At 72.9% G+C, this 57482-nt stretch carries 49 protein-coding genes (1 of these 49 running past the window's edge); 21 read left to right on the forward strand and 28 right to left on the reverse strand.

Annotation, left to right across the window (positions count from 1 at the left end; all coding sequences use genetic code 11):
• Positions 1-327 precede the first annotated feature (327 nt).
• The gene (locus FHS37_RS35960; protein ID WP_184829089.1) at positions 328-1335 is read right to left on the reverse strand and encodes a stage II sporulation protein M; all 1008 of its coding nucleotides are present in this window, start codon (positions 1333-1335) and stop codon (positions 328-330) included.
• Positions 1336-1520: 185 nt separating this feature from the next.
• On the opposite strand from FHS37_RS35960, the gene FHS37_RS35965 reads away from it, so the two are divergent.
• On the forward strand, positions 1521-2531 hold the full coding sequence (locus FHS37_RS35965; RefSeq protein ID WP_184829090.1) for an RDD family protein: 1011 nt from the start codon (positions 1521-1523) through the stop codon (positions 2529-2531).
• Positions 2532-2567: 36 nt separating this feature from the next.
• Here FHS37_RS35965 and FHS37_RS35970 read toward each other — a convergent pair whose 3' ends face one another.
• From FHS37_RS35970 to FHS37_RS36005, 8 genes are all read right to left on the reverse strand, one after another.
• Positions 2568-3182 carry a hypothetical protein gene (locus tag FHS37_RS35970; protein ID WP_184829092.1) on the reverse strand — a complete coding sequence of 205 codons (615 nt, stop codon included), beginning with the start codon at positions 3180-3182 and terminating at the stop codon, positions 2568-2570.
• A gap of 153 nt (positions 3183-3335) precedes the next feature.
• Positions 3336-4793: an adenosylhomocysteinase gene (gene ahcY, locus FHS37_RS35975; protein WP_184829094.1), complete on the reverse strand. Its 1458-nt coding sequence runs from the start codon at positions 4791-4793 to the stop codon at positions 3336-3338.
• A 987-nt stretch (positions 4794-5780) separates the two neighbouring features.
• The gene (locus tag FHS37_RS35980; RefSeq protein ID WP_184829096.1) at positions 5781-6761 is read right to left on the reverse strand and encodes a cation diffusion facilitator family transporter; all 981 of its coding nucleotides are present in this window, start codon (positions 6759-6761) and stop codon (positions 5781-5783) included.
• Between the two features lie 142 nt (positions 6762-6903).
• Positions 6904-8055 carry a mannose-6-phosphate isomerase, class I gene (manA, locus tag FHS37_RS35985; protein WP_184829098.1) on the reverse strand — a complete coding sequence of 384 codons (1152 nt, stop codon included), beginning with the start codon at positions 8053-8055 and terminating at the stop codon, positions 6904-6906.
• 109 nt (positions 8056-8164) lie between these two features.
• Complete coding sequence (locus FHS37_RS35990; RefSeq protein WP_184829100.1) at positions 8165-9292, reverse strand: SIS domain-containing protein; 1128 nt, start codon at positions 9290-9292, stop codon at positions 8165-8167.
• Between the two features lie 78 nt (positions 9293-9370).
• Complete coding sequence (locus FHS37_RS35995; RefSeq protein ID WP_159533464.1) at positions 9371-9541, reverse strand: Trm112 family protein; 171 nt, start codon at positions 9539-9541, stop codon at positions 9371-9373.
• Between the two features lie 130 nt (positions 9542-9671).
• A complete protein-coding gene (locus tag FHS37_RS36000) occupies positions 9672-11036 on the reverse strand; it encodes a phosphomannomutase/phosphoglucomutase (RefSeq protein WP_184829102.1) in 1365 nt (454 codons plus the stop codon).
• A gap of 160 nt (positions 11037-11196) precedes the next feature.
• A complete protein-coding gene (locus FHS37_RS36005; RefSeq protein ID WP_159538685.1) occupies positions 11197-11622 on the reverse strand; it encodes a DUF3499 domain-containing protein in 426 nt (141 codons plus the stop codon).
• Between the two features lie 280 nt (positions 11623-11902).
• Here FHS37_RS36005 and FHS37_RS36010 point away from each other — a divergent pair, with 280 nt between their 5' ends.
• Positions 11903-12352 carry a metallopeptidase family protein gene (locus FHS37_RS36010; protein ID WP_184829104.1) on the forward strand — a complete coding sequence of 150 codons (450 nt, stop codon included), beginning with the start codon at positions 11903-11905 and terminating at the stop codon, positions 12350-12352.
• A gap of 46 nt (positions 12353-12398) precedes the next feature.
• Here the strand turns inward: FHS37_RS36010 and FHS37_RS36015 are convergent, their stop codons facing one another.
• The 3 genes from FHS37_RS36015 to FHS37_RS36025 form a co-directional block, all read right to left on the reverse strand.
• Complete coding sequence (locus FHS37_RS36015; protein ID WP_184829106.1) at positions 12399-13928, reverse strand: DUF5719 family protein; 1530 nt, start codon at positions 13926-13928, stop codon at positions 12399-12401.
• Positions 13925-17533, reverse strand: a complete 3609-nt coding sequence (locus FHS37_RS36020; RefSeq protein ID WP_184829108.1) for a glycosyltransferase family 2 protein — start codon at positions 17531-17533, stop codon at positions 13925-13927. Before FHS37_RS36020 ends, FHS37_RS36015 begins: the two co-directional genes overlap by 4 nt.
• Before the next feature lie 310 nt (positions 17534-17843).
• Positions 17844-18107 carry a WhiB family transcriptional regulator gene (locus FHS37_RS36025; RefSeq protein WP_003975777.1) on the reverse strand — a complete coding sequence of 88 codons (264 nt, stop codon included), beginning with the start codon at positions 18105-18107 and terminating at the stop codon, positions 17844-17846.
• A gap of 715 nt (positions 18108-18822) precedes the next feature.
• Here FHS37_RS36025 and FHS37_RS36030 point away from each other — a divergent pair.
• The 4 genes from FHS37_RS36030 to FHS37_RS36045 all read left to right on the forward strand — a co-directional run bounded on the left by FHS37_RS36030 (position 18823) and on the right by FHS37_RS36045 (position 22789).
• Positions 18823-19404, forward strand: a complete 582-nt coding sequence (locus FHS37_RS36030) for a cysteine dioxygenase (protein ID WP_184829110.1) — start codon at positions 18823-18825, stop codon at positions 19402-19404.
• 33 nt (positions 19405-19437) lie between these two features.
• Positions 19438-20397: a 2-phospho-L-lactate transferase gene (gene cofD / locus FHS37_RS36035; protein ID WP_184829112.1), complete on the forward strand. Its 960-nt coding sequence runs from the start codon at positions 19438-19440 to the stop codon at positions 20395-20397.
• A complete protein-coding gene (locus FHS37_RS36040) occupies positions 20394-21710 on the forward strand; it encodes a coenzyme F420-0:L-glutamate ligase (protein ID WP_184829114.1) in 1317 nt (438 codons plus the stop codon). Before cofD ends, FHS37_RS36040 begins: the two co-directional genes overlap by 4 nt.
• A gap of 80 nt (positions 21711-21790) precedes the next feature.
• The gene (locus FHS37_RS36045) at positions 21791-22789 is read left to right on the forward strand and encodes a DNA-3-methyladenine glycosylase family protein (RefSeq protein ID WP_184829116.1); all 999 of its coding nucleotides are present in this window, start codon (positions 21791-21793) and stop codon (positions 22787-22789) included.
• Between the two features lie 117 nt (positions 22790-22906).
• On the opposite strand, the gene manB is transcribed toward FHS37_RS36045, so the two are convergent.
• Positions 22907-23989: a mannose-1-phosphate guanylyltransferase gene (manB, locus tag FHS37_RS36050; RefSeq protein ID WP_184829118.1), complete on the reverse strand. Its 1083-nt coding sequence runs from the start codon at positions 23987-23989 to the stop codon at positions 22907-22909.
• 131 nt (positions 23990-24120) lie between these two features.
• Positions 24121-25593 (reverse strand): peptidoglycan recognition protein family protein, encoded by a 1473-nt coding sequence (locus FHS37_RS36055; RefSeq protein ID WP_184829120.1) that lies wholly within the window; start codon positions 25591-25593, stop codon positions 24121-24123.
• A gap of 130 nt (positions 25594-25723) precedes the next feature.
• Between FHS37_RS36055 and FHS37_RS36060 the strand changes: the two genes are divergently transcribed.
• From FHS37_RS36060 to FHS37_RS36080, 5 genes are all read left to right on the forward strand, one after another.
• Complete coding sequence (locus tag FHS37_RS36060) at positions 25724-26479, forward strand: TIGR03089 family protein (RefSeq protein WP_184829122.1); 756 nt, start codon at positions 25724-25726, stop codon at positions 26477-26479.
• 241 nt (positions 26480-26720) lie between these two features.
• Positions 26721-27995, forward strand: a complete 1275-nt coding sequence (locus FHS37_RS36065; protein ID WP_184829124.1) for an LCP family protein — start codon at positions 26721-26723, stop codon at positions 27993-27995.
• A gap of 247 nt (positions 27996-28242) precedes the next feature.
• Positions 28243-29991, forward strand: coding sequence for an LCP family protein (locus tag FHS37_RS36070; protein WP_184829126.1), 1749 nt, complete (start codon positions 28243-28245; stop codon positions 29989-29991).
• Positions 29992-30470: 479 nt separating this feature from the next.
• Positions 30471-32183, forward strand: a complete 1713-nt coding sequence (locus FHS37_RS36075) for an LCP family protein (RefSeq protein WP_184829127.1) — start codon at positions 30471-30473, stop codon at positions 32181-32183.
• 154 nt (positions 32184-32337) lie between these two features.
• A complete protein-coding gene (locus FHS37_RS36080; protein ID WP_229890261.1) occupies positions 32338-33954 on the forward strand; it encodes an LCP family protein in 1617 nt (538 codons plus the stop codon).
• Positions 33955-34026: 72 nt separating this feature from the next.
• On the opposite strand, the gene FHS37_RS36085 is transcribed toward FHS37_RS36080, so the two are convergent.
• A complete protein-coding gene (locus tag FHS37_RS36085; protein ID WP_184829131.1) occupies positions 34027-35064 on the reverse strand; it encodes a glycosyltransferase family 2 protein in 1038 nt (345 codons plus the stop codon).
• 127 nt (positions 35065-35191) lie between these two features.
• On the opposite strand from FHS37_RS36085, the gene FHS37_RS36090 reads away from it, so the two are divergent.
• On the forward strand, positions 35192-36640 hold the full coding sequence (locus tag FHS37_RS36090) for an LCP family protein (RefSeq protein ID WP_446001703.1): 1449 nt from the start codon (positions 35192-35194) through the stop codon (positions 36638-36640).
• A gap of 93 nt (positions 36641-36733) precedes the next feature.
• On the opposite strand, the gene FHS37_RS36095 is transcribed toward FHS37_RS36090, so the two are convergent.
• The gene (locus FHS37_RS36095) at positions 36734-37291 is read right to left on the reverse strand and encodes an acyl-CoA thioesterase (RefSeq protein WP_184829135.1); all 558 of its coding nucleotides are present in this window, start codon (positions 37289-37291) and stop codon (positions 36734-36736) included.
• Between the two features lie 119 nt (positions 37292-37410).
• Here FHS37_RS36095 and FHS37_RS36100 point away from each other — a divergent pair, with 119 nt between their 5' ends.
• Complete coding sequence (locus FHS37_RS36100) at positions 37411-38691, forward strand: LCP family protein (RefSeq protein ID WP_184829136.1); 1281 nt, start codon at positions 37411-37413, stop codon at positions 38689-38691.
• 65 nt (positions 38692-38756) lie between these two features.
• On the opposite strand, the gene FHS37_RS36105 is transcribed toward FHS37_RS36100, so the two are convergent.
• A complete protein-coding gene (locus tag FHS37_RS36105) occupies positions 38757-39122 on the reverse strand; it encodes a four-helix bundle copper-binding protein (protein WP_184829137.1) in 366 nt (121 codons plus the stop codon).
• 111 nt (positions 39123-39233) lie between these two features.
• On the reverse strand, positions 39234-40391 hold the full coding sequence (locus tag FHS37_RS36110) for an acyl-CoA dehydrogenase (protein WP_268254619.1): 1158 nt from the start codon (positions 40389-40391) through the stop codon (positions 39234-39236).
• A gap of 192 nt (positions 40392-40583) precedes the next feature.
• Between FHS37_RS36110 and FHS37_RS36115 the strand changes: the two genes are divergently transcribed.
• Complete coding sequence (locus tag FHS37_RS36115; protein WP_184829139.1) at positions 40584-41927, forward strand: UDP-glucose dehydrogenase family protein; 1344 nt, start codon at positions 40584-40586, stop codon at positions 41925-41927.
• Between the two features lie 201 nt (positions 41928-42128).
• On the opposite strand, the gene FHS37_RS36120 is transcribed toward FHS37_RS36115, so the two are convergent.
• Positions 42129-42635 carry a CGNR zinc finger domain-containing protein gene (locus FHS37_RS36120; RefSeq protein WP_184829141.1) on the reverse strand — a complete coding sequence of 169 codons (507 nt, stop codon included), beginning with the start codon at positions 42633-42635 and terminating at the stop codon, positions 42129-42131.
• Positions 42636-42762: 127 nt separating this feature from the next.
• On the opposite strand from FHS37_RS36120, the gene FHS37_RS36125 reads away from it, so the two are divergent.
• A complete protein-coding gene (locus FHS37_RS36125; protein ID WP_184829143.1) occupies positions 42763-43122 on the forward strand; it encodes a VOC family protein in 360 nt (119 codons plus the stop codon).
• Positions 43123-43160: 38 nt separating this feature from the next.
• The gene (locus FHS37_RS36130) at positions 43161-43553 is read left to right on the forward strand and encodes a VOC family protein (RefSeq protein WP_184829145.1); all 393 of its coding nucleotides are present in this window, start codon (positions 43161-43163) and stop codon (positions 43551-43553) included.
• 15 nt (positions 43554-43568) lie between these two features.
• On the opposite strand, the gene FHS37_RS36135 is transcribed toward FHS37_RS36130, so the two are convergent.
• Entirely contained in the window at positions 43569-44714 is a 1146-nt protein-coding gene (locus FHS37_RS36135; RefSeq protein WP_184829147.1) for a dipeptidase, read from the reverse strand.
• 109 nt (positions 44715-44823) lie between these two features.
• Positions 44824-45183 carry a MerR family transcriptional regulator gene (locus FHS37_RS36140; protein ID WP_184829150.1) on the reverse strand — a complete coding sequence of 120 codons (360 nt, stop codon included), beginning with the start codon at positions 45181-45183 and terminating at the stop codon, positions 44824-44826.
• 59 nt (positions 45184-45242) lie between these two features.
• Here FHS37_RS36140 and FHS37_RS36145 point away from each other — a divergent pair, with 59 nt between their 5' ends.
• Positions 45243-46373, forward strand: coding sequence for an alkene reductase (locus FHS37_RS36145; RefSeq protein ID WP_184829151.1), 1131 nt, complete (start codon positions 45243-45245; stop codon positions 46371-46373).
• On the opposite strand, the gene FHS37_RS36150 is transcribed toward FHS37_RS36145, so the two are convergent.
• Genes FHS37_RS36150 through FHS37_RS36160 form a run of 3 tightly spaced genes read right to left on the reverse strand, consistent with a single transcriptional unit; the run spans position 46322 to position 49175 of the window.
• Entirely contained in the window at positions 46322-47509 is a 1188-nt protein-coding gene (locus FHS37_RS36150) for a dipeptidase (protein WP_375372339.1), read from the reverse strand. The genes FHS37_RS36145 and FHS37_RS36150 overlap by 52 nt on opposite strands.
• A gap of 5 nt (positions 47510-47514) precedes the next feature.
• Positions 47515-48039: a 5-(carboxyamino)imidazole ribonucleotide mutase gene (gene purE, locus FHS37_RS36155; RefSeq protein WP_184829155.1), complete on the reverse strand. Its 525-nt coding sequence runs from the start codon at positions 48037-48039 to the stop codon at positions 47515-47517.
• On the reverse strand, positions 48036-49175 hold the full coding sequence (locus tag FHS37_RS36160) for a 5-(carboxyamino)imidazole ribonucleotide synthase (RefSeq protein WP_184829157.1): 1140 nt from the start codon (positions 49173-49175) through the stop codon (positions 48036-48038). The genes purE and FHS37_RS36160 overlap by 4 nt, the downstream gene beginning before the upstream one ends.
• Positions 49176-49327: 152 nt before the next feature.
• Between FHS37_RS36160 and FHS37_RS36165 the strand changes: the two genes are divergently transcribed.
• Complete coding sequence (locus tag FHS37_RS36165; RefSeq protein WP_184829188.1) at positions 49328-49825, forward strand: GtrA family protein; 498 nt, start codon at positions 49328-49330, stop codon at positions 49823-49825.
• A gap of 46 nt (positions 49826-49871) precedes the next feature.
• Here the strand turns inward: FHS37_RS36165 and FHS37_RS36170 are convergent, their stop codons facing one another.
• Positions 49872-51146: a sensor histidine kinase gene (locus tag FHS37_RS36170; RefSeq protein ID WP_184829160.1), complete on the reverse strand. Its 1275-nt coding sequence runs from the start codon at positions 51144-51146 to the stop codon at positions 49872-49874.
• Between the two features lie 34 nt (positions 51147-51180).
• Entirely contained in the window at positions 51181-51858 is a 678-nt protein-coding gene (locus FHS37_RS36175) for a response regulator transcription factor (protein WP_184829162.1), read from the reverse strand.
• 512 nt (positions 51859-52370) lie between these two features.
• Here FHS37_RS36175 and FHS37_RS36180 point away from each other — a divergent pair.
• Complete coding sequence (locus FHS37_RS36180; protein WP_184829164.1) at positions 52371-53867, forward strand: MFS transporter; 1497 nt, start codon at positions 52371-52373, stop codon at positions 53865-53867.
• 197 nt (positions 53868-54064) lie between these two features.
• Here the strand turns inward: FHS37_RS36180 and FHS37_RS36185 are convergent, their stop codons facing one another.
• Both FHS37_RS36185 and FHS37_RS36190 read right to left on the reverse strand, forming a co-directional pair.
• Entirely contained in the window at positions 54065-54613 is a 549-nt protein-coding gene (locus FHS37_RS36185) for an ATP-binding protein (RefSeq protein ID WP_184829166.1), read from the reverse strand.
• A gap of 243 nt (positions 54614-54856) precedes the next feature.
• A complete protein-coding gene (locus FHS37_RS36190; RefSeq protein ID WP_184829168.1) occupies positions 54857-55234 on the reverse strand; it encodes an STAS domain-containing protein in 378 nt (125 codons plus the stop codon).
• Positions 55235-55473: 239 nt separating this feature from the next.
• Here FHS37_RS36190 and FHS37_RS36195 point away from each other — a divergent pair, with 239 nt between their 5' ends.
• Together FHS37_RS36195 and FHS37_RS36200 are read left to right on the forward strand one after the other, a co-directional pair.
• A complete protein-coding gene (locus FHS37_RS36195) occupies positions 55474-56400 on the forward strand; it encodes an RNA polymerase sigma factor SigF (RefSeq protein WP_184829170.1) in 927 nt (308 codons plus the stop codon).
• A gap of 194 nt (positions 56401-56594) precedes the next feature.
• Positions 56595-57482, forward strand: the 5' portion of a protein-coding gene (locus tag FHS37_RS36200) for an RICIN domain-containing protein (protein ID WP_184829172.1). The gene runs 699 nt beyond the window's last position; 888 of the gene's 1587 nt are visible here — the first part of the coding sequence; its start codon is at positions 56595-56597; its stop codon lies off the right edge, out of view.

Raw genomic sequence — 57482 nt, forward strand, 5'->3', positions numbered from 1 at the left:
CGCTTCCCTTCGGTGTTTCCGACTCTATCAGATCTTTCCGACCCGATTTCCTCGGTGCTTTCCAGGTTCCCGCTTCCGCGTTTCCCTTTCCGGCGGTTCCGACTTTATCAGAAGTTCCAGGGCGGATTGACCGGCCTTCGTTTCCGATTTATCGGGAGGAGGCTTCTTCGAAAGAAGTGTTTCGAGAAGCGGATAGATGTCACTGTCGCCTTCCGGGTGGGACCCCATCTCCAGGCAACTGTTTGAATCTACCTCCCCGCAGCTTCCGTGTCAACGGCTCCCGTGGGGCGAAGAGGAGACTAGCAGGTGAACGGACCGCTGCGCACATCAGGCGGCCGTCGGGACGGTGGCGCTGCGCTCGGCCGCGTCCAGGTCACCGGTCTCGCCGGCGCGTGCCGCGCGACCGCCCAGGACGTAGACGTAGGCCAGGAAGGCCAGCTCGGCGACGACCCCGATGGTGATGCGCGCCCAGGTGGGCAGGCCCGACGGGGTGACGAAGCCTTCGATCGCGCCGGAGACGAAGAGGACCAGGGCGAGGCCGATCGCCATGGCCAGGGCTGCTCGGCCCTCCTCCGCGAGTGCCGTGCGGCGCGTGCGGGGGCCCGGGTCGACGACGGTCCAGCCGAGGCGGAGGCCGGTTCCGGCGGCGACGAAGACCGCGGTCAGTTCGAGGAGGCCGTGGGGCAGGACGAGGCCGAGGAAAGTGTCGAGGCGGCCGGCGGAGGACATCAGGCCGAAGCCGACGCCGAGGTTGAGCATGTTCTGGAAGAGGATCCAGAGGACCGGCAGGCCCAGGAAGACGCCCAGGATCAGGCAGAGGGCGGCGGCCCACGCGTTGTTCGTCCAGACCTGGGCGGCGAAGGAGGTCGCGGGGTGGCTCGAGTAGTACGTCTCGTACTGGCCGCCGGGGCGGGTGAGCTCACGCAGTTCGCCGGGGGCCGCGATGGACGCCTGTACTTCGGGATGGGTGCCTATCCACCAGCCGAGCAGTGCCGCGACGGCCGTGGAGAGGAGGGCCGTGGGCACCCACCAGTGGCGTGACGTGTAGACGGCCGCCGGGAAGCTGTGGGTGAGGAAGCGGGTGACGTCCCGCCAGGACGCGTGCCGGGCGCCTGTGACCGCGCTGCGCGCGCGTGCCACCAGTTGGCTGAGCCGGCCGGTCAGCTGGGGATCCGGTGCGGCCGACTGGATCAGGGAGAGGTGGGTGGCGGTGCGCTGGTAGAGGACGACGAGTTCGTCGGCTTCTGCACCCGTGAGACGGCGCCGGCGCCCGAGCAGGGCGTCCAGACGGTCCCACTCCGCGCGGTGGGCGGAGACGAAGACGTCGAGGTCCATCGGTGTGTCTGCTCCTCGGCTGTTCGTCGGCTGTTCGCCGGCCCGGCTCGTCCGTGGCTCGTCGGCGATCGGCCGGACCGGCTGGATCGATGATCTGCTTGATCGGCTCGTCGTACTGCGGTGCGATGTGTCATCAGCTTGGCAGACTGGCGGTGTTCGAGGCAGGCCAGGAAAGGGCGGCGGGCGTGAGTGAGCTGGTGACGGGCGAGGCGGTGGCACTGGAGCTGCGCCCCGCGAGGCTGCCCAGCAGGGCACTGGCCGTGCTGCTCGATCTGGCGGTGGCCGTGGTGGCCTACGTCGCCGTGACCATCGCCCTGGTGGCCTCCACGGCTTCTCTGGACCAAGCGGCGCAGACGGCGATATCGATCGCGGTGTTCGTGCTCCTGCTGGTGGGCGGGCCGATCGCGGTCGAGACGCTCAGTCACGGGCGGTCGCTCGGGAAGATGGCGTGCGGTCTGCGGGTGGTGCGGGACGACGGGGGGCCGATCCGGTTCCGGCATGCGCTGGTGCGGGGCCTGATCGGTGTGATCGAGATCCTGATGACGTTCGGGGTCGTGGCCTGCATCGCCTCCCTGGTGTCCGCGCGCGGCCGGCGGCTCGGGGACGTGTTCGCGGGGACTCTGGTCGTACGGGAGCGCGTACCGGCCGGGCAGGGCGGTTTCGTGCCGCCGCCGCCTCCGTGGCTGGCCGGTCGGTTCTCGGCCCTCGACCTGTCGGCGGTGCCCGACGGTCTGTGGCTCGCCGTCCGGCAGTACCTGACGCGGATGCAGCAGCTGGATCCGCAGGTCGGCTGGACGATGGCGGAGCGGCTGGCGGCGGACCTGGCGGACCGCACCGGGGCACCGGTGCCGCCGGGGGTGCCGCCCGCGGCCTATCTGGCGGCGGTGCTGCAGGAGCGGCAGGCCCGGGAGGCCCGGCGGGCCTTCGGGGACGGGGCGGTCGCGGGTGGCGGTCATGTCGGCGCCGTCGGTCCGGCGGGGGCCTACGCCCCGTCCGCTCGTCCTCCCGCGGTCGTGCCGCCGGACGGCCGGCCGGCCGTCCCGTTCCCGGTCCCGCGGGCCGTGGCGCCCGGGACGCCGTCCGTGCGTTCCTCCGCGGAGGGCGTGGACGTGCCGGCGCAGGGGGGCCGGGCCGCCACGCCGCGGGACGCGGCACCGGCCGATCGCCCCTCCACGGGGTTCGTGCCGCCGTCGTAGGCCTCGTGGGGCGTGCCGCTCGGTCGGGCGTGCCGCTCAGTCGAAGACCGACGGTGGTGATGCGAGGTCCTCCAACTCGATCCCGGGGGCGGCGAGGACCACGTCCCCGGCGATGTGCACGGTGTGCCGTTCGCCTGTGTCCAGGGCTGTGACCTGGTATTCGTCCACGGTCAGGGGACCGTTGTCAGTGGCGTGTGCTTCTCTTCCCACCAGCGCCCAGGACTGGTCCACGGTGCGCGGGGCGAGGACCGGGTCGGTGAAGGCGACGAGGCGTACGCGGGTGGCTGACGAGGAGGGGGCGAGGCGCAGGAGACGGGTGGTGGCGACGAGGAAGGCGGGGGACGAGCCGGTGAAGGCGTGGGCGCGCACATTGCCTTCGGTGGCGTGGGCCCCGGTGGGGTCGGTGCGGACCCAGGTGACGCCGTCGAGGGCGGCGCCGCGGACCTGCCAGCTCGCGGTGTGGAGTTCGAGCCGGATGGGGCGGCCCAGTTCGTCCAGGGCGAGGTCGACCGAGCCCAGGTGATCGCCGGAGGGGGCGGTGAGCTGGGAGACGTAGCGCCAGCCGGAGGGGCCTGGAGCGCAGTGGAAGTGCTCTTCTGCGAGGGGGGTGTGATCGTGCGGATCGTGGAGCGAATAACGGCCGCGGGGCATGGGGGTCCTGGGTCTTGACGGGCTGGGTCGGCCGGTCGCCGGCCCGCCGACGGGGCAGGCCCCCGGCACGGGGGTGCGGGGGCCTGCTTCGGAGGACCTGCTGCCGGGCGGGCGCGTCCGTGCACGGTCGCGCCCGCCCGGTGGGAGCGGAGCTCAGTAGCGGTAGTGGTCCGGCTTGAACGGGCCCTCGACCTTCACGCCGATGTACTCGGCCTGCTCCGGGCGGAGCGTGGTCAGCTTCACGCCGAGCGCGTCGAGGTGGAGGCGGGCGACCTTCTCGTCGAGGTGCTTGGGCAGCACGTAGACGCCGGTCGGGTACGCGTCGGGCTTGGTGAACAGCTCGATCTGGGCCAGGGTCTGGTCCGCGAAGGAGTTGGACATCACGAACGACGGGTGGCCGGTGGCGTTGCCCAGGTTCAGCAGGCGGCCCTCGGACAGCACGATGATCTTCTTGCCGTCGGGGAAGGTCCAGGTGTGGACCTGCGGCTTGATCTCGTCCTTGACGATGCCGGGGACCTTGGCGAGGCCGGCCATGTCGATCTCGTTGTCGAAGTGGCCGATGTTGCCGACGATCGCCTGGTGCTTCATCTTGGCCATGTCGGAGGCCATGATGATGTCCTTGTTGCCGGTCGTGGTGATGAAGATGTCGGCCTTGTCGACGACCTCGTCCAGCGTCGTGACCTGGTAGCCGTCCATCGCGGCCTGCAGCGCGCAGATCGGGTCGATCTCCGTGACGATCACGCGGGCGCCCTGCCCGCGCAGGGACTCCGCGCACCCCTTGCCCACGTCGCCGTAGCCGCAGACGACCGCGGTCTTGCCGCCGATCAGGGTGTCGGTGGCGCGGTTGATGCCGTCGACCAGGGAGTGGCGGCAGCCGTACTTGTTGTCGAACTTCGACTTGGTGACGGCGTCGTTGACGTTGATCGCCGGGAACAGGAGGGTGCCCTCGCGCTGCATCTCGTACAGGCGGTGGACGCCGGTCGTGGTCTCCTCGGTGACACCGCGGATCTCGGAGGCCAGCCGGGTCCACTTCTGCGGGTTCTCGCCCAGGGTGCGGGTGAGCAGTTCGAGGATGACGCGGTGCTCGTCGGACTCGGCGGTGTCGGGCGAGGGGACCTTGCCGTCCTTCTCGTACTCGACGCCCTTGTGGACGAGGAGGGTGGCGTCACCGCCGTCGTCCAGGATCATGTTGGGGCCGCCGGTGGGGCTGTCGGGCCAGGTCAGCGCCTGCTCCGTGCACCACCAGTACTCCTCGAGGGTCTCGCCCTTCCAGGCGAAGACCGGGACGCCCTGCGGGTTGTCGGGCGTGCCGTTCGGGCCGACGGCGATGGCGGCCGCGGCGTGGTCCTGGGTGGAGAAGATGTTGCAGGACGCCCAGCGGACCCGTGCGCCGAGGGCGACCAGGGTCTCGATCAGGACGGCGGTCTGCACGGTCATGTGCAGGGAGCCGGTGACCCGGGCGCCGGCCAGGGGCTGGGCCTCGGCGTACTCCTTGCGGATCGCCATCAGGCCGGGCATCTCGTGCTCGGCGAGGGTGATCTCCTTGCGGCCGAATTCGGCCAGGGAGAGGTCGGCGACCTTGAAGTCCTGTCGGTTGTCGACAGTCGTCATTGCGAGCTGCTCCTCGGTGTCGGGTCGAGGTGGGTACGGCTGGTCTGCGCGGCGGCGGACACAGGGGTGCCCAGAAGAGGACACAGGCATGCCCGCGTGCGCGCAGCGCAGTCCGTCGGAGGCCCTCTCTCCCTCGGCCGGCCCGTGGTGGGCCGCCCGACCGCCATCAGCAGCGACGTCTGGCTCCGTCCCAAGCTACACCGACCGGCCCGGCCCACCCCAGTCCGCCCGCGAACACATCAGGCCGATCTGTCGGGCACCGCGCCTTCGGCCGCCGGTCCGCCGGCCGTCGTTCGCGGGGTGATCGCCGGTCCCGCTGCCGGCCCTGCGGGGGAACCGGCGAGGGAACCGGGGCTACGGGACGGGCACCGTGGCCGGCGGAAGCACGACACCGCCGCACGGGCCCGGCGACCGGCTCGTCCGCGCGCGGACGGGGACGAGGTGCGGCGCGGTGACGTGGTGGTGTTCGCGGCGCCGGACCGTCGTCCGGGGAGCGGGGTCGTCGTGCACCGGGTCATCGGTGTGGGCGGGGACCGGCCGCGTGCCGCGACGGCGGAGGCACGGCCCGGCGGGTCACCGTCAGCGGCAGGCCGCCGGCCGAACCGTACGTCAAGGACGGGTGTGCGGACGGTCCGCGTACCGCGCGTCACGGCGTCCGGGTGCCCGGGGGCGGTTGTTCCTGCTGGGCGACCACCGCCGCCGTCGCGGGACCCCCGTCGCTTCGCCGACGGCCACGGCGGCACGGTGCCCGTGGGGGCGGTGCGGGGCGGGGCGGCGGAGGACCGGGCGGGCGTGGTGCTGCTCGCGGTGGGCACGCTGCCCGGTCCGGTGCTGGTGGTCGTGGGGTGTGCTGCGTGCTCGCGGGGCGGGCCGCGCGGCGGCGGCCGGTCCGCACCGGGCAGTGGCCCGGGCTCTTGTGGGCCACCGGACCACCGGCACGGCGAAGGGCCCGCCGGGTGATCGGCGGGCCCTTGTACCGTGCTGGGCTCAGTGCTCGGTGCCGTGCGGGGCCGGGCCGCCCGGGGTGGCCTCGGGGTCGGCTCCCCGGGCCGCCTCGGTCTCGCTGTAGATGTCGGGTTCGAGGTAGATCACGCGGGCGATCGGGACGGCCTCGCGGATGCGGGACTCGGCGGCGTCGATGGCGGTGGCGATCTCCGTGGCCGTGTTGTCGTGCCGCACGGCGATCTTGGCGGCGACCAGCAGTTCCTCCGGGCCGATGTGGAGGGTGCGCATGTGGATGATGCGGGTGACGGTGTCGCCGTCGACGACGGCGGCCTCGATCTTCCGGGTCTCCTCGGGCCCCGCGGCCTCACCGAGCAGCAGGGACTTCGTCTCGGCGGCGAGGACCAGGGCGATCAGGATGAGCAGGACGCCGATGCAGAGGGTGCCGATGCCGTCCCAGACGCTGTCGCCGGTGAGCAGGGCGAGGCCGACGCCGCCGAGGGCGAGGATCAGACCGACGAGCGCGCCGAGGTCCTCCAGGAGGACGACCGGCAGTTCGGGCGCCTTGGCGTGGCGGACGAACTCCTTCCAGGAGCGCTTGCCGCGCAGGACGTTGGACTCCTTGATGGCGGTGCGGAAGGAGAAGGACTCGGCGATGATCGCGAAGACGAGGACGCCGACCGGCCAGTACCAGTGCTCCAGCTCGTGCGGGTGCTTGATCTTCTCGTAGCCCTCGTAGAGGGCGAACATGCCGCCGACCGAGAAGAGCACGATGGAGACGAGGAAGGCGTAGATGTAGCGCTCGCGGCCGTAGCCGAAGGGGTGCTGCGGGGTGGCCCGGCGCTGTGCCTTCTTGCCGCCGACCAGGAGCAGGGCCTGGTTGCCGGAGTCGGCGAGCGAGTGGACGGACTCGGCGAGCATCGACGATGAGTTGCTGAAGATGAACGCCACGAACTTCGCTACCGCGATCGCGAGGTTGGCGGCGAGTGCCGCCACGATCGCCTTGGTGCCGCCTGACGCGCTCATGTGTTCGCGTTGTCCCTTCGTACGCCGTTCTCGGACCCGGACGTGCGTGCGCGCACGTCCGGGAGGGTGCCCGTCCTTTGACGGTGGGCCATTGTTGCAGCCCTTCCGCGCGACGGCGCGTCAGGTCGGCGCCGTGCGGAGGTCAGGCGACGACCGTGGCCCTGAACAGGGTTCCGGTACCCGACACTTCGGCCCTCTCACCCGCGGGGACGAACACGGACGCCCCCGGGGACAGTTCGTGCCCGCCCGCGCGTACCGAGCCGGCCGTGCAGAGCAGGATCTGCGGGGTGCCCAGGGTCAGGTCGTGGGTGGTGCCGCCCTCGGGGAGGACGTAGCGGGAGAGGCGGAACTCGTCGATGGGGGTCTCGTAGAGCTCCTCGCCGTCCGGGCCGGCCTCCGGGCGCAGGACGCCGGGGTCGCCGGCCTCGAAGCGGACGACGCGCAGGAGTTCGGGCACGTCGACGTGCTTGGGGGTCAGGCCGCAGCGCAGGACGTTGTCGGAGTTGGCCATGATCTCGACGCCGAGGCCGTTCAGGTAGGCGTGCGGGACGCCGGCGCCGAGGAAGAGGGCCTCGCCGGGCTGGAGCCGGACGTGGTTGAGGAGCATCGCGGCGATGACGCCGGGGTCGCCCGGATGGTGGTGGGCGATGTCGGCGTACGGGGCGTAGGCGCCGCCGAGGCGGTCGCAGGCGGCGGCCGCCTCGGTGACGGTGTGGGCCATCTCGTCGGGGTCGGCGCCGAGGATCGCGGTGAGGACCTCGCGCAGGGCCGCCTCCGCGGGGTGGGCGTGCAGCAGGTCGACGTACGGCTTGAGGGAGTCCACGCCGAGGCCGTCGAGGAGCTCGGCGGCGCGCAGCGGGTCGCGGAAGCCGCACAGGCCGTCGAACTCGGTGAGGGCGCAGACCAGCTCGGGCTTGTGGTTGGCGTCCTTGTAGTTGCGGTGCGGGGCGTCGAGGGGGATGCCGCGGCGCTCCTCGTCCGCGTGGCCCTCCCTGGCCTGGTCCAGGTCGGGGTGGACCTGGAGGGAGAGGGGTGCGCCGGCGGCGAGGAGCTTGAGGAGGAAGGGCAGGCGCGGGCCGAACTTCGCGACCGACGCCGCGCCGAGTTCCTTCTCCGGGTCGGCGTCGATGACCTCGGCCAGTGTGCCGCGCGGGGTGCGCGAGGGGGCTCCGGGGTGGGCGCCCATCCACATCTCCGCCTGCGGCTCGCCGGTCGGCTCGGTGCCGAGCAGCCGCGGGATGGCGGTGATGGAACCCCAGGCGTAGGGGCGGATGGTGTTGTCGAGGCGGTCCATGGGGCTCTCTGCGTTCTTTCTGCCGGGTCTGCCAGGTCTGCCGGGTCTTGCCGGGTCTGCCGGATCCCGAGCGCACGCGCGCCGGGAGGTCAGTGCGTCCCGGGCATGATCAGGCTCCGGAGGCGAGCGCCAGGTAAACGGCGGCGAAATCCGTGACGGCGATCAGTTCCGCGAGGGTCTCCAGCTCGCCGCCCTCCTCCGGTTCCAGCTCGCTGATCGGCGTGTCGTGGTTGAGGGCCAGGTCACGGGCGGCCGGGGCGGCGGTGAGGCCGCCGATGGGGCGGTCGCGGAGCAGCACCACGCGCGCGTGCAGGGCGGGCGGTTCCTCCACGCGGTCGCGGAAGAAGTCGTCCGGATCGGCACTGGCGGCGAGCGGGCCTGCGAGCAGGGCGCCGTGCGCGGCGAGCGCCTCGGGGAGTTCGGCGACGACGGCGGGGACGCCGGACAGCTCCGCGAGCGCGGCGGCGAAGCGGCGGCCGGCCGGGCCCGCGGAGACGCCCTCGGTCCACACGAGGGGGAGCGCGTCGGCGAGTTCCGCGGCCAGCGTCTTGGCCGGGTTGCTGTACGTCGCGATGGCCGGGCCGCAGCGTTCGGCGATGCGGTCGAGGCGGTCGGCGACCTTGTCCAGGGCGTCCGGCGGGGCGGTGAGCAGGCCGATGCGGTCCAGCAGCGCGAGCAGCGGGGTGAGCAGCGCCCACAGGACGCCGGGGGCGGTGGCGGCGAGGGGTTCGTCCTGGTCGTAGGGCGCGGTGGCCATGGGGACGAACAGGCCGTGGGAGCCGCTCACGGCCTCGGCGAGCGGGGTGCGTGCGGGGGCCACGGCGACGACGGTGCAGCCGCGGCGGTACGCCTGCTCGAAGAGCAGGGACAGGCCCGGTTCGGTGCCGTCGGGAGTGGCGATCAGCAGCAGGTCCACGGAGCCGGCCCAGCCGGGCAGTTCCCAGCGCAGTGCTCCCCCGGCGGGGGCGACGCCGGTCGGCGCGAGCCGCGTGACGGGGCTGCCGGCGCCGGCCAGGGTGCCGAGGAGGTCGGCGGCCTGGATGGCGGCGGCACCGGGTCCCGCGATGAGGACGGCGCGGGGGCGGCCGTCCGGCTTGAGGTCGCGGACACCGGCCTCGTCGGCGTGCCGGACGGCCGTGCGGACGCGGGCGCCCGCTTCGGCGGCGCCGCGGAGCAGGGCGCGGTGGTCGGCCTCGGCGAGGCCCTCGGGTGAGTCGAGCAGCGATTCGTCGAGCATGGGCGACAGCCTCCGATCGGCGTGGCGTCGGGTCGCGGGGCGCCGGGTCGCTGGTGCGCCGGGTCGCCGGATCGTCGGTTACGCGGGGCGGCGGGCCTCGTCGACGAGGAGGACGGGGATCCCGTCGCGGACCGGGTACGCCAGTCCGCAGTCCTGGCCGGTGCAGACGAGCTCGGCGTCCTGCTCCTTGAGGGGGGAGTGGCAGGCCGGGCAGGCGAGGATCTCCAGGAGGCCGGCTTCGAGCGCCATGGGGGTTCCCTTCGGGGACGGGCGTATGCGGATGTGCCTGGTCAGCGTACCGCCGGTGGGCGCGGGACGGGCGGGCTGCGGATGTTGGGTCCTGGACCGCTTCCGGGGCGTCCGCCCGTCCCGCGCGGTGTCAGCCCCGGATGATCGCCAGGGCCTCGTCGCGCACCTCGGCCATCGTCGCCTCGTCGCGGGCCTCCGCGTTCAGGCGGAGGAGCGGTTCGGTGTTGGAGGGGCGGACGTTGAACCACCAGTCGGCGGAGGTGACGGTGAGGCCGTCCAGTTCGTCCAGGGTGACGCCCTCGCGGCCCTCGTACGCGGCCCGGATCGCGGCGAGGCGGGCGGCCTGGTCGTCGACGGTGGAGTTGATCTCGCCCGAGCCGGCGTAGCGGTCGTACTCGGCGACCAGGGCGGACAGGGTGCCCTGCTGGCCGCCGAGGGCGGCGAGGACGTGCAGGGCGGCCAGCATGCCCGTGTCGGCGTTCCAGAAGTCGCGGAAGTAGTAGTGCGCGGAGTGCTCGCCGCCGAAGATGGCGCCGGTCCGGGCCATCTCGGCCTTGATGAAGGAGTGGCCCACGCGGGTGCGGGCGGGGGTGCCGCCGTTCTCCTTCACGACCTCGGGGACCGACCGGGAGGTGATCAGGTTGTGGATGACCGTGCCCCGGCCGCCGTTCCTGGCCAGCTCGCGGGAGGCCACCAGGGCGGTGATCGCGGACGGGGAGACCGGCTCGCCCCGCTCGTCGACGACGAAGCAGCGGTCGGCGTCGCCGTCGAAGGCGAGGCCGAGGTCGGCGTCCTCCTCGCGGACCCGCTTCTGCAGGTCGACGAGGTTGGCCGGGTCGAGGGGGTTGGCCTCGTGGTTGGGGAAGGTGCCGTCGAGTTCGAAGTACATCGGGACGAGGGTGAGCGGCAGGCCGGCGAAGACCGTCGGGACGGTGTGCCCGCCCATGCCGTTGCCCGCGTCGACGACGACCTTCAGGGGGCGGACGGAGCCCAGGTCGACGAGCGAGCGCAGGTGGGCCGCGTAGTCGTCCAGCGTGTCGCGCCGGGTGACCGCCCCCGGGACGGCCGCCGGCTCCGGGGCGCCCGACTCGCTCCACCGCTCGACGAGGTCGCGGATCTCGGCCAGGCCCGTGTCCTGGCCGACCGGGGCGGCGCCCGCGCGGCACAGCTTGATGCCGTTGTACCGCGCCGGGTTGTGGGAGGCGGTGAACATCGCGCCCGGCAGGTCCAGCGCGCCCGAGGCGTAGTAGAGCTGGTCGGTGGAGCACAGGCCGATCTCGGTCACGTCGGCTCCCTGGGCCGCCGCGCCCCGCGCGAAGGCGCCCGACAGGCCGGGGGACGAGGGCCGCATGTCGTGTCCCGTCACGATCGCGCTCGCGCCGGTCACCCGGACGAAGGCGGCGCCGAAGAGCTCGGCCAGGGACTCGTCCCACTGGTCGGGGACGACCCCGCGTACGTCGTACGCCTTCACGATCTGCGACAGATCAGCAGCCACGGCCAACCCTTCCGAAAGTCCTGTCGGTCCCCACAAACTACCCGCAGAGGGGGACACCCCGCCGCGATCGGTGGACGGACGGGCTTCCGGGCGAGCGGGCGGGACGGGGCCTCGGGGCGGCGGCTCACGCGGCGCGTCCGCGGCGCGTCGGTGCAGCGCGTCAGTTGTCCGGTGAGCGGAGCACCCGCAGATGGCCGCGGCGTGCGACCTCCATGGGGTCGGCGGCACGGGCCCCGCCGGCGGCTCCCGCCGCCCGCTCCTGGGGGCGGGCGGCCTCGCGCACGGCGTTCGCCAGCGCCTCCAGGTCGTCCCCGCTGGGCTGGGCCGGGGCCGAGCCGTCGAGGAGGCGGACGACCTCCCAGCCGCGCGGCGCGGTGAGGCGCTCGGAGTGCTCGGCGCACAGGTCGTAGCAGTGGGGTTCGGCGTAGGTGGCGAGCGGGCCGAGGACCGCGGTCGAGTCGGCGTAGACGTACGTCAGCGTCGCGACGGCGGGACGGCCGCAAGCGGTGCGCGAACAGCGACGTACAGGGCTCACGACGTTGGACGGTACCGCACTCTTGAGCGGGCCGCGACGACTCTCCCCCAGGTCACCCCACCGTGTCGTGATGTGAAACGCCCCACATACCCCTTTGGGCGTACCTCGCTGACCTGGTCGGACGCCGGTGTCCGGGATGCCGGACGATTATGGTTCCGGTCACCAGTCGGTGCAAACACCGTCAAATGCCTTGAGGTCGCCGGTCCGGGAGAGATACGGAATCGAGCCCAACCTTGGCTGGAACGGTCAGGTAACGACATGCCGTGCGGGGCGGCCCGAAGGCGTGTGGGGGCCGGGCGGGCGGGGTCGGCGACGGCTACCCTGCACAGTGATGGACAGCCCCGTGACGCCCCGTGCCGCCGGCCCCGGGCCCCGACGCCGTGATCGCCACGGCCGGGGCATGCGCGGCCCGATCGCACCGCCCCAGGTGCCGCTCGCCGCCAGCCGCGCGGAGACGTTCGCCGACCTGGTGCAGGATTCCGTGGAGCGGCTGGAGCGGCGGTGGCCGCAGCTCGCCGACATCGATTTCCTCGTGCTGGAAGTGCCGCGGCTGGACGGGGGCGGGCTGGGGTGGAGCGACGAGGCGGTGCCGCTGGGCGGGACGGTGCCCGCGCGCGAGGGGCGTCCCGCGCGGGTGGTGGTCTACCGGCGGCCGGTCGAGATCCGCACCAAGGGGCGCGACGAGCGGGCGGCGCTCGTCCACGAGGTCGTGGTCGAGCAGGTGGCGGACCTGCTGGGGCTGACGCCGGAGACCGTGGATCCCCGGTACGGGGAGGACTGACGGGGGCGCGGACGCCCCCGCCCCGTCCGCCGTACGCGGCCGTCGGTCACTTCTGCAGGACCGACAGGTCCTCCTCCGCCTCCGGTACCGCCACCGTGCCGCGGTCGTCCGGGAGGGGCTGGACCGTGAAGGCCGGGACGCCGTTCTCCGTCGCCGCCAGGGTCCGGGAGGCGTAGACGGGGGTGTCCGACCGGGGTTCGACCGTGAGGGCGTAGGTGCCCTTCAGGCCGTCCGGCACGGGGATGTCGACGTTCTGCGTGGTGCCGGACTTGATCGTGTACGTCCGGGACGCCGGCGTGCCGCCCTCGGTGCCCGCCGAGGCGGTGACCTCGATCCTGGCGGTGCCCTCGGGGGCGGTCACCGAGAGGGTCGTGCCCTTGGCGGTGTTGCCGGCGGACGTCGCGCGGGTGCCGACCGGTCGTGCGGCCGGGATGAACGCCGACTCCTGCGCGTCGCCCTTGCCGCGCAGCACCCGTACGGCCGCCACGACCGGAACGGAGCCGTCCGTGGGCGTCAGGACCAGGGAGCCCGCCTCGCCGCGCGTGATGTCGCCCAGGTCGACGGCCGCCGTCATGCCGCCCTTCACGTGGAGCGTCTCGTGACCGGCGGGGGTGATCAGACCGGAGGGGGAGGCGAGGCGCACCTTCAGGTCGGCGTCGGCGTCGCCGGGGACGAAGGCGACCAGGCGCACGGCGGTGGCGTCCTGCGGGATGCCGGGCAGGACCAGACTGCCCGCGGGATCGGTCGACGCGGTGAGCCAGTCGCCGCCCAGCTTGTCGTCCAGGGCCTGGACGGCCGCGCCGACCCGGCCGCTGCGGACGACGACGTGCACGGTCACATCGGTCTGCTGCTCCTCGGTGAGGGTGGACAGCAGGACCGGCTCGGTGGAGTGCGGCTGGACCGTGATGCCCTCCCCCACCACCGTCTCGAGGACGCCGTCCTCGCCGTAGAGCTCGATGTCCACGACGGCGGCGGAGTCGTCCGGGTTGGTCAGGTGGACGTAGTCGGTGCGGTCGGGGGCGGTGCTCGTGCCCGGGAACCAGAACTCCGTGTCCGGGGCGGAGCAGGTGACGCCCTGCAGGCCGCGGCCCGTGCCCGCGCTGACCGTGGTCGTCTGCTGCACGGTCCAGCCGGGCGCGAAGCGGCCGTCGGCGGTGCCGACGAGCGCGGGTGCCTCGCCTCCGGTGGTGTCCCCGCTGACCGGCTTGCCGGGCTCCTCGGGTTCGAGGACGGGTTTCCCGGACTTCCCGGCCCCCTCGGACCCTCCGGAGTCGTCGTCCTTGCCGTCCTTCTCGCCGTCCGTCCCGGACTCCGGCCTTTCCGCCGCCCGGAGTTCGGCCCCGCCCTCGTTCTCCGTGCCCTCGGTGACCGGTGTGAAGGACGTGTACGCGGTCTCGGCGAGGTCGGAGGTGCTGGGCGACGGGCACAGCAGGCTCGTGCGTTCCACGGGCAGGTGGGCGGCCGCCCCGGCGGTGTCGCCGGTGGCCGCGGGGTCCGGTGCGGACAGGGCGGCGAAGCCGGTCACGGCGGCGAGCGCGGTGGCCGCCGCGATCAGGGACAGGGTGGTGCGGTTCACTGCTGGCTCCCGTCGGGACGCTCACTGCCCGTGCCGTGGGGGTCGTACGGCGTGTCGTAACCCTGCGCGTAGGTCTGGTCGTAGCCCTGCCCGTACGTCTGGTCGTACGGCGTCGGCCGGGGCGGGGTGCCGTAGGCGTACGGGTCGTACTGGCCGCCCTGGTAGGGGTCGCCCTGGTACGGCGGGCCGTAGGCGTCCGTCGCGTACTGCTGGGTGTCCTGCCGGTACTGCTCGCCGGTGTACGCGGTGCCGGGCCCGGCGTCCGGGTAGGCCGCCGCGTCCCATGCGCCGTGGTCGGGCTGGGGCGGAACGGGCACCGGGGGCTGCACCGGGGACCGCTCCGGCGGGGCGGGGAACTCCGCGTCGTCGCCCGCCTCTTCGGCGGTGGACTCGGCCTGGGCGCGCAGACGGCGGGCACGGCGTCCCTCACCGGCCAGTGCCTCGGCGGGGACGGCGGGTTCCTCGGGCAGGTCGTCGTCGACGTCGCGGCGGCGGCCGGGCAGGGCCATGACGACGAGGACGACGGCGAGCAGGCCCTGGGCCCACAGCCAGGCGGTGTGGGTGATCGGGGCGTCGTAGGTGACGTCCAGCCGGCCGCCCGAGGCGGGGAGCTCGAAGCCCTGGGCCCAGCCGTCGACGGTGGTGCGGGGCAGCGGCTCGCCGTCCAGGGTGGCGGTCCAGCCCTCCGCGGCGGAGTCGGCGAGGCGGAGGATCCGTCCCTCTGCGCCGTCCGGGACCTCGGTGTGGATCTCGACGGGGCCGGCGGCGACGGGCTGCGGTTCGCCCTCGGTGCCCTGGGCGGGGACGATGTTCGCGCGGGCGACCTGCCGGTCGACCCGCCACAGCGCGCCGCCCGCCTGCTGGCTGAGCCGGGTCAGGCCGGGGGTGGCGTCCAGGACGCGGGTGACCTCGCGGGGGGCGCCCGGGTGGACGAGGACGTAGCGCACGGCGAATCCGCCGAGCTGGTCGGCCTGGTCGGCGCCGGAGCCGGCGACGAGGTTGGCGACGACCTTGTCGAGCCGGGTGTTCTCCCCGTCCACCGCGGCGATCTCGGCGTCGCCCATGCGGGCGCCGGAGCCGCGGACCAGCACGTAGCCGACGCGGGCGGCGGAGTCGCTGTCGAGGACGAGGGTGCGGGCCTGGTCGCGGGTGCCGCTCTCCTCGGCGACGAACGCGGGCACCTGGACGGGGTCGCGCCGTTCCACGGGCCCGTCGGCGCCACGGAGCATCCAGCCCGCGGCGGCCAGCAGCGGGCCGGCGGCGCAGGCGAGGGCGATCAGCGCGGCGACCGGCTGGCGCCAGCCGAAGCTCTGCTCGGCGACCCGCGCGCGTGCCCCGTCGGCACCGAGCGCGGCGGCGGCCAGCACGGCGATGCCGTAGACGAGGGTCGCGGGGCCGGCCCAGGTGGAGTGGTTGGACAGGACCGCGAAGACGAGGCCCACCAGGGCGGCCGTCCAGGCGGTGAGGACGGCCGCCCTGCGCTCGGCGCGGAGCAGGGCGGCGAGGGCGGCGAGCACGAGGCCGATGAGCAGCAGGCCGCTGACCGTGCCGGGGCCGCCCGGGCTCGCGCCCAGCAGGTCGAGGGCGGAGGCGGCGGAGGGGCCGTACTCCAGGCCGGCCTCCCGGAAGAAGCCGAAGGGGAGCAGGGAGAGCGACCAGGGGGCGAGGACGAGCAGCGGCGTGCCCAGCTGGGCCAGGAAGCGCAGGGCGTACGCCGTGATGTCGGTCCTGCGCAGGGCCAGGACGCCGAGGCCGAGCACCAGGGCGATGGGCCACACGATCGGGGTGAACGCGGTGGTGATCGTGAGCAGCAGCGCGTACGCCCAGGTGGCGCGCCAGCTTCCGCGGGCGCCCGCGGGGTTCGTGAGGCCGCTCGCGGCGATGCCCGCGCGGGCGAGGAGGGGCAGCAGGACGGCGAGGACGGCGGTGCCGATGCGGCCGCCGGCCAGGGCGCCGGTGGCGGCGGGCAGGAAGGCGTAGGCGACGGCCGCCCACGCGCGCAGCAGCCGGGACGCCACGAGCGGGCGGGAGGCGAAGTACGCGGTGAACCCGGCCAGCGGTACCGAGCAGACGAGCAGGATCGTGACGGCGAGGCCGGTCGAGCCGAGCAGCAGGGAGGCGAAGGCCGCCACGACGGCGAGGTAGGGCGGCGCGGATCCGGTGCCGCCGGCGCCCACCGCGTGCCAGGCGTCGGTGTAGCGCGCCCACAGCTCGCCGGAGTCGGCGGGCGCGGGCAGCAGGGCGCCACCGGCGAGCGCGCCGCCGCCGACGAGGGCCCGGCAGGCCGCGAGGGAGACCAGCAGCAGCACCAGGAAGAGCACCGGACCGGGCTTGCGGGCGATGCGCTTGAGCCGGGCGAACTGCTCGACCTCCAGGAAGTCGGCGTCGTCGTCGCCGGGCCCGGACTCGACGGCGCCGCCGTGCCGTCCGGCGCCGGAGGCGACCTCGGGGTCGGAGCGGCCGACGAGGTTGCCCGCGACCTGTTCGACGGTGACGCGGACGGTCGCGCCGGGCGGCGGGAGCAGCGCCCGCAGTTCGCCCTTGTCGATCTGCGGGCTGCCGCGGTGGCGCCGTCCGGCGAGGATCCGTTCGGGCCGCAGCAGGGTGCCCACGAGGCCGCGGATCTCGTCGAGGGCCTGTCCGGGGACCTTGCCGACGAGGTAGGCGAGGGTGCGCAGGAGCGTGCCGAGGACCAGGCGCAGCAGCACCCAGGGCAGGGCCGCGGTGCGGGTGTTGACGAGCAGCGTGTAGACGGCGCCCGCCTTGTCCACCTTGTGCGGGGAGGCGGAGGTGCGGCCCACGCAGTCGACGGTGCGGCGTTCGCGGGAGGCCGCCTCGGCGTGCCGGACGACCGCGTCGGGGGCGACGAGGACCCGGTGTCCGGCCGCGTGGACGCGCCAGCACAGGTCGACGTCGTCGCGCATGAGGGGCAGGTGCCGGTCGAATCCGCCGAGCCGGTCGAAGACGTCGCGGCGGACGAGCATGCCGGCGGTGGACACCGACAGCACGGGCCGCACGTGGTCGTGCTGGCCCTGGTCCTGTTCGCGGCGGTCCAGGCCGGTCCAGCGGCGCCCGGAGTTGGCGATGGAGACGCCGACCTCGAGCAGCTGCCTGCGGTCGTACCAGCCGCGGAGCTTGGGTCCGACGACGGCCACGTCGTCGCGGCCGAGCTCGTACTCGTTCTCCACGACGCGCAGCAGCTGGGCCAGCGCGTCGGGTTCGGGGGCGCAGTCGTCGTGCAGCAGCCACAGCCACTGCACCGGCTCGCCGTGCGGGAGCTCGGGCAGGTCGTAGGCGTCGTCGCGCCAGCTGCGGGTGACCGGGTCCCAGCCGCTGGGCCGCTTCAGGTAGGGCAGCTCCTCGGGGGTGAGGACGGGCGCGGCGCGGTTGCACTCCTCGACGGCCTGGCCGAAGCCGGTGCGCCGGGCGAGGTGCAGCACGTGGTCGTCGCCGAGTGCCTCGGTGACCAGCCGGGCGGAGTCGTCCGCGCTGCCGGTGTCGGCGCCCAGGGCGAACTGGACGGGGCGCTCCTGGCCGAGCAGCCCGGCGAGCGCGTCGGGCAGCCAGCGGGCGCCGTCGTGGGAGACGAGGACCGCGGTCACCACGTGGCGCGGGAACTCAGGTGGGGCAGCGGCGTCTTGACGGGCTGCCGGGTGGCTGTGCACGGACATCGAGGTACGGGCCCCGGTTCGGTGGACTGTGGGGGACGCCTGTGCCCGGTGGGGGCAGCGGGGCGTCTCGGACGAGCGACCACACTATCGGCTGCCACACGGCGGCCCGCCGCCTGTGGACATCCCACCTGCGACGGGCCGTGAGTGACGTGCGTGCGAAGTGACGTACGTGCGGAGGTGCCGTGCGCACCGAGGTGCCGCGCGTGCAACGGTGACGTGCCGTACGGCGGCGAGGTGCCGTGCGTCAGACGGCGGCCTTCTTCAGCCGGCGGCGCTCGCGCTCGGACAGACCGCCCCAGATGCCGAAGCGCTCGTCGTTGGCGAGGGCGTACTCGAGGCACTCGGAGCGGACCTCACAGGCGAGGCAGACCTTCTTGGCCTCCCGGGTCGAGCCGCCCTTCTCGGGGAAGAAGGACTCGGGGTCGGTCTGGGCGCACAGCGCGCGCTCCTGCCAGCCGAGCTCCTCATCCGCGTCGTCGACCAGCAGTTGCTGCACCAGCTCGGTCATGTGCGCCCCTCGTCCGTCTTTCGCGTCCCCGTGATCCAGCCGTTACCGATTCCGGCTGAACGACACGAGTGAAATTACAAGTGTGCTGCTCCGGGCGAGTCAAGCCGAGATCTGCTATTGGGCCCCTTATTCACTCTGCGGAACCAAGGCCAAGCGGAAAGTGTTCAAATCACCCTAAACCTTGACACACGCACGGGACCCCCGAGGGCCTCCGGACCCGCGCAGAGCCTCTACGGGGAGGACGCCCTGGAGTTCGATCTCGTTCCGACACCCGCGCCCGAGCGAACCGGATCACAGTCGGATCACAGGATCGCAACGGCGCTCGGTGCGCCCGGCCGTGCGCACCATGTGTCCCGGGAACCGTCTGAGCAAACCTTTCACCCGGGAGATGAACCGGATGAGGTGAATCATGTCCCACATATCGGGCGCGGAGTTGACAGTGAAGGTGTGAACCGGTGTCCTGGTGGGCATGCTCGCGAACTCGGCACTCACCCCGACCCGCCCCGCCGGGTCCCTCGGTGCTGCCCGCGCTCGCTGTAGCTGTCGCTGTACCGGCTGTTGAGCCCGAACGCTCCGGCCACCGCCGAGTCACCCACGACTCGGCCGCTGTCTCCTTCGCTCCCACCGGGGCACCCTCGCCGCCGCCCGCGATCCGGGCGCACGCGACGCGACACCCGCATCCCCCCGCTTCTCCGCCAAGGAACCTCCGCACCCCATGAACAGCGACAGCGACCTCCAGATCGCCGGCGACATCCTCGAAGTCCCCCACCTGCTCCAGGCGCCCCGTGAGCACCCGGCCACCGTCGCCGAGTTCGCCGGCCTGGCCCGCTCCATCGCCGCCGACCGCTCCCAGTGGGAGCACCTCGTGCGGTACGACGCCACCAGCCGCTGGTACCACCGGCTGCGCACCGTTCCCCAAGCTCTCGGCTCCGCTCGAGCAGGGGAGGCCCCCCTCGGTTACGAGGTGTGGCTCCTGTCCTGGGTCCCGGGCCAGGGCAGCGGGCGCCACGCCCACGGCCGCTCCTCCGGCGTGCTGACCGTCCTGGACGGCGCCCTGACCGAGCGCACCGGGCGCGGCACGCGCGCGTTGACGGCCGGCGCCCAGCGCGTGTTCGCACCGGGCTACGTCCACGAGGTCGTCAACGACACGCTCGACCCCGCCGTCAGCCTGCACATCTACTACCCGGGCCTGACCGAGATGCCCATGCTCCCCCAGTCCGGGCTCCGTTCGGCCGGGGGGACCCCCACGGCCCCGCACTGCGAGGCGCGCACGGCGCCCGGTCCGGTGACTGCCTGACGCGATGCCGTGGCCGCCTGCGAGGATGGCCCCATGCGCATTGTGGTTCTGGCAGGCGGCATCGGCGGTGCCCGTTTCCTGCGCGGTCTGAAGCGGGCCGTGCCGGACGCGGACGTCACGGTCATCGGCAACACCGGGGACGACATCCACCTCTTCGGGCTGAAGGTCTGCCCGGACCTCGACACGGTGATGTACACGCTCGGCGGCGGCATCGACGAGGAGCGGGGCTGGGGGCGGGCCGAGGAGACCTTCCACCTCAAGGAGGAGCTCGCGGCGTACGGCGTCGGCCCGGAGTGGTTCGGGCTCGGCGACCGGGACTTCGCCACGCACATCGTGCGGACGCAGATGCTCGGCGCCGGTTATCCGCTGAGCGCAGTGACCGAGGCGCTGTGCGACCGCTGGAAGCCGGGCGTGAGGCTGATCCCGATGACCGACGACCGCGTGGAGACGCACGTCGCCGTCGAGCTGGACGGCGAGCGCAGGGCCGTCCACTTCCAGGAGTACTGGGTGCGGCTGCGGGCCTCGGTGCCGGCCGAGGCGGTCGTGCCGGTCGGTGCGGAACAGGCCGAGCCGGCCCCGGGCGTCCTGGAGGCGATCGCCGAGGCCGACCTGATCCTCTTCCCGCCGTCCAACCCCGTCGTGTCCGTCGGCACGATCCTCGCCGTCCCCGGCATCCGGGAGGCGATCGCCGACGCGGGCGTGCCGGTGATCGGGCTGTCGCCGATCGTCGGGGACGCGCCCGTGCGCGGCATGGCCGACAAGGTGCTCGCGGCGATCGGCGTGGAGTCCTCGGCCCCGGCGGTGGCCGAGCACTACGGTTCCGGCCTGCTGGACGGCTGGCTGGTCGACACGGTCGACGCGGCCTGTGTGGAGCGCGTCGAGGCGGCCGGGATCCGCTGCCGGGCCGTACCGCTGATGATGACCGACGTCGACGCGGCCGCGCGGATGGCACGGGAGGCGCTGGCGCTGGCCGAGGAGGTGCGGGCGGCATGAGCGGCACGCACACGGCGTCCGGCGGCTACCGGGTCTGGGCCGTGGCGGGCCTGCCCGAGATCCGCCACGGCGACGACCTGGCCAAGCTGATCGCGGCCGCCGAGCCCGGGCTGGCCGACGGCGACGTCCTGCTGGTCACCTCGAAGATCGTCTCCAAGGCCGAGGGCCGGGTCGTCGAGGCGTCCGACCGGGAGGCCGCGATCGACGCGGAGACGGTCCGCGTGGTGGCCCGGCGCGGCTCCCTGCGCATCGTCGAGAACCGGCAGGGCCTGGTCATGGCCGCGGCCGGGGTCGACGCCTCCAACACCCCCTCCGGCACGGTCCTGCTGCTGCCCGAGGACCCGGACGCGTCCGCGCGGGCGATCCGGGCGGGTCTGCGCGACGCCCTCGGCGTCACGGTCGGCGTGGTCGTCACCGACACCTCCGGCCGCCCCTGGCGCGCGGGACTGACGGACGTCGCGATCGGCGCGGCGGGCGTCCGGGTCCTGGACGACCTGCGCGGCGGCACGGACGCGCACGGCAATCCGCTCAGCGCCACGGTCGTCGCCACGGCCGACGAGCTGGCCGCGGCGGGCGACCTCGTCAAGGGCAAGGCGGCCGGCCTCCCGGTGGCCGTCGTCCGCGGACTGCCGCACGCGGTGGCGCCGGACGACGGCGAGGGCGCGCGGGCGCTGGTCCGCGGCGCGCGCGACGACATGTTCCGCCTCGGCACGTCCGAAGCCGTACGCCAGGCGGTGACCCAGCGCCGTACCGTGCGCGCCTTCACGGACGAGCCGGTCGACCCCGGGGCGGTCCGCCGCGCGGTCGCCGCGGCGGTGACGGCCCCGGCGCCGCACCACACCACTCCCTGGCGGTTCGTCCTGCTGGAGTCCCCCGGGTCCCGCATCCGCCTGCTGGACGCCATGCGCGACGCCTGGATCGCGGACCTGCGCCGGGACGGCAGGTCGGAGGAGTCGATCGCCAAGCGCGTCCGCCGCGGCGACGTCCTGCGCAACGCGCCCTACCTGGTCGTCCCCTGTCTGGTCATGGACGGCTCGCACACCTACGGGGACGCGCGGCGGGACGGGGCCGAGCGGGAGATGTTCGTGGTCGCCGCCGGCGCCGGGGTGCAGAACTTCCTGGTCGCGCTGGCCGGGGAGCGGCTGGGCTCGGCGTGGGTGTCGTCGACGATGTTCTGCCGGGACGTGGTCCGCGAGGTCCTGGACCTGCCCGCGGACTGGGACCCGATGGGCGCGGTGGCGGTCGGCCACCCGGCCGAGGACCCCCGCCCGCGGCCGGAACGGGACGCGGGCGCCTTCGTCGAGGTGCGGTGAGCCGGACCCGCGGGCGCCTACCCTCGTAGGAGCCCACCGGCGCCCTCCGCTCCGCCCCCCCTCATCCCCCGGGACCTCCCTTGGCAGGACGTTTCGCTCCCCGCCCGCCGCGCACCGCCCCCGTGCGCGGCGGGCGGGTCGCCGTGCCCGCGGGGGTGCCGAGGCAGGTGCCGGAACGGGTGCGGACCTGGGTGCCGGAGGGTCCGCTGGACCTCGGCCTGGTGCTCGGGCCGCTCAGGCGGGGGCCCGGGGACCCGACGTTCCGTGCCCTGCCGGACGGTTCCGTGTGGCGGGCCAGCCTGACGCCGGCCGGCCCCGGGACCCTGCGGGTGACGCGGCGGGCCGGTGAGGTGCGGGGGCAGGCGTGGGGTCCGGGTGCCGACTGGCTCCTGGACCACCTGCCGGACATGCTCGGGGCGGCCGACGACCCCTCCGCCTTCGTGCCCCGGCACACCCTGCTGGCGCGCACCCGGCACCGGCGTCCGGGACTGCGGCTGACGCGGACCGGGCTGGTGCTGGAGTCGCTGATCCCCTCGGTCCTGGAGCAGAAGGTCACGACCGGTGAGGCGTACCGGGCGTGGCGGCTGCTGGTGCGGAAGTACGGGGAACCGGCGCCCGGCCCCGTGCCCGAACGGATGTCGGTGATGCCGGCGCCGAGGACCTGGGCGCTGATCCCGTCCTGGGAGTGGCACCGTGCGGGAGTGGACGACAAGCGGGCGTCGACGATCCTGCGGGCGGTCCGCGTCGCCGCGCGGCTGGAAGAAGCGGTGGGGATGGATCCGGCGGCGGCGCGGGCGCGGCTGGAACTGGTGCCGGGGATCGGGCCGTGGACGTCGGCGGAGACGGTGCAGCGCACTCACGGGGCGCCGGACGCGGTCACCGTGGGGGACCTCCACCTCCCGGGGATCGTGGGCTGGGCACTCGCCGGGGACCGGTACGCGGACGACTCCGTGATGCTGGAGCTGCTGGAGCCGTACGCCGGCCAGCGGCACCGCGCCGCGCGGCTGATCCTGTTGAGCGGGAGGGTGCCGGAGCGGCGGGCGCCGCGGATGCCGCACGGGGACATCGGGCGGTTGTAGGACGGAGCGGGTCACGTGACCCGGTGCCGGCCGGTCGCCCGGGGTCGGCGCGGGCCGGGGGCGCGCGGCCCGGCGCCGGCGTCACACGCGCACCCCCGCCCGCCCGCGCCCGGACCCCTACTGGTCCGAGGAGAAGCGGACCGCTCCCTCCGGGATCCTCGCGTCGCACCACACCCGGACGCCCTCCCGGAGTTCGTTGCGCGCGCCGATGACCGCGCCGTCGCCTATCACCGTCCCGGTGAGGACCGACCGCTCGCCCACCCGCGCCCGCGTCCCGATCAGCGAGTCGGTGACGACCGCGCCGGGCTCGATGACCGCTCCCGGCAGGATCGTGCTGCCGAAGACGCGCGCGCCCTCCGCCACGAACGCGCCCTCGCCCACCACCGTCCCGCCCGCGAGCTTCGCGTCGGGGGCCACGGTCGCCGTCGGCAGGACCAGCCGGTCGCCGCAGCGGCCGGGCACCGCCGGGGACGGGGCCCGGCCGAGCACCAGGTCCGCCGAACCCCGCACGAACGCCGCCGGCGTGCCCAGGTCCAGCCAGTACGTGGAGTCGACCATGCCCTGGAGGTGGGCGCCGGCCGCGAGCAGTTCCGGGAACGTCTCCCGCTCCACCGACACCGGCCGTCCCGTCGGGATCGTGTCGATCACCGAGCGGCGGAAGACGTACGCCCCCGCGTTGATCTGGTCGGTGACGATCTCCTCCGGCGTCTGGGGCTTCTCCAGGAACGCCAGCACGCGGCCCGTCCCGTCCGTCGGGACCAGTCCGTACGCCCGCGGGTCCGTCACCTTCGTCAGGTGGAGGGAGACGTCCGCGCCCGTCGTCTCGTGGGTGCGGACCAGCGCGCGGATGTCCAGGCCCGTCAGGATGTCGCCGTTGAAGACCAGCACCGGCTCGTCCGGCCCCGAGTGCAGCCGGGACGCGACGTTGCGGATCGCGCCGCCCGTGCCGAGCGGCTCCTCCTCCGTCACGTACTCGATGTGCAGCCCCAGCGACGACCCGTCGCCGAAGTACGGTTCGAAGACCTCGGCCAGGTAGGAGGTGGCCAGGACGATGTGCTCGACGCCCGCCGCTCTCGCTCTCGCCAGCTGGTGCGTGAGGAAGGGCACCCCGGCCGCCGGGACCATGGGCTTGGGCGTGTGCACCGTGAGCGGACGCAGTCGCGTGCCCTTGCCGCCGACCAGGAGGATCGCTTCTGTCACCTGTCGTCTCTGCTTCCTGCCGGGACCGGCCGAACTGTCCTTCGGCCGGCCAGTGTATGCAGACCGTTCCACAGCACATGCGACGGCCGTGCCTCCGGCAGGAAGGAACGCCCGGACCCGCCCGGACCGCCTCAGCGGCCCTGGTAGCGGGCCGCCGTGGAGCGTGCGGAGCCGAGCTTCTTGTAGAGCTTCCCCCCTGGGCACGCGGTGTTGAACCCGTCCCGGTGACCGGAGATCACGTTCAGTCGTACCTTCTTGCCTTTTCGGTAGAGGTTGCCACCGCCGGACTTCAGGTATGTCTTCCCCTTCGGATTCATGCCGTGCAGCCCGAGCTTCCACGCGGTGAGCCGGGCGATGCCCTTCACCGCGGAGGACGACGGCTTCCTGGAACCGTAGGAGCCGATGACCGCGATGCCCGTGGAGTTGCTGTTGAACCCGAGGGTGTGGGCGCCCATGACGGGCTTCGCCACTCCCCCGGCCCGGCCCTCGTAGATCCTTCCGCACTTGTCGACGAGGAAGTTGTAGCCGATGTCGCGCCACCCCATGCTCCTGACGTGGTAGCGGTAGATACCACGGATGACCGAAGGCGCCTGCGCACACGTGTAGTTGTTGCCGGTTGCGGTGTGGTGCACGAAGGCCGCCTTGACCTTCCCGGTGTACACGAACCTCTTCTCCCGCAGGCTCTCGTTCGCCCCCCAGCCGCGCCGCGTGACGATGGCGGGCCGCGGGCCGATGTACGGCTTGGCCCGCTGCTGCTCGGCCTGCTCGGCCGCATCGGCCGGGTCGGCCGGGTCGGCCGGGTCGGCCGGGTCGGCCGGGTCGGCCGGGTCGGTCCCGCTCCGGGCGAGGAACTCCCGCCGGGTCTGCTCACGGGTCAGCGGCGGGATCTCGGCGGCGCCGAGCGGTGCGAGGCCGGCGTTGGCGGCGGAGGCGGCGGTCGCCTCGGCGCTCAGGGCGCCGGTGCGGGGCTCGTCCACGGCACCGCCCGGGGGCGGGGCGGCCGCACCGGGGTCGACGAGCTCGAGCCGCAGCCCGGACGGCAGCGGAGTGCCGTCGCCCGCCCCGGACCGCGCACCGGCGGCCCCGGCCCCCGGACCCGCCCCGCTCTCCGGCGAGGACTCCCCCCGGACCCGGATCTCCACGGCGTCCGACGGCCCGACCCACAGCGGCGCCGTGGCGCCGTGGACCCGGCCCGAGGTGTCCTCCGCGGTACCCGGGTCGGCCGCGTGGTCGGCGTTGTGCGTCTCGACGTCCTGCCAGCCGGACCAGGTGCCGGTCCCGGCCGACCGGGTGCGGACCTGGACCCGGCCGTGGAGTCCGGCGGCGGGGTCGTCCCAGACGACGCCGAGCAGGGAGAAGTTCCGTACGGTCCGGGGGGTGAGTCCGAGTACGGCGGCTCCGGAGGTGCGCTCACGGGTGAGGAGTCGGAGGGGCAGCGACTGGGTGCTGCCGGGGACGTCGGTCCCGGCCGTCACCGCTGCGCGCGTGGCCGCCTCTGCCGTCGGCGCCGGTCTCGCGTTCGCCGCGGTGGCGGGCGGGGCGAGAGGGAGGGCGAGAGCGGCGGCGCAGGTGACACCGATTGAGGAAGCAAGAATTCCACGCATGCTCCTGATCTTGGACACAGTCAGACAAATCTGTCCATCGCGGATTTGACGGGCCGTCGGGGGCGCATTCCCCCGAACCGGTGCCCCCGGCGCTCGGTGCGCGGCGACGGGGCCGCGTACGCTTGCGCGGGTGAACGCCACCGACCGCACCCCTGCCGACCTGCTGAGTTCCGCGCTCGCCGCGGACCCGGGACGCCCCCTGGTGACCTTCTACGACGACGCCACGGGCGAACGCGTCGAATTGTCCGTGGCCACCTTCGCCAATTGGGTGGCCAAGACCGCGAACCTGCTGCAGGACGAGCTGTCCGTCGAGCCGGGCGACCGGGTCGCGCTGCTGCTGCCCGCGCACTGGCAGACGGCGGTGTGGCTGCTGGCGTGCGCGTCGGTGGGCGTGGTCGCGGACGTGGCCGGGGAGCCGGCGGCGGCCGACGTCGTGGTGAGCGGCCCGGACGCGCTCGAGGCGGCACGGGCGTGCCCGGGCGCGCGGATCGCGCTCGCGCTCAGGCCGCTCGGCGGGCGCTTCCCGCACCCGCCGGAGGGCTTCGCCGACTACGCCGTCGAGGTGCCGGGGCAGAGCGACCGGTTCGTGCCGTACGCGCCGGTCGACCCCGAGGAGCCGGCGCTGATCGTGGCGGGACGGGAGTTCACCGGGGCGGAGGTGGTCGAGCGGGCCCGGGCGGAGGCGACGGGGCTCGGCCTGACCGGACCGGGCTCGCGCCTGCTGTCGGGGCTGCCGTACGACACCTGGGAGGGCCTCAACGCGGGGCTGTACGGACCGCTGGCGACCGGCGGCTCCGTGGTGCTGTGCCGGAACCTGGACCTCCTCGGGGACGACGCCCTGGACAAGCGGGTGGAGAGCGAACGGGTCACGGTCATCGCACGGTAGCGGCACGCCTCGGCCGTCACCCGGCCGTCGCACGCCCCGGGCCGCCTCCGCCGGCACCCGGCCCTCACCCGCGCACCGGCGCCCACACCCGCCCCTTGCCCGCACCACCCGTCCGCCTCGTCCCGTCCCCCGTTCGGCGCAGCACCACCCGTCCCCCGCCGTCCCCCCGGGTCATCGTCGTAGCAGCGGCACGCGCCACACGCCGTCCCGGCCCCGTACGCAGTGAGGGATGGATCCGGTCATGAGCGACACCGCAGGCGCGTCCTCCGAGCAGCCGGGGGGCCGGCGCGCCCTCGGCCCGGGGACCGGCGCCTCGGCGAGCGGACGGGGGCGGGCCCGGCGCCGGCGGCGCTGGGTGCGCGGTACCGGATTCACGGTCGCCGCCGTGCTCGTCGTGGCCGCCGGGGCCGGATGGGCGGTGTACCTGGAACTGGACGGGAACATCACCCCGGACGAGGCGGCCGCCGCCGAACTCGAGCGGTTCGAGAAGGAGCGGCCCACCGCGCTGGTGAGGGACGCCCGGAACATCCTGCTGATCGGCTCGGACTCGCGCGCCGGGGAGGAGAACCGCCGCTACGGACGGGACGTGGGGACCGAGCGGTCCGACACCGCGATCCTGCTGCACCTGTCGGCGGGCCGGCGCAGCGCCACCGCGGTGTCCATCCCCCGGGACCTGATGGTGGACGTGCCCGGCTGTCTGCGCCGGGACGGCACCCGCACCGAGCCGGTGTTCGCGGCGTTCAACACCGCCTTCGAGAGGGGCGGTTCGGCCTGCTCCGTCCGCACCGTCGAGAAACTCACGGACATTCGCGTCGACCACCACGTCGTCGTCGACTTCCGCGGCTTCAAGGAAATGGTCGACGCGGTCGACGGCGTCGAGGTGTGCCTGCCCGAGCCCATCGACGACAAGGACGCCGAACTCGAACTGCCCGCGGGCCGGGTGACGCTGAACGGGGAGCAGGCCCTCGGCTACGTAAGGGTCCGGAAGTCCCTCGGCGACGGCAGCGACACCGACCGGATGGAGCGCCAGCAACGCTTCCTGGGGGCGCTCGTCAGCAAGGTGCACAGCAATGACGTTCTGCTGAATCCGGTGAAGCTGTATCCCGTTCTGGACGCGGCCACCTCGTCGCTCACGACCGATCCGGAACTGGCGAGCTTGCGCGGTTTGTACGAACTCGTCCGCGGGCTGCGGAACATTCCCACGGAACGTGTGCAATTCCTGACCGTTCCGCGGGAGGCGTACGTCCACGACGTCAATCGCGACCAGCTCGCGGAGCCCGCGGCGGAGGAACTGTTCGACCGGCTGCGCAGGGACGCTCCGGTGGTGATCGCACGTGGTGACGCACGCGGTCCCGCCGCGGAGAACGGGGGCGGCGCACCGCGGGCGAAGGCGGACGGCGGAGACACGGACGGTGACGGGAAGGGCACGGAAAAGGAGGGTGCGGAGCCTTCCGGCACCCCCTCCCCGGCGCCGACGTTCACCGGGAACACGGCCGCCGAGGACACCTGCGCGTAAGGCCTGCCCCGGGGCAACTCCGAGACGGGGAACTCCCGTCCAGGGAAATGGGCGAATTGCCCGGTTGTAGGGACGTGGAATATGTCACCGCCGTCGCCTTAAACCGATCGGTGCCGTTAGTGTGAGCCGATCCGGTGCGTCCGTTCCCTCAGGTCCCTCCTGGGGTCGCGCACTGCGTGACCGAGACCCGAGCGCCTTGGAAGGGGGAAAGGCGCCGCGTGGCCCCGACGGAGGATTCAAGCGAACCGTGGACGCGCAAAGCCGTGGGCGGGCGGAGAACATCGACCCCGCAGACCAGTGGGTGCTCAACCCGGAAACCGGCGAATACGAACTGCGACTGAGCCCTTCCGCACCGCAGTCATCGATTCCCGGCCCCCGCCGGCCCCGGCCCTCCGGCGCGGGCGCGGCGCGCGGCCGCACTGCGGCCCCCGGGCGCGCACCGGAGCGTCCCGGCCGTGAGACGCCCGGCCGGGAGGTGCCGCCGCGCAGGCGCCGGGGCGCGCCGGAGGAGCCGCCGCCGGGACGGCGCGGTCGCCGGCCGGCGAAGAAGAAGTCGAAGGCGAAGAAGGCGCTGCTGTGGACCGGCGGCACCATGGCGTTCGTGGTGCTCGCCACCGGCGCGGCCGGCTACCTGTACCTGGAGCACCTGAACGACAACATCGAGTCCCTCCCCGACGACGGCGCGAGCACCGGTGGCTTCCGCAAGGACGAGGCCATCAACATCCTGCTGATCGGCACCGACAAGCGCACCGGCGCGGGCAACGGCTCCTACGGCGACAAGAACAGCGCCGGGCACGCCGACACCACGATCCTGCTGCACGTCGCCAAGGACCGTACGAACGCGACCGCGCTCAGCATCCCGCGCGACCTGATAGTCGACATCCCCGACTGCCCGACCACGCAGGAGGACGGCACCAAGGAGGTCATCCCGGGCTCCCCCGGCGTCCGCTTCAACGAGAGCCTCGGCCAGAGCGGCCGCACGCCCAGCTGCACCATGCGGACCGTGACCGAACTGACCGGGATCAAGCCGGACAACTTCATGGTGGCCGACTTCAACGCGGTCAAGACGCTGACCTCGGCGGTCGGCGGCGTCGAGGTCTGCCTGGCCAAGGACATCGACGACGAGAAGTCGCACCTGAAGCTGCCCGCGGGCACCCACACCATCGAGGGCGAACAGGCCCTGGCGTTCGTGCGCACCCGGTACTCGGTCGGCTCGGGCGGCGACCTGAGCCGGATCGGGCTGCAGCAGCAGTTCCTGAGCTCGCTGATGCGCAAACTGAAGTCGAACGACACCCTCACCAGCCCGTCGAAGATGATCAAGCTGGCCGAGGCGGGCACCAAGGCGCTCACCGTCGACTCCCAGCTGGACAGCATCAACAAGCTCAAGGACCTCGGTCTGGAACTGGGCAAGCTCGACACCAGGAACCTCACCTTCACCACCGTGCCGGTGAAGGACAACCCGGCGGAGAAGGTGAAGGCGACCGTCGTCGTCGACGAGTCCAAGGCCCCGGAGGTCTTCTCCCTGATCAAGAACGACGTGTCGTTCACCGAGGTCAAGCAGCAGAAGAAGGAGGAGAAGGACGCCGTCGCCGCCCGGCTGAAGGGCGAGAAGGCACCGGCCTCCGAGGTCCGGGTCCGCATCATGAACGGCGGCGCACCGGGGGGCAGCGCCCAGGAGATGCTCAACTGGCTCCAGCTCCAGCAGGGCGTCACCAAGTCCGAGAACGCCGGCAACGCACCGGAGGACCTGAAGAAGACCACGCTGGAGTACGCCCCCGACCAGGCCGCCCAGGCACGGCGCCTCGCCGACCTCCTCGGCCTGTCCGGCTCGGCGATGAAACCCGGCGAGAGCGTCACCAACTCCCAGGGACTGCCCGCGATGACGCTGACCCTGGGCGAGGACTTCGAGGGCGCGGGCACCCCGCTCACGCCTCCGGACAAGGCGCCGGACGACATCGAGAAGTCCACGGCGGACAAGGTCGAGTGCGCCAAGTGACCTGACGGGACTGCCCCGCGTCCTCCGGGGCGCGGGGCAGGTCCGTTCCACGGCGCGAGGGGTGGGGGAGACACCGCGATGACGCGGAGCGGTGTGCACGGGGGCCCGGCCGACGCCGGGCGGGCACGGCCTGTCCGGAGCCGCCGTCACCGGAGGCCGGGGACCTGCCCGAGGAGGCCGGCGCCCTCAGCGGCCCGGGGACCGGCGCCTGCATGGGCGTGTACCGGCCCCACCGCTGGTAACGGCGTGCCCTCGCTCCCCTCGGCAACCAGGGCCCCGATGGCGTGGATTGCCCCGGTCCGGGACGGGGAATTCTTCACTGGCATCACTCCGTCACCAAGGGGACGGATAATGTGAGGGCTGAAGTGCCCCGGCCGCGAGGGCCTGTCCCGGCGTCGCGCACGGTGGTGCCCCGTACCCGCGGACGCCCTCCGGAAGGGGGCAGTGCCGCATGCCCCCGACGGAGGATTCGAGCGACCGTGGACGCGCAAGGCCGTGGGCGATCGGAGGGCATGGACCCCGCAGACCAGTGGGTGCTCAACCCGGAGACCGGCGAGTACGAACTGCGACCGGGCCCGGCCGTCCCCGGCCCCCGCCGGCCCGCGTCGTACGGCACGGACGGCGCGGACGCCACCGCGGGCGGCCGTACCCGGATACCCGGCCGAGCGGTGCCGCCGCAGCGCGGGCGCCGGGGCGCCCCCGACGACGGGCCGCCCGGACGGCGCGGCCGGCGGTCGGCGCAGAGGAAGCCGAAGGCGAAGAAGGCGCTGCTGTGGACCGGCGGCACCATGGCGTTCGTCGTCCTGGCGGCCGGCGTCGGCGGTTACCTCTACCTCAAGCACCTCGAGGGCAACGTCACGACGACGGACGTGGGCGACGCCGGCAGCAGCGACTTCAAGAAGGACGAAGCCTTCAACATCCTCGTCATCGGCACCGACAAGCGCACCGGCAAGGGCAACGAGGGCTACGGCGACAAGGGCAGCAAGGGGCACGCGGACACCACGATCCTGCTGCACGTCGCCAAGGACCGCTCCAACGCGACCGCGCTCAGCATCCCGCGCGACCTGATCGTCGACATCCCCGACTGCCCGACGAAGCTCGAGGACGGCACGGAGAAGGTGATCCCGGGCCTGCGGGGCGTCCGCTTCAACCGGAGCCTCGGCGAGAGCGGCCGGGACGCCGGCTGCACCATGCGCACGGTGAAGGAGGCGACCGGCATCCAGCCCCATCACTTCATGATGGCCGACTTCAACGCGGTCAAGACCCTCACCACCGCCGTGGACGGGGTCGACGTCTGCCTCGAACACCCCGTGGACGACGAGGACTCGAAGCTGAAGCTGCCCGCCGGCGAGTCGAAGGTCGAGGGCGAGCAGGCCCTGGCCTTCGTCCGCACCCGGCACAGCTTCGGCAACCAGGGCGACCTCGACCGGATCAAGGTGCAGCAGCACTTCCTGGCCTCGCTGATGCGCAAGATGTCCTCCAGCGACACCCTCACCAGCCCCACCAAACTGGTGAAGCTGGCCGAGGCCGCCACGGAGGCGCTGACCGTGGACGAGGCCATCGGCAAGGTGAGCACGCTCAAGGACGTCGCCCTGGAGCTGAAGAAGGTGCCGACGAAGAACATCTCCTTCACCACCGTGCCGGTGAAGGACAACCCGGCGGAGAAGGTGAAGGCGACCGTCGTCGTCAACGAGTCCAAGGCCCCGGAGATCTTCGACCTGATCAAGAACGACGTGTCGCTGACCGAGGTCAAGCAGCAGAAGAAGGAGGAGAAGGACGCCGTCGCCGCCCGGCTGAAGGGCGAGAAGGCACCGGCCTCCGAGGTCCGGGTCCGCATCATGAACGGCGGCGCACCGGGGGGCAGCGCCCAGGAGATGCTCAACTGGCTCCAGCTCCAGCAGGGCGTCACCAAGTCCGAGAACGCCGGCAACGCACCGGAGGACCTGAAGAAGACCACGCTGGAGTACGCCCCCGACCAGGCCGCCCAGGCACGGCGCCTCGCCGACCTCCTCGGCCTGTCCGGCTCGGCGATGAAACCCGGCGAGAGCGTCACCAACTCCCAGGGACTGCCCGCGATGACGCTGACCCTGGGCGAGGACTTCAAGGGCGCCGGGGTGCGGCTCGACGGCTCAGGGACGTCGGTGCCGGACGTGGAGAAGTCCACGGCGGACAAGGTCGAGTGCGCGAGCTGACGCCCGCGTGAGCCGGTCGGCGCGGCCGACCGGAACTAGTTGAAGCCGGTTCGGTTCCGGAGGGCAACTGACGGGCCCGTCGTGCGTCTAACAGGACGCAGGACGGGCCCGTTTCATGACGCGAGGAGTTGCCCGGGGTGAGAAGGACGTGGCAGTGACACAGAACGCCGTGCGGGCGGCACTCCCCGACGGCCGGCGGGAACCGGCTTCCGACGAGGACCCGAAGGAGGGCCCGTCCGACGGCGACGGCGGCGACGCGCCCGCCTCCGGCGCGGACGGCGGCCGCCGTCCGCGCCGCGGACGCCGGCTGCTCAAGTGGTCCGCGGCGGTGCTCGCGCTGCTCATAGCCGGCTCCGCCACGGCCGGTTACCTCTACTACCAGCGGCTGAACGACAACCTCGAGAAGGACCCGCTGAACCTGGGCGACAGCAAGGTCGCCGAGCCGACGCCGAACGCCGCCGGGCAGACCCCGCTGAACATCCTCCTCATCGGCTCCGACGCGCGGGACAGCGAGGAGAACCAGCAACTCGGCGGCGCCCGCGAGACGTTCGGCTCGACGCCGCTGGCGGACGTGCAGATGCTGGTGCACCTGTCCGCCGACCGGACCAACATGTCCGTGATCAGCATGCCCCGCGACACCCTGGTGCACATCCCCAAGTGCACCGACCCCGACGACGGGACGGTGTACCCGGCGAGCAACGGGCGGGTGATGACCAACCGGAGCCTCGGACACGGCGGCCCCGGCTGCACGGTGGCCACCTGGCAGGAGCTCACCGGCATCCACATCGACCACTTCGTCATGGTCGACTTCGCCGGAGTGGTGTCCATGGCGGACGCCGTCGGCGGCGTTCCCGTCTGCGTGGACGCCAACATCCACTCCCGCACCTCCGACGGCAAGGGCTCGGGCCTGAAGCTGGAGAAGGGCACCACGGACATCCGGGGCGAGCAGGCCCTGCAGTGGCTGCGCACCCGGTACGGCTTCGAGGACGGCAGCGACCTCGCCCGCGCCGAGGCCCAGCACATGTACATGAGCTCGCTGGTCCGCCGGCTGCGCGAGAACGCCACCCTGAGCAGCCCCAACAAGCTGCGCAGGCTGGCCGAGAAGGCCACCGAGGCGCTCACCGTCGACCCCGGGCTCGGCACCGTCAAGGAGCTCTACGACCTGAGCACCGAGCTGCGCAAGGTGGCGCCGGAGCGCATCACCATGACCACGATGCCCAACCGCTACGTGGGTGCCCGCGTGGAGCCGACCGAGGACGCCGAGAAGCTGTTCCGGCTGGTGCGCGAGGACATCGCCCTCGACGGCAAGGACGCGAAGCCCGAGAAGGCCGAGGAGAAGGTCCCCGGGGACCCGGCCGCCGCCGACGCCGAGATCGCGGTCCAGGTCCGCAACGGCACCCGTACCGACACCCTGGCCGCCGCTCCCGGACGCACGAGCACCGTGGCCGGGGTGCTGAGGGACAAGGGCTTCGCCGAGGCGACCGCCGACACGACCGGTTCCCTCAGCGAGGAGCGGACGGTGGTGCGCTACCCGAGCGCCGACCTGGAGGGCGACGCCCGGCGCGTCGCCGAGGCGCTCGGCATCCCGGCGAGCGCGGTGAAACGGTCCACCGACGTCTCCGGGGTCACGCTCGTGGTGGGCGCCGACTGGCGCGAGGGCACGGCCTACGAGGCGCCCGGGGAGGACGACGAGACCCCCGAGTCGGCCCACGCCCTCAACGGAGCGGACGACGAGGCCTGCATGCACGTCGACCCGGCCTTCACCTGGTGACGCGCGAAGGGCCCCTTCCCGGCCGGGAAGGGGCCCTTCGCCCCGGGCGGTGCCGGGCGTCGGACTCGGGCGTCAGGAGGCCGGCGCGTCCGCGTGGACCGCGGGCCGGCGCGAGGCGATGACCTTCTTCGCCAGCGAGCGCGGGCTGGTCAGGAAGCCCCAGCCCCACGACATGTGCATGGTGGCCAGCGCCACCGGGATCTGCAGCCGCGCCTTCAGCGGGAGCCCCTTGCCGGCCGGTATGGAGCCCAGCACGATCGCCGCGAGGTAGCCGCCGGGCACCACGAAGCCCCACGGCGTGAGCGCCGCGCCCACCACGATCCCGGCCGCGATCGCGCACACCGCGGTCGGCGGGGCGAGGTAGCGCAGGTTGATGGAGCCGGCGTGGTAGCGGGCCACGACGTGCCGCCAGCGGCCGTAGTCCTTGTACTGCTTGGCCAGCGCCCGCACGCTCGGCCGGGGCCGGTAGGAGACCTTCAGCTCCGGCGAGAACCAGATCAGCCCGCCCGCCTCGCGGATGCGGAAGTTCAGCTCCCAGTCCTGGGCGCGGATGAACTCCACGTTGTAGCCGCCCTGCCGCTCCAGCGCCTCGCGCCGGAAGACACCGAGGTAGACGGTCTCGGCCGGGCCGGCCTCGCCGCCGGTGTGGAAGGCGGCGTTGCCCACGCCGATCCTCGACGTCATCGCGGCGGCGACCGCGTGCTCCCAGTCGTTCTCCCCCTCGGCGTGCATGATGCCGCCGACGTTCTGCGCGCCGGTCTCCTCCAGGAGCCGCACGGCGGTCGCGATGTAGTTCGGGGAGAGCATCCCGTGCCCGTCGACGCGGACCACGATCGGATGGCGCGAGGCCCCGATCGCCGCGTTGAGGGCGGCCGGGGTGCGGCCGGTCGGGTTGGGCACGGTGTGCACGCGCGGGTCCTCGGCCACGAGCTCGGCGGCGATCTCGTCCGTGCGGTCCGTGGACGGACCGAGGGCGATCACGACCTCCATCTCGCCTGCGTACTCCTGGGCGAGGATCGCGCGGACCGCGCCGCGCAGATGCCGCTCCTCGTTGAGGACGGGCATGATCACGGAAACGGCGGGGAGCCGCACGTCGGGATTGGCGTTCATAGGGGGCTCACGTTACCGCGAACGGGGGACACCGATGCGCGCGCCGGGGGCGATGTGCCGGGCCGCAGATCGTATCGGCCTACGGTGCTCACGATCCCGCGCACGGCCGTCGTCCGGAGGTGTCCCCTTGCCCACGCCGCCGCGGTCCCCCCGGCCCCGCCCCGCTCCCCGGCACCCCCCGCGCCCGCCCGCGCGCCGCAGGCCGCGGTGGGTCCTGCGGACCGTGACCACGCTGTCGGTCGTGGTGCTCGCCTCCGCCGGGATCGGGCACGCGGTGCTCAGCGGCCTCGACTCCGACATCGAGCGGGTCGATCCGTTCCGCGACATGAAGAACCGCCCCGAGGCCGGCGACGGCATGAACATCCTGCTCGTCGGCACCGACGGCCGCGAGAGGATCAGCGCGGAGGAGCGGGAGAAGTACCGGCTCGGCGGGGTGCCCTGCCACTGCACCGACACGATCATGATCGTGCACATCTCGGAGGACCGGGAGCGGGCCAGCGTGGTCGGCCTGCCCCGCGACTCGTACGCCGAGACACCCCCGCACACCGACCGCGTGAGCGGCGAGGAGCACGCAGGACACCCCGTCAAGCTCAACGCGGCCTACGCGGAGGGCGGGCCGCAGCTCACCGTGCGGACGGTGGAGAAGATGACCCGGGTGAAGATCGACCACTACCTGGAGGTCGACTTCACCAGTTTCATGAAGACCGTGGACGTGGTCGGCGGCGTCGAGATCTGCACCGCCGAGCCGCTGAAGGACAGCCACACCGGCCTCGACCTGCCGGCCGGCCGGCACACCCTGAAGGGCGGACAGGCCCTGCAGTACGTCCGCGCCCGGCACGTCGACGGAACCGCCGACCTCGGCCGGATGAAGCGCCAGCAGCGCTTCCTGGCCGCGCTGGTGGACCGGGTCACCTCCTCCGGGGTCCTGCTGAACCCGATGAGGTTCCGGGACGTGACGCGGGCGGTGCTCGGCTCGGTCCGCGCGGACGAGGGCTTCGGCACCGACGAGCTGCTGGACCTCGGGCGGGCGATGCGCGACTTCTCGCCCTCCTCCTCCGAGTTCACGGCGGTGCCGGTCATGAAGACGGGGTACGCCGTGAAGGGCGTCGGCTCCACGCTGAAGTGGGACGCCGAGAAGGCCGAGCACCTCTTCGAGGCTATCCGCCGGGACCGGCCGCTCTCCGTGCGCCGCACGCGCGACGCGGCACTGCGCGTGCCGGTGGACCCCCGGCGGATCCGGGTCCAGGTCGAGAACGGCACCCGGACCACGGGCCTGGGCCGGCGGGTGGACGCGGCACTTGCCTCGACCGGTTTCGCCACCACCCGCACCCCGGTCAACGCGGCGGAGCAGGACGTGCGGCGGACGATCGTCGCCTACGACCCCCGCTGGGACCGCTCCGCGAAGTCCCTGGCGGCGGCCCTGCCGGGCAGCGAGCTGCGCGCGGTGAAGGGGCAGGGCGCCACGCTGAGGGTGATCGCGGGGGCCGACTTCGAGAAGGTCCGCAAGGTCCGGGCGGCGGACCCGGGGCAGGGCGAGTTCGGGGTGGTGCGGGGCGACGAGGTGGGATGCTCCTGACGCCGCCGCCCCGCGCCTCTCCGGCCGCTCGGCCCTGTCGGCCCCTCGGGCCTCTTCTCCGGCCTCTCCCCGGGTCCCTTCCCGGGCCTCTTCTCAGTCCTCGTAGCCCTCGGCCGCCCGCTTCTCCCGCAGTTCCATGATCGCCCGGCGGCGGGCCAGGCGGTGGGTGCGGCGGATCTGGGCCTCCTGGTAGCGGCGCTTGTCCTGCTCGGTCTCCGGTATCACCGGCGGCACCCGGCGCGGCTTGCCGTCGGCGTCGACGGCCGCGAAGACGAGGTACGCCGAACCGACCTGGGTGGGCGGGGCGGACTCGTTCCAGCGCTCGGCCAGCACCCGCACGCCCACCTCCATGGAGGTCCGGCCGGTCCAGTTGACCTGGGCCTTCACATGGACCAGGTCACCGACGCGGACCGGCTCGAGGAAGGCCATCTCGTCCATGGACGCGGTGACGGCGGGTCCTCCGGAGTGCCGTCCGGCGACGGCTCCCGCCGCGTCGTCGACGAGTTTCATGATCACCCCACCGTGCACCGTGCCCAGGAGGTTGGTGTCGTTGTGGGTCATGATGTGGCTGAGGGTCGTGCGGGACGCCGCGACGGGCTTGCCCGGGATGTCCGGACCCTCCGTCTGCGCGGCCGTGGCCTGGTCTGTCATGACCTCTACCCTATGCCGAGCCGACATCCGGGAGATTTGTGTCAGCTTCGCAACAGCGGCGCCCTGATTTTCCGACGACCCTTGTGTGGCGTGGTGTCCGGACCTGCACACTGTTGCGCATGAACGATTGGCCCGAGGCATGGTCCGACGACAACCGCGGCAGCCGCTACGGACGCGGGAGCGCGAACGCACAGCCCGAGAGCGCCCGTGTCATGCGGCAGGTCCGCCGCGGCCCGGCGGCCCCTGCCGGACAGGGCGCGCACGGCGGGGTCCCGCCCCAGCCGTCGTACGTGGACGGCCGCGGTCACGGCGGTCCCGACGGTTACGACAGCGGGTACAACACCGGCCAGGTCTACGGCACGCCGAGCGGCGGCGGAGCCGGCCGGGCGGGCGGTTCCGTCGGTCACGCCCCGCGCCCCGCGCCGGACTGGCGCCGCCGCATCAAGTGGACGGCGATCACCGTGGCGACGGTGCTGGTCGTGACCACCGTCGGCACGTACTTCTGGGCCGACTCCAAGCTCAACCGCGACGTCGACCTCTCGACGGTCATCGACCGGCCGGAGAAGGGCGAGGGCACCAACTACCTGATCGTCGGCTCCGACAGCCGTGCCGGGATGTCGGACGAGGACAAGAAGAGGTTGCGCACCGGGTCCGCCGAGGGCAAGCGCACGGACTCGATGATGATCCTGCACACCGGCGACAACGGCCCGACCCTGATATCGCTGCCCCGTGACTCCAACGTCACGATCCCGGAGTTCAAGGGCTCCGAGTCCGGCAAGACCAGGCCCGCCATGGGCGCGAACAAGCTGAACGCCGCGTACTCCATCGACGGCCCGACGCTGCTGGTGCGCACGGTGGAGTTCAACACCGGCCTGCACATCGACCACTACGTCGAGATCGGCTTCGCCGGCTTCGCGAGCATCGTGGACGCGGTCGGCGGCGTGGAGATGGACATCCCGCAGGACATCAAGGACACCAAGTCCGGCGCCGACCTCAAGAAGGGCAGGCAGACCCTGAACGGCGAGGAGGCCCTCGCCTTCGTCCGCACCCGGTACGCGCTGGCCGGCTCCGACCTGGACCGCACGAAGAACCAGCAGAAGTTCCTCTCCGCCCTGGCCAACCAGGTGGCCACCCCGGGCACGGTCCTCAACCCCTTCAAGCTCTACCCGACCATGGGCGCGGGCCTGGACGCCCTGGTCGTCGACAAGGACATGGGGCTCTTCGACCTGGCCGGGATGTTCTGGGCGATGAAGGGCGTCAGCGGCGGCGAGGGCACGTCGATGAACATGCCGATCGCGGGCAGCGCCGGCAACGGCAACCTGCAGTGGGACATGCCGAAGGTGAAGGCGCTGGTCGAGCAGCTGAGGAACGACGAGAAGGTCACCGTCCCGGGCGGCTGACCCGACGACGGACCGAGGGCACCCCGCGAGCGGGGTGCCCTCGGCCGTGTCGTGTCCGGCGTCCGTCACATCGTGGCGCCCGCCATGGAGCGACAGGACTCGGCGCAGCGGCGACACGCCTCGGCACAGCGCATCATCTGCTCGTCGTCCGGCATGGCCATACACGCCTCGGCGCACATGTCACAGGCCCGCGCGCACATCGCGCACATCTCGCCCGCGAGCGGGGAACGGCGCATCATCATGTCGGCGCACATGCGGGTCATCTCCGAGCAGTCCATGAGCGCCCGCATGATCCGCATCTGGGCCTGGCCGCCCATCTGCAGGCACGAGCTCATGGTCTCCTCGCACACGCTGTGGCAGGACATGCAGGCGTTGACGCAGTCCTGCATCTCCTTGCTCATCGGGGCCGCGGCGGCAGACTGCTGGGTCATGGTTCCTCCCAGGGGGGACGGGGGGGCCGGGGTTCGACCCCCGCCCCTCCGTCCTACGCCCTCCGCCCCATGACCGCCACAGGACGGGCGGAACCACCCGAACCGGACCCGTTACGGCAGGTTCCTGGCCATCACGATCCGCTGGACCTGGTTCGTGCCTTCGTAGATCTGCGTGATCTTCGCGTCGCGCATCATGCGCTCGACCGGGTAGTCGCGGGTGTAGCCGTAGCCGCCGAGGAGCTGGACGGCGTCCGTGGTGACCTCCATGGCGACGTCCGAGGCGAAGCACTTCGCCGCGGCGCCCTGGAAGGTGAGGTCGGCGTCGCCGCGCTCGGACTTCGCCGCGGCGGCGTAGGTCAGCTGGCGGGCGGCCTCGATCTTCATGGCCATGTCGGCGAGCATGAACTGGACGCCCTGGAAGTCGGCGATCGGCTTGCCGAACTGCTTGCGCTCCCGGACGTAGCCCTTGGCGTAGTCGAGGGCCCCCTGGGCGATGCCGAGGGCCTGGGCGGCGATGGTGATGCGGGTGTGGTCCAGGGTCCTCATCGCCGTGGCGAAGCCGGTGCCCTCCTCGCCGATCATGCGGTCGGCGGGGATGCGGACGTTGTCGAGGTAGACCTCGCGGGTGGGCGAGCCCTTGATGCCGAGCTTCTTCTCCGGTGCGCCGAAGGAGACGCCCTCGTCGGACTTCTCGACGACGAAGGCGGAGATGCCCTTGGAGCGCTTGGCCGGGTCGGTGACCGCCATGACCGTGTAGTACTCGGAGACGCCGGCGTTGGTGATCCAGCGCTTCACGCCGTTGAGGACCCAGTGGTCGCCGTCGCGGACCGCCTTGGTCTTCATGCCGGCCGCGTCCGAGCCGGCGTCCGGCTCGGAGAGGCAGTACGAGAACATCGCGTCGCCCTTGGCGAGCGGGGCCATGTACTTCTTCTTCAGCTCCTCGGAGCCGGAGAGGAGGACCGGCAGCGAGCCCAGCTTGTTCACGGCGGGGATGAGGGAGGAGGACGCGCAGGCACGGGCCACCTCCTCGATGACGATGACCGTCGCGAGGGCGTCGGCGCCGGCGCCGCCGTACTCCTCGGGGACGTGGACGGCGTGCAGGTCGTTCGCGACGAGCGCGTCGAGCGCCTCCTGCGGGAAGCGGGCCTCCTCGTCCACCGCGGCGGCGTACGGCGCGATCTTCGCCTCGGCCAGCGAGCGGACGGCGTCGCGGAGCATGTCGTGCTCCTCGGACGGGCGGTACAGGTCGAAGTCAGCCGATCCGGCCAAGGTCTCTCACGCTCCAAAACGCTGCGATGCTGGTCACGCTAACTACCGTTAAGTAACTCGAATTTTATGCCTTCCTCCACGTTCGCGGATAGGTGAGCTTGACGACAGCGGCGAGGCCGCCCGGCGGGGGCCGGCCGCGTGCCCCGGTTATGCTCGGGCCCGCACTGCCTGCCGTATACCCCTGGAGCACCCATGGCCCTCAAGATCACCGTGATCGGCACCGGTTATCTCGGCGCGACCCACGCGGCGGCCATGGCCGAGCTCGGGTTCGAGGTGCTGGGTCTCGACGTCGTGCCGGAGAAGATCGACGTGCTCCGGCGCGGCGAGACCCCCATGTACGAGCCGGGGCTGGACGAGCTGCTGCGCCGGCACGTCGCCGGGATCGAGGGGTCCAGCGGGCGGCTGCGGTTCACCACGGACTGGGCCGAGCTCGGGGAGTTCGGCGACGTGCACTTCGTGTGCGTGAACACTCCGCAGCGGCACGGCGAGTACGCCTGCGACATGTCGTACGTCGACTCCGCGATCGCCTCGCTCGCGCCGCACCTGAAGGGTCCGGCGCTGGTCGTCGGCAAGTCGACGGTGCCCGTCGGCTCGGCCGACCGGCTGGCCGCCTACCTGGCCGAGCACGCGCCGGCCGGCGAGGACGCCGAGCTGGCCTGGAACCCGGAGTTCCTGCGCGAGGGCTTCGCCGTGCAGGACACGCTGCACCCGGACCGGATCGTGGTGGGCGTCCGCAGCGAGCGGGCGGAGAAGCTGCTGCGGGAGGTGTACGCCACGCCGATCACGGAGGGCTCCCCGTTCGTGGTGACCGACTTCCCGACCGCGGAGCTGGTGAAGACCTCCGCGAACTCCTTCCTGGCCACCAAGATCTCGTTCATCAACGCGATGGCCGAGGTGTGCGAGGCCGCGGGCGGCGACGTCGCCAAGCTGGCGGAGGCCATCGGGTACGACGACCGGATCGGCAGGAAGTTCCTGCGGGCCGGGATCGGCTTCGGCGGCGGGTGCCTGCCGAAGGACATCCGGGCGTTCATGGCGCGCGCGGGCGAGCTGGGCGCGGACCAGGCGCTGACGTTCCTGCGGGAGATCGACTCGATCAACATGCGCCAGCGCGGCCGCATGGTGGAGCTGACCCGGCAGGCGCTGGGCGGCGGGCCGTTCCTGGGCAAGCGGGTGGCGGTGCTCGGCGCGACCTTCAAGCCGGACTCGGACGACGTCCGGGACTCGCCGGCGCTGAACGTGGCCGGCCAGATCCACCTCCAGGGCGGCCAGGTCACGGTGTACGACCCGAAGGGCATGGACAACGCCCGCAGCATCTTCCCGACGCTGGGGTACGCCGACTCGGCGCTCGAGGCGGTGCGGGGCGCGGACGTCGTGCTGCACCTGACGGAGTGGCGGGAGTTCCGCGAGCTGGACGCGGAGGCGCTGGGCGAGGCGGTGGCCGAGCGGCTGATCCTCGACGGGCGCAACGCGCTCGACCCGGAGGTGTGGCGGCGGGCCGGGTGGCGCTACCGCGCGATGGGGCGCCCCACCGCCTGACGCGGCGCCCGGCACGGCCGGGGCACGACGGGTGACGCCGGTTCGGCCGAGGCTCAGTCGGCCGAACCGGCGTCCTGCTGCATTCTGCACCATGCGGCACGGGCCCGGGGCGGCTCCCGCCGGACTCCCCCGCCTCTCCGCGCGGCCCTTCCGTGGGGCCTCTCCCCGGGGCCCTCTTCCGTGGGGGCTCTCCGTGCCCCCTCACGCGCCCTTCGCCCGGTAGCGGCGCATCTTGGCGCGGGCCCCGCACACCTGCATCGAGCACCAGCGGCCGCGTCCGGCGGGGCTGCGGTCGTAGTACGCCCAGTGGCAGTCGGCGGCCTCACAGGCCTTCAGGCGGCTCCAGGTGCCCGCGGTGACCGCTTCCGCCACGGCCGCGGCGACCCGGGAGAGCAGGGGCCCGTCGTCGACGGGTGCGAGGGCGGCGGAGCCGTCCGCCGGGTCGACGGTGACCACCAGCGGGGCCCCCGCGAGCAGCTCGCCGAGCGGGGTGACCTCGCGGTGCGGCGGATGGCCGGCGTGGGCGAGCAGGGCCGCGCGCAGCGCCTCGCGCAGGGTGCGGGCGGGCGCGACGCCGTCCTCCGTGAGCCCGAAGGGGGCGCGGCCCTCCGGGGTGTCCAGCGCGTCGCGGCCCGACTCGATGTCCAGCGTGTTGACCAGGGCCTGCACCAGGGCCAGTCCCCCGGGCGGGGCCGATCTCTCGCTCATGCCTGGACGGTACCTCGCGTTTCCCCTTGCGGCGTTACCCCCGATGCGGCAGCATGCGGTAACGGTTACCGGTTGCCCGTCTTTGAAGGTAACAACGAAGACGGTGACGACGAACGAGGAGGAAGTCATGCCTGTCGCCAAGGTGGGTGCCGTCGTCCTGGACTGTCCCGACCCGCGTGCGCTGGCCGGTTTCTACGCCGCGCTGGTGGGCGGCACGGTGGTGGAGGAGGAGGACTGGGTGGACCTGAAGGTGCCCGGCGGTCCGGTGCTGGCCTTCCAGGCGGCCCCGGGGTACGTGCCGCCGCGGTGGCCGGCCCCCGACCACTCGCAGCAGTTCCACCTGGACCTGACCGTCGAGGACCTGGACGCGGCGGAGAAGGAGGTGCTGGCGCTCGGCGCGAAGCCGCTGGACACGGAGGACCGGTCGCGGACCTTCCGGGTTTACGCGGATCCGGCCGGGCACCCGTTCTGCCTGTGCGCCGGCTGATCCGCCCCGCACACCGACCGACACCGTACGGAGGATCCATGGCCCCCGTGGCACGTCTGCGTTCCGTCGTCCTCGACTGCCCCGAGCCCTATGAGCTGGCCCGTTTCTACGCGGCGGTCGGGGGCGGCGTCCCCGAGGAGGAGGACGCGGACTGGGTGGTGCTCCAGATCCCCGCGGGACCGCGGCTGGCCTTCCAGCGGGCCGAGGGGTACGCCCCGCCGGCCTGGCCCCGGGCCGACCACGACTCCCAGCAGTTCCACCTCGACTTCGACGCCGGGAGCACCTGGGAGGAGGTCGACGAGGCCGAGCAGAAGGTGCTGGCGCTGGGGGCGCGGGTGCTGGACCGGGAGGACTACGAGACGAAGGACTTCCGGGTGTACGCCGACCCGGCGGGGCATCCGTTCTGCCTGTGCCGGATCGAGCAGCCCTGACCGTCCGGGGCCCGCTCAGCCGTCCAGGTGCGCGATCGTCGCCGTCGACGGCGGGCGGCGCTGCTGCGCCGCGCGGGCGGAGAACTCCGCGCCGCGCAGCACCCGCTGGACGTTTCCCCAGGTCAGCAGCGCCACCTCGGACTCGTCCCAGCCGCGTCGCAGCAGCTCGGCGATCAGCCTCGGGTAGCAGGAGGTGTCGTCGAGCTCCTGCGGATGCGCGCCGCCGGTGTCGTACGTGCCGGACAGGCCGACGCACTCCGGTCCGGCGAGGGTGCGGACGTGGTCGAGGTGGTCGGCGACGTCCCGGACGGTCGGGCCGGTCTGCTCGGCGCTCAGCGGCACCAGGCACAGCCCCCCGGCCTCCCCCACCTCGGCGAGCAGCTCGTCGGGGAGGTTGGCCGGGTGGGGGCGCAGGGCGCGGGCGGCGGAGCGGCTGAACAGCACGGGCGCCCTGGACACGGTGAGGACGCGGCGGACCGTCCGGTCGGAGGCGTAGGAGAGGTCGGCGATCACGCCGATCCGGTTCATCTCGCGCACGACCTCCTCGCCGAACCGGGTGAGCCCGTCGGTGTCCGCCCAGGACGTACCGGTCAGGGTGAGCGCGCACAGGCCGAGGGTGTGCAGCGAGCGCAGGATGCCCAGCGAGTCGCCGAGGGCGGCGGCCCCCGCGGGGCCGAGCAGCACGGCGACCCGGCCGCAGTTGCGGGCGTCGGCGACCTGCCCGGCGGTGCGGGCCGGGCGCAGGCCCTCGTCGTGGGCGGCGACCACCCCCTTCGCCAGGTCGAGCTGCTCCAGGGTGGCGCCGACGGCCCGGTCGCCGTGGACGCCCTCGGGCAGGTGCAGCGACCAGAACACGGCGCCGACCCGGCCCTTGTGCAGCCGGGGCACGTCCGCGTCGACGGCGCTCTCCCCCAGGTCGAGGTCGTACCAGGGCAGCCGGCCCAGCGCCCGGGGGAGCCCGCTGCAGCCGTCGGCGACGGGATGGGCGGCGAGGACGGCGTGGGCGCGGGTCAGGGGATCGTCGTCCGGGTCGGAGACGGGCCGGCCGGTCTCCGGCGGGACGACGGCCGCCTCGGCCGGACACGGCTCGGCCCCGGGGGGAGCGCCGTCGACGCGGCCGACCTCGGTGGCGGGACACAGGTCGTCCTGGAGATCGGCCATGTCGGGCTCCCTACGTCGTGACCTCGGCGCGTGGGCGCGGTACGGTCACCGTCGCACGGCGCCCCGGAGGACTTCCTGGTGGACGCGCCGTTCGGGGTACGGCGCCGGATCAACGCGCGCGGGCCGCCTCGATCACCTCGTCCAGGGTGTCCCGGGAACGGACCAGGTCGGCGATCATCCGGTCGATGCGGTCACGCTCGGCACCGAGTTCCTCGACCAGCCGGGGGGTGGCGACGGCCGAGGGGCCGCCGTCGGCGTCCCGCATGCAGGGCAGCAACCGCGCGATCTTCGTGCTGCACAGGCCGGCCGCGAACAGTTCCTGGATCCGGATCACCCGGTCGACCGCCGCCCCGGTGTACTCGCGGTGCCCGCCGGGCGTCCGCTCGGACACCAGCAGCCCCTGCTTCTCGTAGTAGCGCAGCGACCGCTCGCTCACGCCGGTGCGCCGGGCCAGTTCACCGATCCGCATCCGTCCGCCCCTCCCCCGGGCTTGATTCTGACATCAGTGTCAGGTTTTAGCGTACGGGCATGACGCACACGACGGAACTCTTCGAACCCGCCCGCCTGGGCCCGGTCGACCTCCCCAACCGCCTCCTGATGGCGCCGCTGACCCGGAACCGCGCCGAGGCCGACGGCACCCCGACCCCGCTCATGGCCACCTACTACGCCCAGCGCGCCTCGGCCGGGCTGATCATCGCCGAGGCGTCCACACCGAACGCGGTCGGGCAGACGTACCCGAACATCACCGCCGTCCACGGCCCGCGGCACGTGGCGGGCTGGCGACGGGTCACCGACGCGGTGCGGGAGGCCGGCGGGCGGATGTTCCTCCAGCTCCAGCACGGCGGACGGGTCGGGCATCCGGCCACCAGCGGGCTGACGCCGGTGGCGCCCTCGCCCGTGCCGCTCCCCGGAACGATCTTCACGCCGGACGGGCACCGGCCGGCCGTCGTGCCGCGGGAGATGACGGCCGCGGACATCCGCGCCACCGTCGCCGACTTCGCGCGGGCGGCCCGCAACGCGCTCGACGCCGGGTTCGAGGGCGTGGAGGTGCACTCCGCCAACGGGCACCTGCTGCACCAGTTCCTGGCCCGCAACACCAACCGCCGCACCGACGGCTACGGCGGCCCGGTGGAACGGCGGCTCCGGTTCACCACCGAGGTGACCGGGGCCGTGGCCGCCGAGATCGGGGCCGAGCGGGTGGGACTGCGGGTCTCCCCCGGCAACACCGTCAACGGCATCGCGGAGGGCGAGACCGAGGAGATCTACCCGGCGCTCGCCGAACGGCTCGGCGGGCTCGGGCTGGCCTACCTGCACCTGGTGTCCGCCGACCCGGACGCGCCGGTGTTCGGGGGGATCCGCGCCGCGTGGCCGGGGACGCTCGTCGCCAACCCGGTGCTGGAGGAGATGTCCTCCGACGCCGTGCACCGCGCTTCCGGGCGGCTGCTGGCCGCCGGGGCCGACCTGATCGCCCTCGGCCGGCCCTTCCTCGCCAATCCCGACCTGGTGCGGCGGCTGCGCCTGGGCGCGCCGCTGAACCAGGTGCGGGACCGCTACCTGATGTACGTGGGCGGGGCGGACGGCTACACCGACTACCCCGCCCTCGACGGTCAGCCGTCCAGTTCCTCGATCGTCGCGTTCGACGGGCCCCGCGTGGCCTGAAGCTCCCGTGCCACGTCCTCGGCCGCGCCCAGCACCCGTACCGCGTTCTGCCAGGTCAGCTTGGCCAGGTCGGACCTCGACCAGCCGCGGCCCTGCAGCTCCGCGATCAGGTTCGGGTAGCCGGAGACGTCGTTCAGGCCGTCCGGGGTGAAGGCGGTGCCGTCGTAGTCGCCGCCGATGCCGAGGTGGTCGACGCCGGCGACCTCGCGCATGTGGTCCAGGTGGTCGGCCACCGTGGACACGGTGGCGACCGGGCGCGGGTGGGCCTCCTCGAAGGCGCGGTGCACCTTCATCGCCTCGGCGGTGGTGTCGAGGTGGTGGAAGCCGTGGGCGCGCAGGTTCTCGTCGGCCGCGGCCGTCCAGTCGACCGCCGCCCGGAGCACGAACTTCGGCACGAACGTCACCATCGCGACGCCGCCGTTGGCGGGCAGCCGCTCCAGCACGTCGTCCGGGACGTTGCGGGGGTGGTCGCAGACCGCGCGGGCGGAGGAGTGGGAGAAGATCACCGGCGCGGAGCTGGTGTCCAGCGCGTCCCGCATGGTCGTGGCGGCGACGTGGGAGAGGTCGACCAGCATGCCGAGCCGGTTCATCTCCCGCACCACCTCGCGGCCGAAGGCCGACAGGCCGCCCACGCCGGGCTCGTCGGTCGCCGAGTCCGCCCACGCCACGTTGGAGTTGTGGGTGAGGGTCAGGTAGCGCACGCCCAGGTCGTACAGCCCGCGCAGGGTGCCGAGGGAGTTCGCGATGGAGTGGCCGCCCTCCGCACCCATGAGGGAGGCGATGCGGCCCTGCCCGCGCGCGGCCTCCATGTCGGCGGCGGTCAGCGCGGGCGCCAGGTCCTCCGGGTGGCGGTCCAGCAGCTGCCGCACGCAGTCGATCTGCTCCAGCGTGGCGGACACCGGGTCGGGCAGGTCCGCGCGGACGTACACCGACCAGAACTGCGCGCCGACCCCGCCCGCGCGCAGCCGGGGGAGGTCGGTGTGCAGGTGGGCGGACTGGTCGCCGCCGATGTCGCGGGCGGCGAGGTCGTAGCGGACCTGTTCGCGCAGGGCCCAGGGCAGGTCGTTGTGCCCGTCGACGACGGGGAACTCGGCCAGCAGCGCGCGGGCGTCGTCGAGGGGCGTCACGGGGCTCACCCCGCTCACTTCCCGAAGCCGAAGCCGTTGCCGGCGCCCTCGACCTTGGCGCGCAGGCGCTTGCCCTTCTCGGTGGCCTGGTCGTTCAGGTCCTGCTGGAACTCCCGCATCCGGCCGAGGAGCTCCTCGTCGTGGGCCGCGAGGACGCGGACCGCGAGCAGGCCCGCGTTGCGCGCGCCGGCCACCGAGACGGTGGCGACCGGGACGCCGGCCGGCATCTGCACGATGGACAGCAGGCTGTCCATGCCGTCGAGGTGCTTCAGCGGCACGGGGACGCCGATGACGGGCAGCGGGGTGACCGAGGCGAGCATGCCGGGCAGGTGGGCGGCACCGCCCGCGCCCGCGATGATCACCTTCAGGCCCCGGTCCGCGGCCTGCTCGCCGTACGCGATCATCTCGCGGGGCATGCGGTGCGCGGAGACGACGTCGACCTCGTAGCCGACCTCGAACTCGTCGAGGGCCTTGGCCGCCGCCTCCATGACGGGCCAGTCGGAGTCCGACCCCATGACAATGCCTACGACCGGGCTCATTCGGTGATCGTGCCTCTCAGGTAGCCGGCTGCGTGACGGGCGCGCTCCAGCACGTCGTCCAGGTCGTCGCCGTAGGTGTTGACGTGTCCGACCTTGCGGCCGGGCTTCACGTCCTTGCCGTACATGTGGATCTTCAGCTGGGGGTCGCGGGCCATGCAGTGCAGGTACGCCGAGTACATGTCCGGGTAGTCGCCGCCGAGGACGTTGACCATGACCGTCCACTTCGCGCGCGGGCGGGGGTCGCCGAGCGGGAGGTCGAGGACGGCGCGGACGTGGTTGGCGAACTGCGAGGTGATCGCGCCGTCCATGGACCAGTGGCCCGAGTTGTGCGGGCGCATCGCCAGCTCGTTGACGAGGATGCGGCCGTCGCGGGTCTGGAACAGCTCCACGGCGAGGTGGCCGACGACGCCGAGCTCCTTGGCGATGTTCAGCGCCATCTCCTCGGCCCTCAGGGCGAGGTCCTCGTCGAGGTCGGGCGCGGGGGCGATGACCGTGTCGCAGACGCCGTTCACCTGGCGGGACTCCACGACCGGGTAGGCGACGGCCTGGCCGTGCGGGGAGCGGACCACGTTGGCGGCCAGCTCGCGCACGAAGTCGACCTTCTCCTCGGCGAGGACGGCGACGCCCGCCTTGAACGGCTCGGCGGCCTCCTCCACGGAGCCGACGACCCACACGCCCTTGCCGTCGTAGCCGCCGCGGACGGTCTTGAGGACGACGGGGAAGCCGTCGCCCTCGGCGGCGAACGCCGCCACGTCCTCGGGGTCGGAGACGACGCGGTGCCGCGGACAGGGCACGCCGATCGCGTCGAGCTTCGCGCGCATCACCCCCTTGTCCTGGGCGTGCACCAGCGCGTCGGGGCCCGGGCGGACGGGGATGCCGTCCGCCTCCAGGGCCCTGAGGTGCTCGGTGGGCACGTGCTCGTGGTCGAAGGTGATCACGTCGCAGCCGCGCGCGAACGCGCGCAGCGTCTCCAGGTCGCGGTAGTCGCCGACGACGACGTCGCCGACGACCTGCGCCGCGGAATCCTGCGGAGTGTCACTGAGGAGCTTGAACCTGATGCCGAGCGGGATGCCCGCCTCGTGTGTCATACGAGCGAGCTGGCCACCGCCGACCATGCCGACTACCGGGAACGTCACGCCCCCAGGGTATCGGCCGAGCCGCAGTGGCCGATGTCCCGGCCCCTCCCCCGGACGGCCCGCGGCCACGGCCCTCGTCCGCAGGAAGATCACACGGGTGGGTGGTTAGCATGACTGAATCGACGCAACCGACGGACGGGAGCCCCCAGACGATGGAACGCGGTTCCTCGAGGCTCCGACGACTCTGCCGGGAAGTGGCCAAGTTCGGCGCGGTGGGCGGGGCCGGAGTCCTGGTCAACCTGGGCGTGTTCAACCTGGTCCGGCAGGTCACCGACCTCCAGGTGGTACGGGCGAGCGTCATCGCGACCGTCGTCGCGATCATCTTCAACTACGTCGGCTTCCGCTACTTCACCTACCGGGACCGCGACAAGTCCGGCCGGACCCGGGAGATGTCCCTGTTCCTGCTGTTCAGCGCGGTCGGCCTGGTGATCGAGAACGGCGTGCTGTACGCGGCGACGTACGGCTTCGGCTGGGACAGCCCGCTGCAGAGCAACGTCTTCAAGTTCCTCGGCATCGGCGTCGCGACCCTGTTCCGCTTCTGGTCCTACCGCACCTGGGTGTTCCGCGCCCTGCCGGTCCGGGAGCCGGCGGCGGGGGAGGTCGCGCGGGGCGGGCGGCCCGAGCCCCGCCCCAGGCAGCGCGTGCCGTAGGGCCTCCGGCCCGGGCCGGGGCCGGCTACCGGACCGCCGGTCCGGGCTACCGGATCGTCTCCCGGCCTCCGTCGTCCCCGGTTTTCCGCGGGGGCGTGCGGGAGAGGAACAGGCCGAAGACCGCCGGCTTCGCCTGCAGCATCTCCAGGCGGCCGCCGTCCGCCTCCGCCAGGTCGCGGGCGACCGCGAGGCCGATGCCGGTGGAGTTGTGCCCGCTGATCGCCCGTTCGAAGATCCGCGAGCCCAGGTCGGCGGGGACCCCGGGCCCCTCGTCGGTGACCTCGACGACGACCTGGTTGCCGGTGACCCTGGTGCGCAGGGCGACCGTGCCGCCGCCGTGCATGAGGGAGTTCTCGATCAGCGCCGCCAGCACCTGGGCGACCGCGCCCGGCGTCCCCACCGCCTGCAGGTGCCGCTTGCCCGAGCTGACGATCGCGCGGCCGGCGCTGCGGTAGGCCGGGCGCCACTCGGCGAGCTGCTGCTGGATGACGTCGTCGAGGTCGAAGGTGACCGCGGAGCCGGTGCGCGGGTCGCGGGAGTTCGTCAGCAGCCGCTCCACCACGTCCGTCAGCCGCTCCACCTGCGTCAGCGCGATGGTCGCCTCCTCCTTGACCGTGTCCGGGTCGTCGGTGAGGGTGATCTCCTCCAGGCGCATGGACAGGGCGGTCAGCGGGGTGCGCAGCTGGTGGGAGGCGTCGGCGGCCAGGCGCCGCTCGGCGGTCAGCATGCGGGCGATGCGCTCGGCGGAGGCGTCCAGCACGTCCGCGACCCGGTCCAGCTCGGGGACGCCGTAGCGCCGGTGCCGGGGGCGCGGATCGCCGGAGCCGAGGCGTTCGGCGGTCTCGGCGAGGTCGGTCAGCGGGGAGGCGAGCCGGTTGGCCTGGCGGAGCGCCAGCAGCACCGCCGCGATCACCGCCAGCAGCGCCACCAGCCCGATGATCAGCAGCGTACGGCCGACCTCCCGGGTCACCGAGGAGCGCGGCTCCTGGACGGTGACCGTCTCGCCCTCCTCGCCCGGTGCCCTGGCGCTGATGACGTCGCCGTCCGGCTTGCTGCCGACCTCTATGGGCGGCTGGCCGGGGATGCGGATGACGGCGTACCGGTCCTCGGCGAGCTGGCCCCTCAGGAACTCGGCGGTGACCTTCTCCTCGACGATCAGCCGGCTGTCGACGATGCTGGCCAGCCGTACCGCCTCGGACTCCACCCGCTCCCTGGCGCTGTCGCTGATCGTGCGGGTCTCGACGATCACCAGGGACACGCCGAAGACGGCGATGACGACGAGCACCACGGCGAGCGTGGACTGGATCAGGCGACGGCGCATGTTCCCTTACCCATGGGCGGATCCCCGGCGGGGTTCAGCTCTTCTCGAAGCGGAAACCCACGCCGCGCACGGTCGCGATGTACCGGGGGTTGGCGGCGTCGTCTCCGAGCTTCTTGCGCAGCCAGGAGATGTGCATGTCGAGGGTCTTGGTGGAGGACCACCAGGTGGTGTCCCAGACCTCGCGCATCAGCTGGTCGCGGGTGACGACCCGGCCCGCGTCCCGCACCAGGACCCGCAGCAGGTCGAACTCCTTGGCGGTGAGCTGCAGCTCCTCGTCGCCCATCCACGCCCGGTGCGACTCGACGTCGATGCGCACCCCGTGGGTGGCCGGCGGCTGCTGCGGCTCGGCGGCACCGCGCCGCAGCAGGGCCCGTACGCGGGCGAGCAGCTCGGCGAGGCGGAACGGCTTGGTGACGTAGTCGTCGGCGCCCGCGTCGAGGCCGACGACCGTGTCCACCTCGTCGGCGCGCGCGGTCAGGATCAGCAGGGGAACCGTGTGCCCCTCGGAACGGAGCCGGCGGGCGACCTCCAGGCCGTCCATGCCGGGCAGCCCGAGGTCCAGCACCACCAGGTCGACGCCCCCCTGCATTCCGGCGGCGAGCGCGCCGGGGCCGTCCTCACGCACCTCGACTTCGTAACCCTCCCGGCGCAGGGCGCGGGCCAGCGGCTCCGAGATGGACGCGTCGTCCTCGGCGAGCAGTACACGGGTCATGCCAGTGATGGTAGTCCCGCCGCGCCGGGCGCCGGGGTGTGATCGCGCGCCTTGATCCTCACCTCCGGCATACCCGTTCCTCACCTTCGGGGCCCCTGGTACGGACCTATGTCTGTGAGGTGCCATCCTGGAGAGGACCTTCGAATGGGTGATCGCGGTTCCTTCGAAACCTGTGATTCGCGTCTCAAGTCCTTCCATATCCGGCAGTGTCCTGTCGTATGGTGAACCAACGCCTGTTGCACCGCGAGGACCTTCGGCGGCAGTTGACGCTGAGGGTCTCTTTTGCGTGCGGGCTGGTTCGACCAGCCCTGTAAGGAATGACCTGTGGCCGGGCCTCAGCGCGCGTCGTGGCGTGCGGAGGCGTGGATCCCGGTGGTCGCCGTCCACCGCTCCGTGATCCGGGGCGGACTCCCTGGGGCGTGGGGCGGGCGGTACGGCCCGCCGGTGCCGGCCGCCCCCCCACCGGGCGCGCACACGCTCGCGCGACGCGTCCCGAGCAGCAAGGAACCACCATGGCGTCCAGCCTGACGAAGGACTCGGCCTCCCCGGGCACCCCCGGGTCCGAGAAGACCTTCTTCGGCCACCCCCGCGGACTGGCCACTCTCTTCATGACCGAGATGTGGGAGCGTTTCTCCTACTACGGCATGAGGGCCCTGCTCCCGCTGTACCTCGTCGCGCCGGGCGGCCTCCACCTGAGCGCGGGCACCGCGACCGCGATCTACTCCGTGTACCTCTCGCTGGTGTACCTGCTCACGATGCCCGGCGGCTGGTTCGGCGACCGGGTCCTGGGCCCCCGCAAGACCGTCGCCGTCGCGGGCGGCATCATCATGCTCGGCCACCTCACGCTGGCGCTGCCGTCGTCCGGCACGTTCTACGCCGGTCTCGGCCTGGTCGCCATCGGTTCCGGCCTGCTGAAGGCCAACATCTCCACGATGGTCGGCCAGCTCTACGACGGCCCGGACGACCCTCGCCGGGACGGCGGCTTCACCGTCTTCTACATGGGCATCAACCTCGGCGCCTTCGCCGCGCCGCTGGTCATCGGAACCATCGGTGAGAACGTCAACTGGCACCTGGGCTTCGCGCTGGCCGCGCTCGGCATGGCCCTGGGTGTGGTCCAGTTCCTGCTCGGCAGCCGCCACCTCGCCCCGCACTCCAGCGTCGTGCCGAAGCCGCTGTCGGCCGCCGAGAAGAGCTCGACGCTGCGGAAGTCCGCGTTCTGGGCCGCCGTCGCGGTCGTCTTCTACGCGATCGTCGGCTTCTCCGGCCACTACACGCTGAACTGGATCCTGGTCCCGCTGACGCTGCTCGGCGTGATCATCCCGGTGATGGTGCTGACCCGCATCAAGCGGGACAAGGAGCTGGACAGCGCCGAGCAGTCGAAGATGTCCGCGTACATCTGGTTCTTCGTGGCCGCCGCCGTCTTCTGGATGATCTACGACCAGGGCGGTTCGACCCTGTCGATCTTCGCCGACTCCTCGGCCGAGAACAGCGTCCTCGGCTGGGAGTTCCCGGTCTCCTGGTACCAGTCGGTCAACCCGGTCCTCATCATGGCGCTGGCCCCGGTCTTCGCCACGGTGTGGCTGGCGCTCGCCCGGCGCGGCAAGGAGCCGAGCACCATCGTGAAGTTCTCGTTCGGCCTGGTCCTGGTCGGCGCGTCCTTCTTCCTCTTCCTGGCCCCGCTGTCGATCGCCGAGGGCGGTCACAAGGCCGCGGCGCTGTGGCTGGTGGCGATCTACTTCGTCCAGACCTGCGGCGAGCTGCTGCTCTCCCCGGTCGGCCTGTCGGTCACCACGAAGATGGCGCCGGTGAAGTACGCCTCGCAGATGATGGGCGTCTGGTTCCTGGCCGTCACCGCCGGTGACGCGACCACGGGTCTGCTGTCCATCGCCGGCGTCGACCTGAACAGGACGGGCGTCGTCGCCGCGGAGGCCACGCTCGCCGTGGTCGCCGGTGTCGCGGTGTGGATGTACCGCAAGAAGGTCAAGAGCCTCATGGGCGACGTCCGCTGAGCCCTGCCGGCCCGGCGGTACCGCATGACGGAGGGCCCGCATCCGGTCGGATGCGGGCCCTCCGTGCGTGTCCTGACGTCACGTCGGCCCCGGCCGTCGAGGCGCGACCGGGGCCGTGCGGAGGGGGAAGGAGGCGGCGCACGCCGGATCCGTGACGCCCCGGCGTGCGCCGGGCGAGGGCGGGCGTGCAGGAAGGGCTAGGCGGGGGCTCCGAGGTCCGCCCACACCGTCTTGCCCGCGACGCCGGGGGTCCGCACGACCCCCCAGTCGAGGCAGAGCCGCTGCACGATGAACATGCCGTGACCGCCGGGCCGGCCCGCCCGGTGCGGGGTGCGCGGAGCCGGCTGGCCGGTGCCCCGGTCGGTGACCTCGATCCGGATCACCTTGTTGTCGCAGGTGATGGCCAGGTGGTCCGGTCCCTCGGCGTGCAGGCAGGCATTGGTGACCAGCTCGGAGACGACGAGCAGGACGTCCTCCGCGGCGGCCCGCTGGTCGGCGGTGGCCGCGGGCAGCCAGCCCCACGCGTACAACGCCTGGCGGGTGAAGTCGCGGGCGAGCGGGACGACGCCGCTCTGGTCGTCGAAGCTCAGCCGGCGGACCTGACCGCCCCCCGCCGACGGCCCGGACGGCGCGGCCGCGCCCCCGTCGGGCGCGCTCGCCGTCGGCGCGCCGCCCCCGGGCGCCCCGGAAGCGCCGCTGGGCTCCGGACCGCGGTCGCCCGGCGGGTAGGGCCGGGTGGTGCTCATCAGCGCTTCACCTCACCGATTCACCAGTTCACGATTCAAAAAAATTCGGTACTCAGTCAGTCACGCGTGCACGGCGCGTTCGGTTCTCGGCACCCTGGCGACCACCGCAGCCGACCCGTCCAGGATGTCTCCTGCCCGAGCGGACCGGCGGGACACCCCCGTGTTCGAACGAAAAGGCCCGGCGGAAGGGACCGGTCGGCCGTGGGGCCGACCGGGGCCCGCCCCGTCGTGCCCGCCCGCGGGTCACGCGGAATCGTCGGCCAGGGCCTCCTCGAGCGTGTCGTGGACGGCGAACACCGCGTCCGCCCCCGTGATCTCGAACACGCGCGCGACCACGGGCTGCATCCCCGCGAGATGCACGCCACCCCCGGCGGCCTCGGCCTTCAGCCGGGCACCGAGCAGCACGTTCAGCCCCGTGGAGTCACAGAACTCCAACCGGGAGCAGTCGATGACAAGCCTCTTGAATCCCTTGGCGAGGCAGCCCTCCAGTGGCTCACGCAACAGGTCGGCGGTGTGGTGGTCCAACTCACCCGCCGGAGTCACGACGGCACTGGGGCCCTCTTCTCGCACCTCGACCAGAAGCCGGCCCGACTGTGCGCTGCCGACCGTCCCGCGGTCCATGCCGTCTCTCTCTCCCGACGTCGTGGCTGCTTGATGACGCCCTCGAACATTACGCCTTCCGGCCACACTCCGACACTCTAACAATCACGCACAAACGGACATACGCGAACAGAGCGCACTTGCGGTGGGCTTGGGGAAGCGGGTAGGCCTAGTAGGAACACGTACCCGACACGGCCGGCTTTGGAGGCGCCGCACACCGCAGTGCACGTATCGGCTTCGGCAGCCATATGCCGAGAACGATGGAGGACATCATGTCACCCCGGCTCGACGCATCGCGTACCCCGAAAGCGACGTCGACACTCCCCCCGGAACATCTGGATCCCATCGAGCGGGACGACATGGGTGTCGTCCCGGACGACCTACTCGCCGGACTTCCGGACATCCCCCCCTACGACGAGGTGGGCCCGGTCGACGCACGGGCTCTGTCCAAGACCCTCTTCGAGCGCCTGGAGTCGCTGGAGGAAGGGACCCACGAGTACTCGTACGTACGCAACACGCTCGTCGAACTCAACCTCGCCCTGGTCAAGTTCGCCGCCTCCCGCTTCCGCTCGCGCAGCGAGCCGATGGAGGACATCATCCAGGTCGGCACCATCGGCCTGATCAAGGCGATCGACCGCTTCGAGCTGTCGCGCGGCGTGGAGTTCCCCACGTTCGCGATGCCGACCATCATCGGCGAGATCAAGCGCTTCTTCCGCGACACCTCGTGGTCCGTGCGCGTTCCGCGCCGGCTGCAGGAGCTCCGGCTCGACCTGGCCAAGGCCGGTGACGAACTGGCCCAGCAGCTCGACCGGGCCCCGACGGTGGCCGAACTGGCCGAGCGTCTGGGCATCACCGACGACGAGGTCGTCGAGGGCATGGCGGCGTCGAACGCCTACACCGCCTCCTCGCTGGACGCCCAGCCGGAGGAGGACGACGCCGAGGGCGCGCTGGCCGACCGGATCGGCTACGAGGACCACGGGATCGAAGGCATCGAGTACATCGAGTCGTTGAAGCCGATGATCGCCGAACTGCCGCCGCGGGACCGGAAGATCCTGTCCCTGCGCTTCGTCGCGGGCATGACGCAGTCGGAGATCGGCGAGGAACTGGGCATCTCCCAGATGCACGTCTCGCGCCTGCTGTCACGGACGCTGGTGAAGCTGCGCAAGGGACTGACCGTCGAGGAGTGACAAGGCCGCGTCCCGCGCCCTGTCGGCGCCGGACGTCCTCCCGGGCACCGGGCGCCCGCCGGGCGCGGGACGCGCCGCGTTACCGGCGGTCACTCCTTTCCCCCCGGGCGTTCTTCCTCCACCATGGGCGCCCGAACCGGTCGGCAGGTCAGGAGACCGGACCGGGCAGGCCCACGGGTTCCTGGAGGCGGTAGATGGCTCGGGGGGACGGGAGCGCGGGCGGCGACGTGACCGGCGGCGGGCGCCCGGGAGCGCACGCCGAGGTGTCCGACGCCCGGCTGACCGAGTCGCTGCGCGGTGACGCCCCGACCGCGTACGCGGCCCTCCAGGAGCTGCGCGCCCGGCACGGCCCCCCGGTCCTCGCCTACGCCCGCCGGTGCGCCGCGGGTGATCCCACGGCGCGCCAACTGGCCGCCCAGGCCTTCACGCTGGCGGCGCGTCAGGCCGCCCACGGCACCGATCCCGGGGGCCCGCTGCGGCACCACCTGCTGTTGCTGACCGCCCGGGTGGCCGCGTCCTGGGCCGCGGACGGACGGGCCGGCGGGCTCGACCCCGGGCTGCACCTCGTCCTCAGCTCGTCCGGCCCCGAGGGCCCGGTCCCGACGATGCTCGCGGCCTTCCGGACACTGCCGCACCGGACGCAGGGCCTCCTCTGGTACGGGACCGTGGAGCAGGAGCCCGCGGACCGCACGGCGGCCTTCCTGGGTCTCACCCCCGGGGACGTGGTCCACGGCACGGACCCGGCGCTGCAGACGCTGGGCCGGGCCTGTCTGAGGTCCCGGCTGGCCGCCTCGGACGATCCCCGGTGCGCCGACTTCCGCCGGCTCATCGAGGAGTCCGTGCGGCCCGACAGCCCCCGGGACAGCGCCGACCTGCACGCGCACATGGCGCGGTGCGCCCACTGCACCGCGGCCCACGAGGAGTTGTGCGCCCTGCGGGACGACCCGCGCACCACGCTCGCCGAGGGGCTGCTGCCGTGGGCGGGCTCGGCGTACGCCGCCGCCGGTCCGGTCGTGGCCGGGCCGGACGCGGCCGGGCCGGACGCCCGCTCCGGAGCCGTCCCCGGCCCCTGGCCGCGGTCG

It is taken from the genome of Streptomyces griseomycini (assembly GCF_014203535.1).
Classification (GTDB): Bacteria; Actinomycetota; Actinomycetes; order Streptomycetales; family Streptomycetaceae; genus Streptomyces; species Streptomyces griseomycini.

Coding starts and splice junctions, on each gene's coding strand:
- FHS37_RS36130 (WP_184829145.1), top strand. CDS start 43,161: ATGGCCCCCGTGGCACGTCTGCGTTCCGTCGTCCTCGACTGCCCCGAG.
- FHS37_RS36025 (WP_003975777.1), bottom strand. CDS start 18,107: ATGACCGAGCTGGTGCAGCAACTGCTGGTCGACGACGCGGATGAGGAG.
- FHS37_RS36120 (WP_184829141.1), bottom strand. CDS start 42,635: ATGAGCGAGAGATCGGCCCCGCCCGGGGGACTGGCCCTGGTGCAGGCC.
- FHS37_RS36170 (WP_184829160.1), bottom strand. CDS start 51,146: ATGCGCCGTCGCCTGATCCAGTCCACGCTCGCCGTGGTGCTCGTCGTC.
- manA (WP_184829098.1), bottom strand. CDS start 8,055: ATGGACCGCCTCGACAACACCATCCGCCCCTACGCCTGGGGTTCCATC.
- FHS37_RS35970 (WP_184829092.1), bottom strand. CDS start 3,182: ATGCCCCGCGGCCGTTATTCGCTCCACGATCCGCACGATCACACCCCC.
- ahcY (WP_184829094.1), bottom strand. CDS start 4,793: ATGACGACTGTCGACAACCGACAGGACTTCAAGGTCGCCGACCTCTCC.
- FHS37_RS36095 (WP_184829135.1), bottom strand. CDS start 37,291: ATGACAGACCAGGCCACGGCCGCGCAGACGGAGGGTCCGGACATCCCG.
- FHS37_RS36040 (WP_184829114.1), top strand. CDS start 20,394: ATGAGCGGCACGCACACGGCGTCCGGCGGCTACCGGGTCTGGGCCGTG.
- FHS37_RS35995 (WP_159533464.1), bottom strand. CDS start 9,541: ATGGCGCTCGAAGCCGGCCTCCTGGAGATCCTCGCCTGCCCGGCCTGC.
- FHS37_RS36190 (WP_184829168.1), bottom strand. CDS start 55,234: ATGGACCGCGGGACGGTCGGCAGCGCACAGTCGGGCCGGCTTCTGGTC.
- FHS37_RS35980 (WP_184829096.1), bottom strand. CDS start 6,761: ATGAGCGCGTCAGGCGGCACCAAGGCGATCGTGGCGGCACTCGCCGCC.
- FHS37_RS36195 (WP_184829170.1), top strand. CDS start 55,474: ATGGAGGACATCATGTCACCCCGGCTCGACGCATCGCGTACCCCGAAA.
- FHS37_RS36100 (WP_184829136.1), top strand. CDS start 37,411: ATGAACGATTGGCCCGAGGCATGGTCCGACGACAACCGCGGCAGCCGC.
- purE (WP_184829155.1), bottom strand. CDS start 48,039: ATGAGCCCGGTCGTAGGCATTGTCATGGGGTCGGACTCCGACTGGCCC.
- FHS37_RS36065 (WP_184829124.1), top strand. CDS start 26,721: ATGAGCGACACCGCAGGCGCGTCCTCCGAGCAGCCGGGGGGCCGGCGC.
- FHS37_RS36085 (WP_184829131.1), bottom strand. CDS start 35,064: ATGAACGCCAATCCCGACGTGCGGCTCCCCGCCGTTTCCGTGATCATG.
- cofD (WP_184829112.1), top strand. CDS start 19,438: ATGCGCATTGTGGTTCTGGCAGGCGGCATCGGCGGTGCCCGTTTCCTG.
- FHS37_RS36185 (WP_184829166.1), bottom strand. CDS start 54,613: ATGAGCACCACCCGGCCCTACCCGCCGGGCGACCGCGGTCCGGAGCCC.
- FHS37_RS36135 (WP_184829147.1), bottom strand. CDS start 44,714: ATGGCCGATCTCCAGGACGACCTGTGTCCCGCCACCGAGGTCGGCCGC.
- FHS37_RS36165 (WP_184829188.1), top strand. CDS start 49,328: ATGGAACGCGGTTCCTCGAGGCTCCGACGACTCTGCCGGGAAGTGGCC.
- FHS37_RS36145 (WP_184829151.1), top strand. CDS start 45,243: ATGACGCACACGACGGAACTCTTCGAACCCGCCCGCCTGGGCCCGGTC.
- FHS37_RS36115 (WP_184829139.1), top strand. CDS start 40,584: ATGGCCCTCAAGATCACCGTGATCGGCACCGGTTATCTCGGCGCGACC.
- FHS37_RS36055 (WP_184829120.1), bottom strand. CDS start 25,593: ATGCGTGGAATTCTTGCTTCCTCAATCGGTGTCACCTGCGCCGCCGCT.
- FHS37_RS36030 (WP_184829110.1), top strand. CDS start 18,823: ATGAACAGCGACAGCGACCTCCAGATCGCCGGCGACATCCTCGAAGTC.
- FHS37_RS36140 (WP_184829150.1), bottom strand. CDS start 45,183: ATGCGGATCGGTGAACTGGCCCGGCGCACCGGCGTGAGCGAGCGGTCG.
- FHS37_RS36180 (WP_184829164.1), top strand. CDS start 52,371: ATGGCGTCCAGCCTGACGAAGGACTCGGCCTCCCCGGGCACCCCCGGG.
- FHS37_RS36010 (WP_184829104.1), top strand. CDS start 11,903: ATGGACAGCCCCGTGACGCCCCGTGCCGCCGGCCCCGGGCCCCGACGC.
- FHS37_RS35960 (WP_184829089.1), bottom strand. CDS start 1,335: ATGGACCTCGACGTCTTCGTCTCCGCCCACCGCGCGGAGTGGGACCGT.
- FHS37_RS36175 (WP_184829162.1), bottom strand. CDS start 51,858: ATGACCCGTGTACTGCTCGCCGAGGACGACGCGTCCATCTCGGAGCCG.
- FHS37_RS35990 (WP_184829100.1), bottom strand. CDS start 9,292: ATGCTCGACGAATCGCTGCTCGACTCACCCGAGGGCCTCGCCGAGGCC.
- FHS37_RS36105 (WP_184829137.1), bottom strand. CDS start 39,122: ATGACCCAGCAGTCTGCCGCCGCGGCCCCGATGAGCAAGGAGATGCAG.
- FHS37_RS36125 (WP_184829143.1), top strand. CDS start 42,763: ATGCCTGTCGCCAAGGTGGGTGCCGTCGTCCTGGACTGTCCCGACCCG.